This is a genomic window from Streptomyces sp. NPDC048172 (assembly GCF_043202595.1).
In the GTDB taxonomy this organism is placed as follows: Bacteria; Actinomycetota; Actinomycetes; order Streptomycetales; family Streptomycetaceae; genus Streptomyces.
The window spans coordinates 1-53,943 of sequence record NZ_JBIDAT010000018.1; the positions used below are offsets into that span (position 1 = coordinate 1).

Sequence of the window (53,943 nt, forward strand, 5' to 3'; positions counted from 1 at the left end):
GGTACTGCATGCGGGAGCGTGTGGGAGAGTAGGACACCGCCGAACTAAACATAGAAGAAGCCCCGTTGACACGGTCAGTGTCAACGGGGCTTCTTTGCGTTTGTGGCCAGTAGTCCCGCTCGGAAAGATAACGGGTCGATAAACCCGCGGGATCGTCCGTGCTCCTCGCGCTCTCCCCTTGTGTACCCCCACAACAGGAGGCTTTGTGAGTTCGAAGCGAGCGCGTTCCAGAGGAGAGCACCGCGCCAGGCGATGGAAGTTCCTGGCACCCGGCGGTGCCGCCGCCGTCGCCCTTGCTCTCGTGTGGAGTGCCATGGGAATGCCCGGCTGGGCCGACGAGACGACGGCGAAGTCGTCCGCCGAGGTCGCGGCCGAGGTCAAGACGGCACCCGTCGGTGCCGTGGCTTGTGACGACGGGAAGGACGGCGACGGCAAGGGCCGCTACCAGGCCGTCTACGTCTACCGGGACGGCAACGGGCCGCGTAAGACCGGCCCCGCGTCGGTGAAGCGGGTCCTGTGGGACATCGACCAGGTCTTCGAGGCGAGCGCGCAGCGGTACGCGGGCTACGACTCCAGCCGTCGCCCCCGCGTCGTCCAGGACGAGAAGTGCCGCCCCGACGTGCTGTCCGTGCCGGTCTCCGGGCTCGGCGAGGAGCACGCGATGGGCGATGTGCGCGAGGCGGCGTCGGCCGCGGTGAAGAAGGCCGTGACCAAGCGGCTCGGCGGCAGCGAGTCGAAGTTCGAGAAGTGGGACAGCACGCACAGGAAGCTGTTCTTCTACGACACGGGGAAGCCCGACGGCTGCGGTACGGCCGGGGCGCCGGGGCCGGAGTCGCGCGCGGACTCGCACAGCGGCTGGGCCGAGGTGTCCTGGGGCTGCGCCGGCGAGGGCGCGATGACGCACGAGATGATCCACAACTTCGGCGTGACCCACTGCGACGAGGACAAGGCCCAGGGGAACGACCCGATCTGCCGCGGCTACGACAAGACCCCGCGGTGCCACGGGGCGCGTTCCGGCTCGGTGCTCGACTGCGGGCTCGACGACTTCCGCTACTTCGACCCGCGCCCGGCCTCCGGCTCGTACCTCGCGAAGCATCCGAAGGAGAACGTCGCGCGCAGCCCCTATCTGATGCGGAACCGTACGGCGAAGCCCGTAGCGGCGAGGCTGGCCGATGTCGAGAGCGGCAAGTGCCTCACGAAGAACGGCAGCGGCAACGGGCTGACGCTGGGCGCCTGTTCCGGTGACGAGCAGACGTGGGTGCGCCGTATCGACAAGCGCGGCTACTTCACCTTCCAGCTCGGCGAGAAGTGCCTGGAAAAGGCGAAGGGCGGCAGCGCGGTGCTGGCCGCGTGCCGGTCCGGCAAGGCGGCGCAGCAGTGGTGGGTGAGCGCGAACCAGGAGGACACCCGGGACGCGTACCAGCTCCTGTCGCGCTTCGGCGGTGACGAGGCCTCCAAGCTGGCCGGGGCCACCACCTTCCGGATGCGCCAGGCATAGCCGTCCGCCGGGTCCCTCCGCTTCCCCTTCGTCAGAAGAGCTTGCCGTCGTGGGTGAAGCGGAGGGACTTGGTGTTGTAGTAGTTGGCCGTGGTGCCGATGGTGGCGGCGTGGGGCCGGCCGTTGGCGGCCTCGTTCCAATCGTCCAGTCCGAGAAAGTAGAGCCCCGAACCCTTCTGCGCGAAGACGATCGTGCCGTCGTTCGTGTTGTTCTCGCCGCCCTTGTAGTACGTCCAGCGCGCCGAGCGCGACGAGCTGTCGCAGGCGCGCTGCTGGCGTACCGGTGAGCCGTCCGTCTCGGCGCCCGTGTGGACCAGGCACATGCCGGTCGCGCGATTGCGGATGCGGGCCTCCTGCGCGGGGCGGTCGACGAGCAGCTCCCACTGCTGCGAACGGCCGCCCGTGCACGCGGCCTCGCGCGGCTGTGCGCCCGCCGACGCGGCGATGTCCATGCACCGGCCCGTCGACGCGACCCGGAGCCGGGTGCGGGCGTCCGCCGCCGGGGACCAGGCGGGCGGCCGGTGCGTCGTACGGTCCGGCTTGCGGGTGGGCTTCTTCCGGTTCTCCTTGGAGGGCGTGGGACTCGGTGAGGCGGTGTCCTTGGGCGCGGCCGTACCGGCGCGAGGCGTCGGCCCGGGGGCGGCGCGGTCGGTGTCGTCGCCGTCCGGGTAGAGGGCGAATCCGCCGATGGCAAGGGCGAGTACGGAGGCGCCGACGGCTCCCGCGATCTTGGTGGAGGCGGCGATTCCGGTGGCGGTGCCCGTAGCCGTGGCCGTAGCTGTAGCCGTGGCCGCTCCGGTCGCCGCCGCAGTGGCCTTGGTGAGGTACGCGCTGCCCGCCCACAGCAGGACCGCGGCGGGGAGGACGGTGCGCAGGCCGGTGTTGAGCCGGGTGAGTTCGAGCCGGGCGCGGTGGCACTCGGGGCAGGCGGAGAGGTGGCGTTCGAGGTCCCTGTTCGTACGGCGGCCTGTGCGGCGTACGGAGGCGGCGAGGAGGCTCGTGTAGCGGCGGCACTCCTCGGAGGCGTACGGGGAGGTCTGCACGTGGTCGGCGTGCGCGGTCAGGTACGCCTCGCGCAGGCCCTCGCGGGCGCGCGCCGTGAGCGAGGCGAGCCCGCTGGCGCTGATGCCGAGCAGCGCGGCGGTGCGGGGCGCGGGTTCCTCCTCGACCGTCGAGTGCCACAGGGCCGTCTGCCAGCGCTCGGGGAGGGTGCGGAACGCGCGGAGGACGAGCTGCTCGTCCTCCAGCCGCAGCATGCGCTCCTCGCCGCTCTCGGCGTCGGGGTCGGTGGTGTCGGAGAGCCAGCGTTCGAAGTCCGGGGCGAGTTCGGTGCGGCGGGCGGTGTCGTACCAGGCGGCTGCCGTACGGCGGACGGTCGTCAGCAGGTACGGGCGCCACGCCTCCGTGGGGCCGCCGCCGGAGCGGAGCGCCTGGAGCGTACGGACGAACGCCTCGGAGGCGAGGTCCTCGGCGGTGTGTGCGTCCCGGCAGCAGGTACGGGCGTACGTCAGGACGGCGGGGCGGTGGCGGCGGTACAGCTCGTCGAGCGCGGCCTGCGATGCCTCGGGCGGGCCGGTGCGTATCGCCGCGGTGAGGGCGGCGTCGCTGCTGTCGTCGGGCTGGCTGCCAGGACTGCCAGGACTACCGGGGCTGTCGGGGCCGTTGAGGCCATTGGTTCCGCTGGGACCACTGGTGCCGCTGGGGAGCATGGCGGTCATTGTGGGGGATGCCCCGTGGCGTACGGAAGCGGGGACTCCGATCGATGGACCGGCATGACCGTCCGCTTCGGAACGGTCCGCTACGGGCCGGTCTTCTACGGCCCGGTCTCCTACGGGACGTTCAGCTCGACGATCGAGGTGAGTGGTGGGTCGAGCCGGCCGGCGGATGACCGTGCGGCCATGCGGCGGCCGTGCTCGACCACGCTCTGCGTGAGCGCATTGAGGATCGGCAGCACGTCCGGATCCTCGCCCACTACGTACAGCGTGCCCGTTTCGTTGATGAACGATTCCACCGCGATGCGATCGGCGCGCGCGGCGGTGCACGCGTTGCGGACGTGGAGCTGTGAGAGCGGGGCGAGCGCGCGGCGGATCAGCCGCGTCGCGTCGCCGCGCAGCTGGGGGTGCCCGGTGAGCACGGCCTCCAGCTCGCCCGCCGAACCGGACGAGGCCTTGGGGTGCGTACGGAGCGTCTGCACCGGGTCGGTCGCCGGGCTGGAGGAGAGGGCCCAGCGGTGGACCTCGCGGAACGGGCGGTCGTCCAGCGCCGCGGCGTGCAGCCAGCAGCGCAGCAGCGTCTCGGCCGAGGTGTGGACCGTCGCGTCGATGGGGCGCGGCGAGCGCAGCGGGGCCAGCAGCGCGGCGGCGCGGGCCGCGGCCGTCGCGCGGTCGCCGCAGCCGTGGTGCGGGGACCAGCGCAGCCGGTCCGGGGTGTCGCAGGCGTGCGTGGGGTCGAAGAGGTGCACGGGGCCGAGCTTCGAACGGGCCGCCTTGGTCGCCGCCCAGACGGTGGGGCTGGGCGAGGCCACGAGGGCCGCGCCCGGGGCCTCCAGGACGCGCGTGACGGCGTCCTGGCCGGGTTCCCCGGCCCCGGGGGCGCCCGGCTGCCCGGGGATCGGTACGGGGACCGCGTACGGGCCGGAGGGCGCGTTCTCGGACGCTGATGCCGCCGACGCAGCCCCCGAAGCGGCCCCCGAGGCCGCCGTGGATGCTGATGCGGGGGATGCCGGGTTCGCGGTGGCCGGTTGTCGTGCCGGGTGGTCCGGGTGGCCGGGAGTGTGCTCGACGGGACCTTCTTGTGGCGGATGTTCCCGTGGCGGACGCTCCGCGAAGGGACGTTCCGCTGCCGGACGTTCTGCTGCCGGGTGCTCCGGGACGGGGTGCTCCGGCATCGGACGTTCCCGCATCGGACCGTCCGCAACGGAACCGTCCCGCGCGGACCGATCCCCCGCGGACCGACCCTCGGCGGTCTCTCCCGCCTCCGCGGCCTGCTCCCTCGCCATCCGCCGCGCCTGGCGTACCGCCCGTGCGCGCGTGATCGTGCCCATGGTGAAGATCGCCAGCACGATCAGGACCATGAACTGGCTGATGAAGATGCCCCAGAACAGTCCGTATCCAGATAGTTCGCCCGCGGGAGTATCGGGCCAGGCGCCCTTGATGTCGTGCGGTTCCGTGGCCAGTTCGCGGATGGCCAGCGGCGTACGTCCGAAGGTGACGCCTTCCGGCCACGAGCCGTGCGCGAAGAATCCGGCCAGCCCCGTCGCCGTCCAGGCGAAGAGCGTGATGCCGAGGATGAACGCGAGCACGCCGACCAGCAGGCCGTCAGGAACGCCCGCGCTTCCCGTGCGTTGGGGGCCGCGGGGGCCGCGTGGGCCGTGCGGCGGCCTGGGCTGGTGGGGTGCGTTGTCGTGGGGCACGGCTCCGACATTCAACCGGGGGCGGGGTACGGGGGCAAGGTGTCCTGGAGGAAGCCCAGCGCGGCGACGGCCTTTCCCGGCCACCACCGCGCCGCGGCCCTACGGCGTCACGGCACCTCGGAGTTCGTGGCTCGACGGCGTCACGCCACCACGCCGCCCGAGTTCGAGGACGACGAGCGCTCCATGGCCAGGGCCCTCGCCTCGGTCTCCGCCTCCAGGTCGGCTTCCAGCGCGGCCTCGAACGACGCCGCGTCGGCCTCGGCGCGTGCCGCCGCCGATTCGGTCATCGCGCGGTCGGTGAAGACGAGCGGGCGTTCGGCCTCGGTGACGAGGTGCTTGACGACCTGCACGTTCCCGTTCACGTCCCAGACCGCGATGCCCGGTGAGAGCGTGGGGATGATCTCGACGGCCCAGCGTGGCAGGCCTAGTACCTTGCCGGTCGCGCGGGCTTCGTCGGCCTTCTGCGCGTAGATGGTCCGCGTCGAAGCCATCTTGAGGATCGCCGCCGCCTCCCGAGCCGCCGCGCCGTCGACGACGTCGGAGAGGTGGTGGACGACCGCGACGAACGACAGGCCGAGCCGCCGCCCGAACTTCAGCAGGCGCTGGAAGAGCTGGGCGACGAAGGGCGAGTTGATGATGTGCCACGCCTCTTCCACCAGGAAGATGCGCTTGCGCCGGTCGGGCCGGATCCAGGTGTGCTCCAGCCAGACGCCGACGATCGCCATGAGGATCGGCATCGCGATCGAGTTCCGGTCGATGTGCGACAGGTCGAAGACGATCAGCGGCGCGTCCAGGTCGATACCGACCGTTGTCGGCCCGTCGAACATCCCGCGCAGGTCACCGTCGACCAGCCGGTCCAGCACCAGCGCGACGTCGAGGCCCCACGCCCGTACGTCGTCCACCGCGACGTTCATCGCCTCCGCGGCCTCCGGCTTGGGGTGGCGCAGCTGGTCGACGATGTCGGTGAGGATGGGCTGCCGGTCGGCGATCGTCGCGTTCACGTACGCGTGCGCCACCTTCAGCGCGAAGCCCGAGCGCTCGTCGAGGCCGTGTCCCAGCGCGACCTCGATGATGGTGCGCAGCAGCGCGAGCTGGCCCGTGGTGGTGATCGCGGGGTCCAGCGGGTTGAGGCGGATGCCCTGGTCGAGCGCGGCCGTGGGGTCGAGGCGGATGGGGGTTATGCCCATTTCCTCGGCGATCAGGTTCCACTCGCCGACACCGTCCTCGCCCTGGGCGTCGAGGACGACGACCTGGCGGTCCCGGAAGCGGAGCTGGCGCAGGACGTACGTCTTCTCCAGCGCCGACTTGCCGTTGCCGGACTCGCCGAGGACGAGCCAGTGCGGGGCGGGGAGCTGCTGACCGTAAAGCTGGAAAGGATCGTAGATGTAACCCTTCCCGCTGTAGACCTCTCGGCCGATGATGACGCCCGAGTCGCCGAGCCCTGGCGCGGCCGTGGGGAGATAGACGGCCTGCGCCTGGCCCGTGGACGTGCGGACGGGGAGGCGCGTCGTCTCGGTCTTGCCGAAGAGGAAGCTGGTGAAGGCTTCGGTGATTGCGGTCAGCGGATCGAGCGCGGCCATTGTGGCTACCTCCGGCCTGGGCCTGTGCGGGTGTTACCGAGTGGTACGCGTGCTGCGGGTGCTTCGGGTGGTACCGGACTGCGGGGACGTGCGGGTGTGCCGTTCCAGTTGATCGTACGGACCGAACGGCACACCCCACAGAGGCACTTGGCGGACGCCGTCCCGCCGGTCGCGGTCAGCGGCGGATGCCGGTCGCGAACGGCAGGGTGTTCACGAACGCCCTGTGGTGTTCCCTGTCGCACCACTCCAGCTTCAGATAGCTCTTGCCGGCCGAGGCCCGGATCGTCCGCTTGTCGCGGGCCAGCGCCTCGGGGGAACGCGAGGAGACCGTGATGTAGCCGACGAGGTTGACCCCGGCGGCGCCGGAGGCCAGGTCCTCGCCGCGCTGGTCGACGCGGCCCTGCGCGGCGACGTCGCGCGGGTCGACCGTGCGGTTCATCTTGGCCGAGCGGCTCGCCTCCGCCTCGTCGTTGGTCTTCTCCGTCAGCATCCGCTCGATCGCCAGCTCGGTCGGTTCCAGATCCATCGCGACCGCGACCGTCCGGATCACATCGGGTGTGTGGACCAGCAGCGGGGCCAGGAAGTTGACCCCGACCGGCGTCATCGGCCACTCCTTCACCCAGGCCGTCGAGTGGCACCAGGGCGCACGGGTGCTCGACTCGCGGGTCTTGGCCTGGAGGTACGTCGGCTCCGTCGCGTCGAGCTCGGCGGGCCACGCGTTCCGCTTCGTCATGGCCTGGATGTGGTCGATGGGGTGGTCTGGGTCGTACATCGAGTGGACCAGCGACGACAGCCGGGCCTGGCCGAGCGGCTGGCGGACGCGGATGTCGGCCTCGGTGAGGCGGGCGCAGATGTCGGTCAGCTCGCGCGCCATCACGATCGCGAGCCCCTCGTCCTTGGTCAGCTTGCGACCGGCCGTCCGTCGCGCGGCCTTCGCGAGCGTGGCGCCCTCGGTGGCCAGCTCACGGCCGTAGTGCATGCAGGCCACGAGGTACGCGCGGTGCTGCTCGCTGGAGGTCGAGACCATGGACTGGAGCTGGTCGTAGGAGGTGCGCAGCCAGGGTTCCGACCTCTCGTCGCCGCGCTGGGCGACGTCCTTCGCGTGCGCGTCGGGGTCGGCGGGGAGGGTGCGGGCGAGCATCTGGAGGCGCGTCACGTACCCGTCGCCGTTCGCGACGTGCTTGAGGAGCGTGCCGAAGCGGTCGACCAGCGCCTCCTGGTCCTCGCTGTCGCGCAGGCCGACGCCGGGTCCCTCGATCTCGATGGCCGCGGTGACCGTCCGCCGGTCGGCGTGGAGCAGCACGGCGATCTCGTCCGGGCCGAAGGGCGCGGACAGCCAGTTGATACGGCCGACGCCGGGCGGCGGGCCGATCTCGATCTCCTTGCCGTCGAGCCGGATGCCGGCTTCGGCGGCCTCGGAACGGTAGGTCGTTCCGTTGCGGAGCATCCGCTTGTAGGAACGGTTGATCTCAAACCATTTGTAGAACGTCCGTCCCTTGTACGGCACATAGATCGCCGCCAGCGCGATGATCGGGAAGCCTATGAGCGCCGGGATGCGGAGGGACAGGACGGGGATGAGCAGGCCGCTCATCATGCCGAGGAAGGCGCCGACGATGATCAGGCCGATCTCGCCGGTCTCCCGGTTCTTGCCGACGATCGCGTTGGGCCGCGCACGCCCGATCATGTACGTGCGGCGCGGACCCGTGACGCCGGGCGCCGTGTGGGAGGGGGTCGTCACCGGCGGTCACCTCCGGGGGAGCGGTTCGGTTTGGGGTTGGCTTGTCGGGGCGGACGTGAGGCGTGGGGCGAACGGGGCGGGGGCGCGGCCTGCTTCCGTACGGGCGCGGCACCGGCGTCGGAGCCGCCTCCGCCGCCTCCGCCTCCGGACGTGCCTCCTCCGCCGCCCCGCGAGCTGTGGGCCGCGACGCCGCCGGTGACGGCTCCGCCCTGCTGCCCGCCGCCGCCGGCCGAGGAGGCGGTCGCCGCCGCGCCGCCGCCCGCCTGGCCGCCGCGCGCGCCGTGCGTGTTGATGCCCTGGCGGACGAGGGAGGCGGGCGAGGAGACCACGGCCGCGGCCGCGCGGGAGGAGGGGTCGCGGATGGAGTTGCGGTGGTTGACGATGTCGTCGCCGAAGCCGGGGACGAAGCGGTAGATCATCGCGCTCGCGAAGATTGCGAGCAGGATGATGGCGAGGCCGGAGATGATCGCCGACGTGGCGTCCGGTCCGTCGCCGCTCGCGAGCGCACCGGCGAGGCCGAGCACGATCACGATCACCGGCTTCACGAGAATCACAGCGATCATGATGCCCGCCCAGCGGCGGACGTGCCCCCACATGTTCTTGTCGACCAGCCCCGCGTACACGGCGGTGCCGAGCAGCGCGCCGACGTACAGCATCGCGGCGCGCACGACGAGTTCGAGGTACAGCACGCCCGCGGCGAGCACCGACACGAGCGACACGACGATCAGCATGATCGGGCCGCCGCCGATGTCGTTGCCCTTCTTCAACGCCTCGGAGAACGTCCCGAAGAACTGGTCCGTCTTCCCCGACGTCCCCGAAGCGACGACGTCCGTCACGCCGTCGGTGGCCGAGACGACCGTATAGAGGATCAGCGGGGTGAACGCGGACGCCAGCACGGTCAGCCACAGGAACCCGACCGCCTCGGTCAGCGCCTCCGTGAACGGCACGCCCCGCACGGCCCGCTTGGCGACGGCCAGCAGCCACAGGGTCAGCGTCAGGATGGTCGACGCCGCGAACACGACGGCGTACTGCCGCAGGAACTCACCGTTGGTGAAGTCCACCTTCGTCGTGGAGTTGACGAGATCGGCCAGCTTGTCGACGGTCCACGCGGCGGCGTCGGCGCAGCCTTTCGCGAGCGACTTCAGCGGATCAGCCGCGTACTCGGGCTCGGGGGCCTGGCCGCCGCCTCCTCCGCTGCCTCCGCCCGTCTCTCCCTTCTCGCAGACCTCTTTGGCGGGGCCGACGATGAGATCGCAGTCTTCCTTCGGGTCCGGTGCCGCAGTCGCGCGAGTAGCGAGGAGCAGAGCGGACACCTGAAGTCCGGTCAGCACGGAGCCGATCGTGAGGGCACGTCGGCGAGGGCTAGCGGGCATACGTGAACCCTCCGAACTTGTCGACTGCGTCAGCGATCTCATCGGCGCTGGAGGCCCGGTTGTCACCGTTCACAGGCGCGGGCCCTTCCTTCTGCTCGAAGCTTTGCACTTTCCAATCACCGTCGATCCAGCGCAGGTCGAAGTTCAACGTGAACCAGTCGCTGGTCACGGGGCTGGTCGACTTCTCTCCAGCAGTCCCAAAGACGCCGGTGCACCAGACCTGGAGCTTGGCGGAGCTCGACGAGTAGTCGACGACCTTCGTTCCCATGGGGGCCGTTCGGGAGATGTAGGTCATGCCGTTCTTGGCGTTGCCGTCCTTGTCCAGCCCCATCTTGTCGAGGAACTTCGTGCTGTACGCCTTGTCCATCTTGTCCAGCATGCTGTCGGTCTTGTCGGGCACGAAGACCTGACGGACGATGTCACCGCGTTCGCCTGGCTTGATGATGTCCGCGGAGACGAGCGCCACCGCGTAGTTGGCCGCAGCGCTCTGCGCCCCCTGCTCCGTCTTCGCGAAGCCAGAGGCGCGGGGCTTCTTGCCGGTCGGCGCCGTCGGCTGGGCGGCCTCCGGTTTACGGTCGCCGCCTCCACCGCCCCCGTCGTCGGAACCGCCACCTCCGCCGCCCCTGTTGGCGAACGCGATGGCCGCGATGAGCAGGACCACCACGCCCACGACCGTGATCAGGCTGCGCCCTGGCCGGGGCGTGGGCGTTCTGCCGCCCTCGCCGTCGGGCAGCCGCGTGCGCGTCGTGAGCCGCCCGCCCCGGCTCGCGGGATGGCGCTCATTCCCGTAGTCGCCGCCGTCACTCATGCCGGGCTGGCCCCCTCGACCTCAACTCAACTTCCCAACTTCCGTCAGAGCATTGTCTCCTCACTCGACGTTAGCGGCGCCACGCCTGCCATGTGCCGAGAGCGCGGAGGCGGACGGAAGCATCCCAGCACTCGATACGGTGCGCCTCCGTGCATCGTTCCCCGGCAGCGCATACGTACTGCTGGGCCACCATGTGAACCGCGTGAACGGTTCCGCAGCAGGGGCTGCGCGCTCTATCCACAGCCTGTGGACAGCCGACGCAAGGGCCGCAGGCCAGCGCCTTACGCCGGGTGCGCCCCCTGTGTGCCCTCTCTCGGTATCCGGGGCTGCGCGCACCTTGGTCCGAGGGGGTGGTGGCCTGTCAACGGTGCTTCGGCCCGGGCGGGTGGGGTGGACGGCGGCGGAGGCTCACACGCGTGGAGGATGCGTGGGCCGGGCTAACTGTGCTTGCAGGGAAGTTCCCCTTGGACTGCTTCCATGGCTGCCTGAACCAGCTTGCCGAGTCGTTTGCGACTGGCCTCGTTGTCTCCCTGCTCCCAGCTCCCGTACGTGCCGATCGTGAGCACGTACTGATTGGCCCATGGCTGCTCAGCCTCCGTGTCCACGGCCTTGTCGCGGTTCCTGCACACCACGACGGACTGGGCTGATGTGGGTGCGGCTGTGGCTACGTACTTTCCCGGGAACCTTTTTGCTTCTCCGCGGTTCTTTTCGTTGCTCTTGAGCGTCTTGAGTTGATCGTGGGTAGACTGCCCACCCTTTGTCCATTTGCCGTACACGGTGATTCCGCCGTCGCCGGCGATGTCTTCGCCCCCCGTGAAGTACCTGCACCGGTCGACCAGACTCTGCTCTTCGCTGTCCGGGATTGTGCCGCTTCCCTTAAGGCTGTCCCCTGGGCCGAAGAGCGGGGCGTACAAGTCTTGCTGTACCGCGATTCCGCAGAGGTTTTTCGGGATTGAGTACTCTCTGTCTCCGCCTTCGGAGCAGCCTGTGGCCATGATGGCTACAGGGACAAGGGCGGACAGGAGTGCTGCTTCTCTGATCAGGTTTCGCCTTCCAGTCATCCCCCTCACTCTCCCGGCCTGTCCGCCGCCTGATTCCAGGTGCCCCCAGTGGTATGTCCGCTGGCGGCTCCGGCAACAGCAGAATTCATGAGATCCATCCGAGTTTCCCTGTCGATGTCCGGATGATCACTGGGGACGGCATTTCGAACTGCCGCTTTGGCGAACTCCTCTGTTGCTGCCTTTCCTTCTGAGTAGTCATGGATCGCGCGTCGCGAAGCGTCTTCCGTATTGTCCTTCTCGATCATTTTTACGATGGCTTCGTTGAAGTCCTCTTGGACCCATCCGATGGGTGCGGCGACGGGTGGTGCGCCCGGAGCTCCCAGTCCCAGACCGACAAACCTGTTGACCCATTTGCTCGCCCGCGCGGCCTTTTCGTTGTACTCCTTTTGCTCGGCGATTTCCTCGCCGTAAACTCCTTCAGCTTTTGCGTCGCTCATGATTCCCGCGACGGTTGCGCCGGGTCGTACGGCGTTGGCCACCCGCTCTTCCAGGGCCACCTTCGAGTCGGATCCCCCGTTGATCACGTGATCAACATGGTTCGATGTGTAGGCGTGCTGTGCGGTCGTGATCGCGCCGTAGGCATGTGGATCCCTGCCGACGGTGGCCAGGAATCTTTCCAGGGAGCTCGTGTCCTTGAAGTCAGCCTGATGTCCATGCGAAGGAAGCCCTAGGAATCCGCTCACTCCTCGCTGGACATCCCCTGTGTAGTCAGCCGTGATCTCTCCCAAGGAGTCACGCATGTTCGCGAGAGGTCCGTCTTTCTCGATGCGTTTCGGCTCGCCTCCGAAGACGTCGACGGTCTCCTCCATCACGCGTGAATTCGCGGCAGAGTGGTTTGGAGGCGCGGTGGCGGAGTCGGAATCCGGGAGGCGTCCAGTTGCTCCTGCCTTGAGAGCTGCCTCGAAGCCTTCGTGCACGCTGTCGCTGGTCTTGTCAGCATCCGTCATGGGAGGCGTGACGTCGTCGACGAGCCGCCAGTCCCGGTCCTGCGCGAGGTACTTGAGGCGGTCGTTGTCCTCAGTGATCTTCCCGTCGACCGTGTAGGAATCCGACTTTGGGTCCAGGTATCCGGCCGCCGTCTCCGGGTTCTTGGACATGAGGTCGAGGACCCCGTCGTAGGGGTCGGTCGCGAAGTCGGCTGTGCCGGGGAAGTGGCCGCCGTCGTCCCAGATGTCGGGGTCCTTCTCCTCGGCGGCCCGGATGTCGTCGCCGAGGTCGTGGAGCATCTGGGCGGAGTAGCCGTCTCCGTGTCGCATGAGGGTGACGAGGGACTGGTAGCCGTGGCCCTTTCGTTCGTGGAGGCCTGCGGTTCCTGCGGGGCTGAGGGCGCGGGTCCACTCGGCGGGGCCGATGTGTTGCATGTTCTGGCGCCAGCTCTTGTAGAAGGCGCCCTCAGGGCTGTTCAGCCAGGCCACGTAGCGTTTGCTGTACGCCTTTGACCCGAGCGGGAGTTTTTCGTGGTCCTTGCCGAAGATGCGGGGGACCCTTGTTGCCGAGGCAAGCGTAGTGGCGAGGCTCTTTTCCAGGCCTGTGTACTGGGGTGCGGCCGTTTCGGCAGGGGCAAGTTTCAGCATAGTCAGTGTGTTCGCGAGCTTGATCGTGCCTCGGGGGCCACCGAGGGAGTTAAGGAACGTCTGGCTGAACTGCTTGTCGTCGGCGTTCGAGCGCATCAGGACCTGGAGTTCGTGGCGTTCCTTCGGGCTGAGCGAGCCGCCGTCCGCGCCTCCGGCCAGACGGGTGGCCAGGTCGGCTGCACGGTGGGCTGCGTACGTTTCGACGTCGCCGATCGCCCTTCCGTTGAAGCCGTTCGTGGCGCCCTTGCCATCGGTGTCCCTCGCCGCGGCTTTGAGGGCAAGCATGTTGTCATGGTCGGTGTCGTCGACGTGCTGGACCGCCTTCTGGATGCGGTGGGTCCAGGTGGCTTCCGCGTGGGTGCGGGTAGGGGCGTCGGGGAGAGCGTCCGTGTGGGCCGCGGTCAGCTTCGAGGTGTCGAGGGTGCACTTGCCGTACTCGTCGACCTTTATGCCGCCCTCCTCGACCGCGGCGTCCCGTACGGACTTGAGGTGGTTGCGGGCTTCGACCAGGCGGTCGTGGGCGTCGTCGAGGAGGTCGGCGATCCGGTTGGCCTGGCTTCTGGCGGCGCCCAGTTCGTAGAGGGTGGTGCTGGAGGAGATCCAGAAGCTGTTGGCGGACTCGCCGGTCCAGCCCCTGACCCGTCCGCGTACGTGATCGCGGTAGTCGTCCTGGACCCGACCGCAACCGGTGGCCATAGTCCGCCACTCCTTCGCCGTCGTCGTCAGCGCGGAGAAGTCGGCCTTGATGATGTCGTGGTAGGTCAGTTCCATCGCAGACCGTCTCTCACAGATCGTTGAGGCGGCTGCCGGTGAAGGAGCGCACTCTTTCGGCCTCTTCGCCCTCGAAGAGCGACGCGGTACCACCGAGCGCGCTCACCTCATGCTGGAGATGGGAGAGGACGTTCTTCCACGCCTCGTCCCATCGCTCCAGGCAGAAGTCCAGGCCCTTCCGCGTGTCCCAGCCGCGCAGGGCGCCCGGCGTCGTGTTGCTGCTGCCGAAGACGCTGGTGGAGGACGTCACCGCCCGGTCGCCCCCGCGGGCGGCGGCAGGACCGAGCTCGCGTTCGATGTAACGGGCGGCCGCGCGTTTGTCGGCGGGGGTCACGTTCAGGTCGCCAGCGCCGAAGCCTGTGCCTGTGCCTGTGCCTGTGCTTGCGAGGCGTACGCGGGCGGCTTCGCTGCTCCGGGCCCACTCCTGCGCGAAGGACATGTGGACGCGCTCCCATCACCGAAAGTACGGGGTGTGTATACGGTGTGTCGTCGGGCGGCAGCTTAGCGGGGCCGCGATTGAGTATTTGTACCCATGCGCCCGGCCGGGCGGCGGCGCACCGTGGGGGTATGACTTCTTCGACTCCGAGCATTCAACGGCCCACGACCAACGCCTTCTTCGTGCAGTCGGCGATCGCCTTCGGCGTCGCGCTGGCCGCGCTGCTGATCGGGATCATCCGGTTGCCCGTGGGGCAGTGGGAGCGGGGGTTCCTCGGCCTCGGGCTGGTCTTCGTCGTCACGTCGGCCTTCACGCTGGCGAAGTGCGTACGGGACCGGCAGGAGGCCGAGGAGGTGACGAACCGCGTCGACAAGGCGCGTATCGACAAGATCCTCACCGACCAGGACCAGTTCGGGCAGACCGCGGTCTGAGAGCCGCGGGCCGCCGTCCGTGGTCCGGTGCGGCGGCGTCAGTCCCAGCGGTAGCCGTCGCCGAAGAGCAGGACGTGCTCCAGGACGTCTTCCATCGGGTCGTCGATCTGGCCCGCGTTGACGAGGCCGACGCGGGGGGCGTTGTGGGAGTTCTTCGGGTACTCGTCGGCGTGAGCGGTGCCGGACGTGAGGGCCGTGAGGGCGGTGACGGCGACCGCGGTGGCGGCGCAGGCCGTCCAGCGGGCGAGGGGTTCGCGCATGACTGTCTCTCCTCGGACGTGAGCGTTGCGCCCTGGTTATCGATCAGAATGAAGAGACGTCACGCAGTTCATGCGATGAGCGGCCCCGCCGGGGCCCCGCGGGGAGGGTCACTCGAAGCTCGTACGGGCCAGCCACTCGTCCAGGAGCGTCGCGTCGCCCCGCACCTCGACCCGGTCGTCGGTGGCGGGCACGCGGCGGTAGAGGAGGAGCAGGAGGTCCGTCGGGGCGGGGGCGTGGACCGTGGCTGTGGCGTCCGCGTCCGCTTCCGTTCGGCCGCGGTGCCAGGTGAAGCCCTCCGGCGTCAGCTCGATCAGCCAGTCGGCCCGTAGCGCGGGGTCCGCTTCCACGGCTCGTAGGCGCAGGCTCTTTCCGGCGTGGTCGCGCAGGCGCCTGATCTCTTCCTTGTGGTCCTGGACGACGGGGCTGGCGAGGATCTCCAGCCATTCCTCCAGGCAGTCGGCGGCCACCTCGGGCGCGACGGTGAACGGCGTACGCGCGGCGAAGCAGGCGTCCGCGCGGTGGACGACGGTCTCGTGCGTGGCCCTACGGGCCCAGAACGCCGCGGTCTGCTCGGCGGGCGTGGACCAGGACCAGACGCGCGCGTCGGGATCCGCCGCGCGCATCTCCTCCACGGCGAGCCGCGCGCTCTCGGCGAACCAGGCGTCCAGCTCCTCGGCGGAGGCAGAGGCGGAGGCGCCGTCGCCGGGGCCGTGGTAGCCGGGGACGTCCTCGTGGGGCACCATCGCCGTGGCACGGGTACGGACCAGCTCGCCGAACCAGCGGTACGCGCCGCCGAGGTGGACGGTGAGCTCGCGCAGGGACCAGTCGGGGCAGGTGGGGACGCGTGCGGCGAGGCCCTGGGGGCCCGCGGCGGCCAGGGCCTCCCTGAACAGGGCGGCCTGCCGCGTGAGTTCGTCGCAGTAGCGCGTGTGGGTGAATGCGGGAGCCATAGGGGCAGGCTAGGGGCCACCGGGAGAGCCGGGGGAGTCCTGGTGACCCTGGACGAAATGGTCGAACTCGTTGTTACGGACGCCCAGGACGAAGGCCCGCCACTTCGTACGGGTGGTGGTGACCACGTGCGCGGGGTCGTCGGACTGCCGGATGTGGACCAGGTCGTCCGGGCCGTCCGCTATCTCGATGCACGGGGCGTCGGGGGAGGGGTCGTCCGTGGCGCGGACCCAGTGCAGGAGGCTCCAGTCGTCCGCAGATCCGGACTCGGACCCGGACCCGGACACGCCCCCGGACTCGGCCTCGTCCCCGGGCCCGTCCTCGCGGCCGTGCGCCGCGCCGCCGCTCACGCCGGCACCTTGCGGGCCAGCGTCACCCCGTCCCGCATTGGCAGCATCACGGATTCGACGCGGGGGTCGGCGGCGATGGTGTCGTTGATCCGCCGGATCGCGTTGTCCGCGTCCGTCTGCGCCTCGGGGTCGATGACGCGGCCCTGCCGCAGCACGTTGTCGAGGACGATCAGGCCGCCGGGGCGCATCCGGGGGACCAGCGCCTCGTAGTACGCGGGGTAGCCCACCTTGTCCGCGTCGACGAAGGCGAAGTCGACGGACTCGCCGTCGGGCAGTGCGGCCAGTGTGTCGACCGCGGGGGCGAGGCGGAGGTCGATCTTGTCGGCGACCCCGGCCCGCTCCCAGTAGCGCCGCGCGATGGACGTCCACTCCTCGGAGACGTCGCAGGCCAGCAGGCGTCCGTCCTTCGGGAGGGCGCGGGCCACGCACAGCGACGAATACCCGGTGAAGACCCCGATCTCGACCGCGAACCGCGCGCCTGTCAGCCGCACCAGCATCGCGAGGAACTCGCCCTCGTCCTGGGTGATCTGCATCGTCGTCCCGGGGACGGCCGCGTGCGTCTCCTCCACGAGCTCCCGCAGGATCTCGTCGGCGGGGGTGCAGTGGGCGAGCAGATAGTCGCTGAGAGCGGGGTTCACGATCTCCATGGGGCTCCTCCCCGGGAGGGACGGGGCGGGGTCTGGACCCGGGGCTGAGGCCCGGGTCCTAGACCGCCATCCCGTAGACGATGGTGAAGAGGGTGCCGAGCGAGCCGATGATGAAGACGCCGGTGAGTCCGGCGACGATCAGTCCCTTGCCCTGCTCCGCGCTGAAGGTGTCGCGCAGCGCCGTGGCCCCGATGCGCTGCTTGGCCGCGCCCCAGATGGCGATGCCGAGGCAGAGCAGGATGGCCACCGCCATCACCACCTCGATCATCACGCGCGCCTCGTTGCCGAGGGAGCCGAAGGGGCCCCAGTCCGGGGCGATTCCGCCAATGATGGTGGTGATGTCGCCCTTTTCGGCCGCCAGGAGCATGGTGAACTCACCGCCCAAGTTCGAGTGTTGTCTCGCTCGGATTGTGCCATGGCCCGGTGACCCGCGGGGGACTCCGTGTGAGGGAAGTGCGGGCCAGGGGCGTGGTCTTGTTGAACAGGATGGCCCAACGTTTCAGCATGGGCGCCCCGTTGCGCGGAATTTGACCTCTGGTGTGGCCTTTCGTACATCCGTGCGCCCCTCGTGAGCCTGCCGGAGTTGGCTGAAAAGATGACCGGGTGCCGGGTCCGGCATTGAAATGGGGCCTCATAGGGGATGGTTGAGAGGTGCGAGGGAAGAAGCTGTGGCTGCTCGGCGTCGGCGGTGGACTCGGGGTCATGTCCCTGTTCGTCGCCCTGCTCGTCGTGGGGACGTACGTCGCGGCGGCCGGCCTCGCGGGCGGCGCGGCCCGTGGCGGGGCGGTCAACCTGGCCAAGGGCACGGTTCCGGCCGCGTACGCGCCGCTGGTCCAGAAGTGGGGCAACCTCTGCCCTGCCCTCAATCCGGCCCTGCTCGCCGCGCAGCTCTACCAGGAGAGCGGCTGGAAGCCGAAGGCCCAGAGCGGGGCGGCCGCGCAGGGCATCGCCCAGTTCATCCCGGGCACCTGGGAGACGCACGGGATCGACGCGAACAAGGACGGCAAGCGCGACGTGTGGGACCCCGAGGACGCGATCCCCTCGGCGGCGAGCTACGACTGCAAGCTGGCCAAGTACGTGAAGGACGCCCCCGGCGACCGTACGGACAACATGCTGGCGGCCTACAACGCGGGTTCGTACGCGGTGATCAAGTACGGTGGCGTCCCGCCGTACAGCGAGACGAAGAACTACGTGTCGACCATCCGCAAGATGGAGCAGAGCTTCGCCTCGGCCAAGGGCGGGGGCAAGGGCGGCGGCGGCAGGGTGAACCCCTCCGAGCAGTCGGCCGGCGCGATCTACTACGCGCAGGAGAAGCTCGGCACCCCCTACCTGTGGGGTGGCGACGGAACGGCCGAGGACGGCGGCAAGTTCGACTGTTCGGGCCTGACCAAGGCGGCGTACAAGTCGGTGGGCATCGATCTGCCCCGCGTCGCCAACGACCAGTGGAACTCGGGACCGCACCCGAAGCGGGACGAGCTGCTCCCCGGCGACCTCGTCTTCTTCGGCACCGATCTGGAGGATCCGCGGTCGATCGACCACGTCGGCATCTACGTCGGCGGGGGACACATGATCGACGCTCCCTACACGGGCGCCAAGATCCGTTTCGACCCGATCGACTCGCCGAACTACTTCGGGGCCACCCGGCCCACCGCCGACTAGCGGCCACGGCGAGGCGAGCACAGCCGGCACGGCGACCACGTTCCGTGAGGCATGGGCCCTGAGCTGCGCGAACGGATCACTCTTGGGTAACGTCCTGGTGATCGTTCGGTAAGAACGGAACGTCACGAGGGTTACCGGGCGTTTTCCACTGCGGAACGGGACTTCCGCAGAGCGACCGCGGCGGCAGGGCCTCGGGGGACCACGGGGGTTTGACAGCGCGCAGACCAGCGACGAGCACGACAGAGCAGAAATGAAGGGGCCGCACCTCGATGGCTGTTTGGGACAACCCTGATGTAGGGCTGCTCTACGAGATCAACGGGCTGGCGAAGGACGCCCCGACATGGACCGACCGGCTCATGGAGTGGGTCGGTGAGTACGGCATCGCCGTCGGTCTCGTGCTGGTCGGTATCTGGGCCTGGTGGGGCGTCTCGCGCAGACGCGCGTCGCGCGACGAGGCGGTGGCGGGCTTCGCCGGGCTGCTCTGGGCCCCGCTGGCCGCGGTGATCGCCCTGGTGGTCAACATCCCCATCCGCGGCTTCGTCGAACGGCCGCGGCCCTTCCTGGACCACAAGAGCGTCGAGCCGCTGATCGACGGCAAGACCGACTACTCGTTCGTGAGCGACCACGCCACGCTGACGATGGCCATCGCCGTCGGAATCTTCATGGTCAACCGGAAGTTCGGGCTCGTCGCGATCCTGCTCGCCGTCGCCGAGGGCTTCTGCCGGGTCTACATGGGCGTGCACTATCCGACGGACGTCGTGGGCGGCCTCGCGCTGGGCACCGCCGTCGCGCTGCTGCTGGCCCCCGCCGCGATGTGGGTGCTCACCCCGGCCGTACGCGCGGCCTCCGGCCGGGTCTCCTGGCTGAACTCCCTGGTGTGGGCCGGTCCGGCCGCGGCCCGCGCGGAGGGCGTCGCCGACCGTACGGCAGGGAGCGGTCCCGCGGCCGCCTCGGGCGTCACGCCCCCGCAGGGCCCCGGCCCCCGTGGGCCCCGCGACCGCGACCTCGCCGCCTGACCCTGAGGCCTCGGCCGGGGCCTGATCCTGAGGCCTCGCTCGGGGCCTCGCCCGGGGCCTGACCCGCGGCTCTACGCCGACCGGGGCGCCGACGCCGGATCCGGGCCGCCCGTACGGGCGTGCTCCTCGGCGTCGGCGCGCGCTCTGTCCCGTGCCCTGCGGGCCGGACCGCGCCAGCCGCAGCCGCACACGGCGCTGCTGAACGACCCCCGCTCCCGCGTCGCCACCTCGTGCTCCACGTCCCGTACGGCCTGGTCGAGTACCGGCTCGTCCGGCTGGTGTTCGGGGGCTCGCTCTCGCACGTGACCACCGTACTCGGCCCGTGACGGCCCGGGCCGGGGCCTCGTTAGGCGGTGGGGCGCACGCAAGGGCGCGCGCGGGTGTGAGAGGTCGGCAGATGGCGGTGCGGTGGCACGGACTCGGCGGCGCGTTCGCCGCCTCGGCTCTTGTCAGCGTGACGCTCCTCACCGCCACAGGCTGTTCCGAGGGCCGCGTCGTCGCCGACGACCCGGTGCCCCCGGGGGGCTCGCGCCCCGGCGCGAGCGCCGTGCGGCACGCCGCGGACACCCTCTACCGTGCGGGCACCTCCAAGGTCCGTACGTCGATGGAGATGGACAGCGGCGGCACCCGGGTCACCGTCGAGGGCACCGGCGGCTTCGACTACGCGCGGCGCAGCGGCAGGCTCGTCGTCTCCCTCCCGCAGGGCGCCTCCGGGGCGCGGCCGGGGGAGCGCAGGCCGGTCACCGAGCTCATCGCGCCCGGCGCGCTCTACATGAAGAACCGCGGCGAGGGCGTCCCCGCCGACAAGTGGGTCCGCGTCGGGACGGCCACGCTGCCCGACGGGAACCTCGTCACGGGCGGCGCCACCGACCCGGTCAGCGCCGCCGAACTGCTGCGCGGCGCGCGGAAGATCCGGTACGAGGGGCGGCAGGAGCTGGACGGGGTGCCGGTCTGGCACTACAGCGGCTCGGTCGACATCGAGGCGGCGGCGGTGGCCGCTCCGGCGTACGCGCGGCGGCAGTTGAAGGCGGCGGAGAAAGGGTTTTCCGGGCACGAGGTTCCGTTTGACGCCTACCTCGATGGGCAGGCGCGTCTGCGGAAGGTGCAGCACCGGTTCACCTTCGCCAGCGCAGGCGGCGGCATCGACGTCGCGTCGACGACCCGGCTCCATGGATTCGGGGCATCCGTGCGTGTCGTGATGCCTCCGCCCCGGGACATCTACGCGGGCAAGATCGCCTTTCCGTAGCTCTCGGCGGGGGCGGTCATGACACGGGCATGGCCGTGACGGGCCCGGCCGGAAATGGTTCGTAAGTGCCATGCGCGGAGGGTGCGCTTCTCCCTACGCTGGGGAACTGGGCTCTGGAACCGGAGCGCTCCGCATCCCGACATGAGGAGCACAGGAGGTGATACGTGTGCCTGTATCGATGCCTGACGGCTGGGACGCCACCCGTGGTCAGCGCCGTTCGGTGATCCAGGACCACGTGGCCCTCGCAGAGATCGAGCTGTGCGGCGAGCTGATGATCGCCGCGTCCGCCGCCGACGAGCCGCTGAGCCTGGCGCGGATCGACGAAGTGCTGAGACGGGCGGCGGGCGAGCTGGACGACGCGCCGCAGACCTCCCGCTGACCGCGGCGCGCTCACGCCGCGCTCGCCCGTAACTCCGCCGGGCGTACGCCCGCGTCCGGCTACGTCCGCATCAGGCGGGCGATGGCGGCTGTGGCCTCCGCCACCTTGGCGTCCATCTCGGCGCCGCCGTCGAGTGCGGCGTGCGCCACACAGTGCCGGAGGTGCTCCTCCAGGAGCTGGAGCGCGAAGGACTGGAGGGCCTTGGTGGAGGCGGAGACCTGGGTGAGTATGTCGATGCAGTAGACGTCCTCGTCCACCATGCGCTGGAGTCCGCGGATCTGGCCCTCGATCCGGCGGAGGCGCTTGAGGTGGGCCTCCTTGTCCTTCGAGTAGCCGTGCTCGCCCGTGGCGGCGTGTGCCGAACAGCACTCGGACGTCGCCTCGGCCACGGTGTCCACCACCGCCTCCTGCGGCTCCGCCGCCTGGCCGGTCTTAGCCGTCGTCATGGATCGGTCCTCCCGTGGTACTCCAGTGGGGACAAGGGGAGGGATACCTCTGGATACCCCTCCTGGGTATATGGTACCGGACTTTCCGGAGGCCGGTTCTGGCCACGAGTCTCCATGGGTGACACTGGGGGACGCCGGTTAGCCGTGGCCGGATGATGCGCCTAGCATCAACGAGACCGTCATCGACGCATTCCGAGGACCCCCAGTGCGCTTTCGTCTGACCCCCAGGGAGACGAGCTTCTACGACATGTTCGCGGCCTCCGCGGACAACATCGTGACCGGCTCCAAGCTCCTGATGGAACTGCTCGGGGCGGATTCCTCCGCACGCGCCGAGATCGCCGAACGGATGCGGGCCGCGGAGCATGCGGGGGACGACGCGACGCACGCGATCTTCCACCAGCTCAACTCCTCGTTCATCACGCCGTTCGACCGCGAGGACATCTACAACCTCGCCTCGTCGCTCGACGACATCATGGACTTCATGGAGGAGGCCGTCGACCTGGTCGTGCTGTACCAGATCGAGGAGCTTCCCAAGGGCGTCGAGCAGCAGATCGAGGTGCTGTCCCGCGCGGCGGAGCTGACCGCGGAGGCCATGCCGAACCTGCGCACCATGGACAACCTCACCGAGTACTGGATCGAGGTCAACCGGCTGGAGAACCAGGCGGACCAGATCCACCGCAAGCTGCTCGCGCACCTCTTCAACGGCAAGTACGACGCCATCGAGGTCATGAAGCTCAAGCAGGTCGTGGACGTGCTCGAAGAGGCCGCGGACGCCTTCGAACACGTGGCCAACACCGTCGAGACCATCGCGGTCAAGGAGTCCTGACCCTCCGTGGACACCTTCGCGCTGATCATGACCGTCGGGGTCGCGCTCTTCTTCACGTACACGAACGGCTTCCACGACTCCGCGAACGCCATCGCGACCTCCGTCTCCACCCGCGCGCTGACCCCGCGCGCGGCGCTGGCGATGGCCGCGGTGATGAACCTGGCCGGGGCCTTCCTCGGCAGCGGGGTCGCCAAGACCGTCAGTGAGGGGCTCATCGAGACGCCCCACGGGTCGAGCGGGATGGCCATCCTGTTCGCCGCACTGGTCGGCGCCATCGCCTGGAACCTCATCACCTGGTACTTCGGGCTGCCCTCCTCCTCCAGCCACGCCCTGTTCGGCGGCATGGTGGGCGCGGCGCTCGCGGGCGGCATCGCCGTCTACTGGTCGGGCGTGATCGAGAAGATCGTGCTCCCGATGTTCATCTCGCCGATCATCGGTCTGCTGCTCGGCTATCTGGTGATGTGCGTCATCCTCTGGCTCTTCCGCAAGTCCAACCCGCACCGGGCCAAGCGCGGCTTCCGTATCGCGCAGACCGTCTCGGCCGCCGGTATGGCGCTGGGTCACGGTCTCCAGGACGCGCAGAAGACGATGGGCGTCGTGGTGATGGGCCTGACCATCGCGGACGTCCAGGACCACAACGAGATCCCCGTCTGGGTCAAGATCTCCTGCGCCGCGATGCTGTCGCTGGGTACGTACGCGGGCGGCTGGCGCATCATGCGTACGCTCGGACGGCGCATCATCGAGCTGGACCCGCCGCAGGGCTTCGCGGCCGAGACGACGGCCGCCTCCGTGATGTACACGGCCTCGTTCATGTTCCACGCGCCCATCTCCACCACCCATGTGATCACCTCCGCGATCATGGGCGTCGGCGCGACCAAGCGGGTCAGCGCCGTGCGCTGGGGCGTCGCGAAGAACATCATCCTGGGCTGGTTCATCACGATGCCCGCCGCGGCCCTGGTCGCCGCGGTCATCTACTGGGCCGTGAAGCTCGTCTTCGGCTAGCCCTCTTCCCGGAAGACTTCTGGCAGAGGCCCGTCCCCCTTTCCGGAGAGGGGGACGGGCCCAGTTCGCCCGGCGGTGGCACCGCCATGCAGCACCGCCGGGCAGCTTTTTCCTCGGATCCTCGTTCGGCTCAGCCGGGGCGGCTCAGCCGAAGCGGCCGGAGATGTAGTCCTCCGTGGCCTGGACCGAGGGGTTGGAGAAGATCCGCTCCGTCTCGTCGATCTCGATGAGCTTGCCGGGCTGGCCGACCTCCGCGAGGTTGAAGAACGCGGTGCGGTCCGAGACGCGCGCGGCCTGCTGCATGTTGTGCGTGACGATCACGATCGTGAACTGCGACTTCAGCTCGCCGATCAGGTCCTCGATCGCCAGCGTCGAGATCGGGTCGAGCGCCGAGCAGGGCTCGTCCATCAGCAGGACCTGCGGCTCCACGGCGATGGCGCGGGCGATGCAGAGCCGCTGCTGCTGGCCGCCGGAGAGGCCGGAGCCCGGCTTGTTCAGGCGGTCCTTGACCTCGTTCCAGAGGTTGGCGCCCTTGAGGGACTTCTCGACGACGCCGTCGAGCTCCTTCTTCTTGTAGTCGCCGTTCAGCCGGAGGCCCGCGGCCACGTTGTCGTAGATCGACATGGTGGGGAACGGGTTGGGCCGCTGGAAGACCATGCCGATGGTGCGGCGTACGGAGACGGGGTCGACGCCCGAGCCGTACAGGTCCTCGTTGTCCAGCATCACCTTGCCCTCGACACGCCCGCCGGGGGTGACCTCGTGCATGCGGTTGAGGGTGCGCAGGAACGTGGACTTGCCGCAGCCGGAGGGGCCGATGAACGCCGTGACGGAGCGGGGCTCCACGGTCATGGAGATGTCGTCGATGGCGCGGAAGTTGCCGTAGTAGGCGGAGAGGCCGCTGACGTCGATGCGCTTGGCCATGGGAATCACCGTCTTAGTGCTTGGGGGCCTTCCAGCGGGCGATGCCGCGGGCGACCAGGTTGAGGATCATGACGAAGGCGATCAGCACGAGGGCCGCTGCCCAGGCGCGGTCGTAGCTGGGCGCGTTGCCGTTGGCCCACTGCTCGTAGATGTAGTACGGCAGTGAGGACTGGGCGCCTTCGAAGGGGTTCGCGTTGATCTGGGCGGAGCCGAAGACCAGCAGCAGGATGGGCGCGGACTCGCCCGCGATGCGCGCGACGGCGAGCATGATGCCGGTGGTGATGCCGCCGATGGCGGTGGGCAGTACGACCTTGAGGATCGTCTTCCACTTGGGCACGCCCAGGGCGAGCGAGGCCTCGCGCAGCTCGTTCGGGACGAGCTTGAGCATCTCCTCCGTGGAGCGGACGACGATCGGCATCATCAGGATCGACAGGGCCATGGCGCCCGCGAACCCGGAGTAGCCGAAGTCCAGGATGATGATCCAGAAGGAGAGGACGAAGAGGCCCGCGACGATCGAGGGCACGCCCGTCATGACGTCGACGAAGAACGTGACGGCCTTCGCGAGCTTGCCGGTGCCGTACTCGACCAGGTAGATCGCGGTCAGCAGCCCGATGGGCGCGGCGATCAGCGTGGCGATGGCGACCTGCTCCAGCGTGCCGATCAGGGCGTGGTAGATACCGCCGCCCTCGTCCATCGTGATGACGCCGTTCATGGAGTGGGTCAGGAAGAAGACGTCCAGCACCTTGACGCCGCGTGCGATGGTCTCCCAGATCAGGGAGGCCAGCGGGATCACGGCGAGGACGAAGGAGACCCAGATCAGGCTGGTCGCGAGGCGGTCCTTGGCCTGGCGCTTGCCCTCGACCGCTCCGGCGATCACGGCGGTCAGCGCGACGTAGAGCAGTGCGGCTATGAGGCCCCACTGGATGCGGCTCTCCAGGCCGGCGACGGCCCCGATGCCCACACCCAGGGCGATCGAGGCGCCTGCCAGGCCGAGCGGGGCCCAGCGCGGCAGCCGGGGCTGGCGGAGCGTGGGGGTCGGGGGCGCCGGGTCCACGGGCGCGTCCGCGACGATGGTCTCGGTCATGCGTTCGCTCCCGAGTACTCCTTGCGGCGCGCGATGATCAGCCGGGCCGCGCCGTTGACCAGCAGGGTGATGACGAAGAGGACCAGGCCGGAGGCGATGAGCGCGTCACGGCCCATGGAACCGGCCTCCTTGAAGCCCGCGGCGATGTTCTGCGCGAACGTGCCGCCGCCCGGGTCGAGGAGGCTGGCGCCGATGAGGAAGTTCGGCGAGAGGACCGTGGCGACGGCCATCGTCTCGCCCAGCGCGCGCCCGAGGCCGAGCATCGAGGCGCTGATGACGCCGGAGCGGCCGAAGGGCAGCACCGACATGCGGATGACCTCCCAGCGCGTGGCGCCGAGGGCGAGGGCCGCCTCCTCGTGCATCTTCGGCGCCTGCTGGAAGACCTCGCGGGAGACGTTGGTGACGATCGGCAGGATCATGATCGCGAGCAGGATGCCGACCGTGAAGAGCGAACGGGCCGCGCCGCCCTCGTACGCGAAGATGCCGGTCCAGCCGAAGTAGTCGTCCAGCCACTCGTACATCCCGGTCAGCTGGGGGACGAGGAAGAGGATGCCCCAGAGGCCGTAGACGATCGAGGGGACGGCGGCCAGCAGGTCGATCACGTAGCCGAGCGGGGCCGCGAGCTTGCGGGGCGCGTAGTGGGAGATGAACAGCGCGATGCCGACGGCGACCGGGACGGCGATCACCATCGCGATGATCGAGCTGACGACCGTGCCGTAGGCGAGGACCGCGATGCCGAACTTCGGCGGTTCGGCGTTGGCCTCCCACTCGAAGGCGGTCAGGAAGTTGGCCTCGTCGGCGCTGATGGCGAGCGCCGCGCGCCAGGTGAGGAAGACCGCGATGGCGGCCATGATCACCAGCAGCGCGATGCCGGAGCCGCGCGAGAGGCCGAGGAAGATCCGGTCACCGGGCCGGGTGGCGCCCTTGCCGTTCGCGGCGGGCGCGGGTGGGGGTGGGGGACTGGGGGGAGAGTCTGTGGGTGGATTCGCTATAGCCATGGTTTCTCCGGTCTGGGTGCGGGCCGCTGCGTGGAGCCTTCGCGCGGCCATGGCGGTGCACCGGATGAGGGGGACGGGGCCCCGCCCCGTCCCGGCGGGGAGGCCGTCACGGGGCGGAGCGGGGCCGCGTCGCGGGGAAGCGGCGGTTCAGCGGTCGAGCGGTTGAGCGGTTGAGCCGTTCTGCGGTTCTGCGGTTCAGATGTGGCGACCAGGCCTCAGGCGAGGGAGTCGACCGTGGTGCGGACCTTGGCGATGATCTCGTCGGGGATCGGCGCGTAGCCCTTCTCCGAGAGGACCTTCTGGCCGTCCTCGCTGGCGGTGTACTTCAGGAAGGACTTGGTCGCGTTCAGCGACTCCTTCTTGTTGCCCTTGTCGCAGGCGATCTCGTACGTGACGAGGGTGATCGGGTAGGCGCTCTCGGCCTTGGTCTTGTAGTTCAGCTCCAGGGAGAGGTCCTTGCCCTTGCCGACGACCTTGGCGTCCGCGATGGCCTTGGAGGCGTTCTCCGTGGTGGCCTCGACGGGCTCCTTGGCGCCGGTGTCCAGCTTGACCGTGCTCAGGTCGTTGCCGGTCGCGTAGGAGAGCTCGACGTAGCCGATCGCGCCGTCGTTCTGCTTGACGTTCGTCGCGATGCCGGAGGAGCCGTCGGCGCCCTGGCCGCCCTTGCCGGCCCACGCCTTGGAGGGCTCGTGCTTCCAGGCACCCGGGGCGGCGGTGTTGAGGTACTTCGTGAAGTTGTCGGTGGTGCCCGACTCGTCGGAGCGGTGGAACGCCTGGATCTTGGTGCCCGGCAGCTTGGCGTCCGGGTTCAGCTTCTTGATCGCGGCGTCGTTCCACTTGGTGATCTTCGAGTCGAAGATCTTGCCGAGGGTCTCGGCGTCGAGGACGAGGTCGTCCACGCCCTTCACGTTGTACGTGACCGCGACCGGGCCGCCGACCATCGGCAGGTCGATCGCCTGACCGCCCTTGCAGACCTTCTTGGACTGCTGGACCTCCTTCGGCTCCAGGGCCGAGTCGGAGCCCGCGAAGGCGGTCTTGCCCTGGAGGAACTCCTGGATGCCCGCGCCGGAGCCGGTGGGCTTGTAGTTGAGCTGGGTGCTGCTGCACGCGGACTGGTAGGTCTGCGTCCAGATGTCCATCGCGTTCTTCTGCGCGCTGGAGCCGGAAGCCAGCAGCTTGCCTTCCCCGTCACACTTGATCTTGCTGGCGGCCTTGGTGGTGTCGCCGCCGGAGCCGCCGGAGTTGTCGTCCGAGCCACAGGCGGTGAGGACCAGGGCGCCGGAGACCGCGATAGCGCCGAGCGCGACGGCGCGGAGCCGGTTCGTGCGCTGAAGCTTCACTTTCGTTCAGTTCCTTCCTGGGGCCCGCCGGACCGAGGCGGCGGCGCGAGGTGTGGAGTGAGGCCCCGGAGGGGCCGTCTCGTGGTTCTGTCTGGGTATGCGGCGCACCTCCCGTCCTTGGCGGTGGCGCGCTCTGCGTAAGGCCGAAATTAGGCAGAAGAGGTGAATCGGCCAACGGAGCTGAGTGAACGCAGGGTGAACCTCGTCCATACGCCTGGCGCGGGTCCGGGCGGGCTCCGGGCGGGCTCCGGGCGGGGGCTCCGGGCCGGGGTCCGGCCGGGGCTCCGGAGGGCCCGCGGGGAGGGGGTGCGGGGCGGGGGTGCGGGAAAGTGTCGCAGCACACGTGCGCCGCGGGTGCAAACACGCCCCGACTCGCGAGTAGGCGTAGCTCTGTTCGTTTCAGGGATCACATGGCAACATCCGCTGCGTCGGAGTCGGTTGACCAGACGAACTGGGGGTGGGGCGGGTGACCAGGCCGGAGACCGGGCGCCGTGCGGTGGTGGTCGTGGCGTGCGCCATGGGGATGCTGGCCGGGCCCGCGCTCGGCGCCGCGAGCGCGCAGCCCGCGCCGCCGGACGTCCCGCCGGGCGGGAAGAAGCCCGGCTTGGAGCAGGTTCGCAAGGAGATCGAGCGGCTGCACGACAAGGCGGGCTCCGCCACGGACGCGTACAACGCGGCGGAGGCCAAGGCCAAGAAGCAGCAGAAGGCCATCGTCAAGATCGCCAAGAAGATCGACGACACCCAGGGCAAGCTCGACGGGCTGAAGGACACGGCGGGCGCGATGGCCCGCGCCCAGTACCGGCAGGGCGGCATGCCCGACGAGGCCAAGCTGATGCTGGGGAACGATCCGGCGAGCTTCCTGCGCGACGTCTCCCTCGTCCGCAAGGGCCAGCACGCCACGCGCGGCTTCATCGGCAGCCTGACCAGCACCAGGACCAAGCTCGACCGGTACGCGAAGAGCGCCACGGACGAGTGGAAGAAGCTGGAGGCCAACCGGAAGAAGAAGGCCCGCGCCAAGAAGAAGATCAAGTCGCAGATAGCGCAGGCCGAGCGGATGGAATCCCGGCTGGCGAAGGCCGAGCGCAAGCGGCTGCGCGAGCTGGAGCGCCAGGCCGCGCGGGCGGCCCAGGCGAAGTGGCTGAAATCCGACGAGATGAAGAAGCTCGGCAAGGCCGCGGGGAATGCCTCCCCGGCGGGCAAGCGCGCCATCGCCTGGGCCACCAAGCAGATCGGGAAGGACTACGAGTGGGGGGCCGAGGGCCCCGGCACCTTCGACTGCTCGGGCCTGACGATGAGGGCGTGGCAGGCGGCGGGGAAGAGCATCCCGCGCACCTCGCAGGAGCAGTGGAAGAGCCTGCCCCGTGTCCCGGTCGACAAGATGCGCCCCGGCGACCTGATCATCTACAAGAAGGACGCGAGCCACGTCGGGATCTATGTCGGGGACGGCGCCCTGCTGCACGCCCCGCGCACGGGACGCCAGATCACCGTGGAGGGCGCCGGGACCATGCCCATCCTGGGGGTTGTACGCCCGGACAAGTGACGTTGGTCATGTACCCGATCACCGGAAGGGGCATCGCCCGGACCAACTGCCCCTGAACCGGGGGCATATGCCAGAGGCGTTTTCCGTCGCGCCATTCCGTACGTGTGCGCGAGGGCGCTAAGGTCCTCTCGGACAGCCCGGGATGACGTGCAACCGACCATCGCACACCCTTCCGGGCCGACCGAGTGGCGGAGCCGTCTGGCCCGCCACCGCGCCCTCGGGGGGAGGGAAGAGGACACATCATGCCCGTAAGCGTGCGGCAGGAGAGCACGGCGTTTCCGCCGTCGCCCTCCGGGGCGGACGCCGCGGACGTCAGGGCCACGGCGGACGCTCCGGCGGATGCGTCGGAAGCCGTGGAGGCCGGGGACGGCATGGACCGTGCGGACGGCGCAGACGGTGCGGGCCGTGCTGACGGTGCGGGCCGTGCTGACGGTACGGACGGTGCGGGTCGCATGGATCACAGGGGGCGAGATGCCAGGGGCCGCGGGGAGTTCGTGGAGTCCATGGGTCTCGCGGGCTCCGTGGGCGCCGTGGGGTCTGCGGGCGCCGTGGATCCGGCGGGCTCCGTGAGCGCTCTGGACGCCTTGGGATCCCTGGGCGTCAGTGGGGCCATGGGCGGGTCGGGGGAGCCCGCGAGCGGCCTGACGCTGCTCGTCATCGAGGACGACCCGGCGGGCCCCGTCAGCGTGCCCCGGATGCTGGACGCCTACGGCAGGCCGGTCCGGGTGCGCACCGCGCGCAATCTCACCGAGGCCCAGCGGCTGCTCACCGACGACGTCCACTGCATCCTGCTCGACCTCGCGCTGACCGGCGGCGTCGCCGAGAGCGGTGCCGCCGAGAGCGCCGAGCCGTCCGCCTCCGGTGACGGACGGGAGTTGACGCCGGGTGTCGCCGACGAGCTGGACATCCTGCGGCACGTGCTGCGCCTCGCGCCCCGCCACGCGGTCCTCGCCCTCACGGACGGGGCCGACGCGGAGCGCGCCGCCGACGCCGTGCGCGTCGGCGCGCAGGACTACCTCTTCCGGGACGAGCTCGACGGCCGCCTCCTCAGCCGCGCCATCCGGTACGCGGTCGAGCGCAAGCGCGCCGACCTGGCCCAGCGGCAGCTCACCGAGTCCCGGCTGCGCGCGCAGGAGAACGCCCGCCTGGAGCGCGGGCTGCTGCCGCGCCCGCTGCTGGAGGGCAGCGAGCTCAAGTTCGCCGCGCGCTACCGCCCCGGGCGCTCCCGCGCCCTGCTGGGCGGCGATTTCTACGACACCGTCCGCACCGCCGACGGTGTCGTGCACGCCATGATCGGGGACGTCTGCGGCCACGGCCCCGACGAGGCGGCGCTCGGCGTCGAGCTGCGCATCGCCTGGCGCGCGCTCACCTTCGCCGGGCTCTGCGGCGACGAACTGCTGGGCAATCTGCAGAAGGTGCTGGAGCACGAGCGCGCGAGCGACGAGATCTTCGCCACGCTCTGCACGGTCGACATAGCCCCCGACGGGCGCAGCGCGGGCGTCTGCCTCGCCGGACACCCCTCGCCGCTCTTCGTGGGCAGCGGCGGCGCCGCGCCGAGGCTGCTGCCGTACGACGAGGGCGGGCCCGCGCTCGGGCTGCTGCCCAAGGCCCGCTGGCCGCGCAGGCAGGTGGAGCTGGGCCGCGCCTGGAGCCTGATGATGTACACGGACGGGCTGATCGAGGGCCGCATCGGCGCCGAGGCGCCCGCGGGCGGCGGCCCGGAAGGTCCGGGCACCCGTGGCCGTACGCGGGAGCGGCTCGGGCAGTCGGGGATGCTCAGCATCGTCGCCCGCCGGATGTCCGAGGGAGCGCGGGGCGAGGCCCTGCTGGACGCCACCATGGGCGACGTCCACGCGCTCAACGGCGGAGAGCTGACGGACGACGTGGCCGTGATCCTGCTGGACCGCGACTGATCCGCGACCGGGGCTTCTGCGGCTGATTACCGGCCGTTGAACGGGCCGTACGGGCCGTCGCTGCTGCTTCCGCCGCCGCGGCGGCCACCGCGCCCTCCGCCCGCGACCTGCTTGAGCGCGGGACGGACGTCCACGATGTAGACGATGCTGGCGATCAGGCCGACGAGCATGAGCAGCATGCCTAGCCCGGGGATCGGCACGAGGTTCACGACGACCGCGATCCCGAGGATGATCAGCCAGAACTGCTTGGTCTGCTTGTCGGCGGCGCGGTAGGCGTCCTCGCGCCGGATCGCGGCGTCGACGAAGGCGAACACGGCGAGGCCGAGCACCACGAGTGTGATCAGCCAAAGCAGTGTGCCGAAGCCCTCCATCAGCATGGTGCTCACACTCCTGGTCCTGGTCCTGTGCGGTCAGGCGCTCCCGTCGCCGCCACCGTACCCCAGTGCGAGGCGGTCGGGCCGGGCACACGAGCGATGCCCGGCCCTTCCCGGCCGCCCCGGACGCGACGGGTGCGACGGGCGCCTCGGGCGGTCACGAGTCGGTCTTCGGCTCCGACTTCGGCTCCGACTCCGACTTCGGCTCCGTCTTCGGAGCCGACTTGCGGGTGGCGGTGGTCTTACGGGCGGTCGTGCCGTTGGCCTTCTTCGCTGCGGCGGGCTTGGCCTTGGGCTTGCTCTCAGCCCCGGTCCCGGCGGTGGTGGGCGTGGGCGTGGGCTCCTCGGCCGGGGGCTCGGCGACCTTGACCGGCTCGCGCTCGACGGTGACCTGCGGGGTCTCGTCCTCGTCCTCGCCGCGCCAGTTCTTCACGGCCTCGCGGCCGCGCACGGCGTACTCGTCGTACGCCTCCCGGGCCTTGACCGCGTACTCGGCGGCGAAGCCGACGCTCTGGAGCGCCAGGTGCTGGGCCTGCTCGCGCAGCTTCTTGATGTCGGTGTCGATCCCGCCGAGGGTCTCGGTGACCTTGGCCTGGGTCTCCTTGGCCTGCTTGGTGACCTTGGCCTGGAACTCGCGGGGGTCCGTCTCGCGCACGGCCGCGATGCGCTGCGGTGCCTCTTCGCGGATCTTGTCGAGGACGCCCGCCGCGAAGTAGAGGGGCGTCGGGTCGGTGATGGTCTTGCGCAGGTCGTTGGCGTTGGTCATGAGGGTGCGCCTCCGGTGAACTGGACGGTTTACGGGCTCTGTTCGGTGGCCCCCGCGGTGGAGCCGTTCTCCTTGCGGAAGGACTCGTAGATCTGGAGCAGCGCCTGCTTCTGCTGATCGTTGATCGACGGGTCGGCCATGATCGCGGCCGGGACCTGGAGCAGGTCCTCGCGGTCGCGCTCGTCGAGGATCCCGGCCTGGACGTAGAGCGTCTCGGCCGAGATCCGCAGTGCCTTCGCCAACTGCTGGAGGATCTCGGCGCTCGGCTTCCGCAGGCCCCGCTCGATCTGGCTCAGATACGGATTGGAGACCCCGGCGGCGTCCGCGAGCTGACGCAGCGACAGCTTCGCGCTCCGCCGCTGCTCCCGCAGGAACTCGCCGAGGTTCCCCACATTGAGAGAGGCCATGCCCCCAGGGTGCACCCCGTTGCTAACTTTTGCAAGCAAGGCGCTTGCAAGTGTTCCCCTAAGGGGAATCCCTGATGCGTAATCCGCATGCGTAATCCGCTTGAACCGCCGTCGGGCGGACGGGCAGGCTTGCGCGGTGATTGTCGAGCTGGCCCCCGGCTTCCTGGCCTGGGATGACGTGGATCCCGACCGGCATCTCTTCGACAGCGCGTCAGCACCGCGAGTGGTGCGGTCGCTCGGGCCCGCCCGGAGGGTGCCCAGCCGCCCCGACCTCCCCGCAGGCGACCCGGCCATGAACGACTGGAGCTGGGGCGAGGCAAAGCTCTGGGCCGACGCCATGTCGCACGCCCTCGCCGAGCACTACGGCCGCTGGACCGTGGGCTGGCGCTGGTCGCACGACGAGGGCGACTTCGACGGAGGACCCGTCGGGAACTGGTACTGCCCGAGGGACTCGATCACCACCCCCGAGGAGACGCTCGACCGTGCCGTGGCGGCGCTGTGCGAGTGGCGCGAGTGGTTGGAAAGCCTCGCTCGGTGGTTCGACGCGCACCCGTTGGACCTGGTCGGCGTCGAGGACCAGCGGATCCTGTGGGAGAACGCCGCCCGGAACCTGATCGTGCAGGTGGCCGACCGTACCGGCTGCGGCAGCGGCTGGCACGGGCACTGCCGTCAGGTGCTCGGCTGGTTCCTCAGCCGCTGGGGCGTCGCGCCCGACCGCGCGCGGGAACTGGTCGAGGAGGCGGTCGGCGGACGGTTCGCGAGCTGGACGGGCCCCGACACGGTGCTGGTCGACGACGTCGCCGAGCAGCTCGCGCTGTCGCTGCGGCCGGACGACGGCGACGCACGCTCCGCCGGGCCGCCCGAGCCGGACCACCTTCGCCGCTGGCTCGCGGTGCGCGGGACCGTGGCATGGCAGGAGCTTCCGGACGGAGGCGGGGACGATCCGGTGACCCCGGCCCACGACGGGGCGGCGGACGACATACGCGCCTTCGACGGCGCTCTGGACCCCGCCCGGGCACGCGGAATGCTTGCCGCCCTGGAGCGGCTGCGGGCCGATGCGGCGCGCGGCGCCACGCTCGACTTCGAGCTGCTCCAGGGCTGGCAGCGGCATGTTCTCGGCGCACCGCACTCCCCGCCGTTCCGCAGCCTCCCGGCCTTCGCCAAGGCAGGCCGGGAACGCTATGGCATCGGCCCCGACACCCGGGCCCGCCTCGACGCCTGCCTGGCCGAGAGCGCGCGCCACGTCGAGCGGCCCGTTCCGCTCACGGCCCGGGCCGCACGTGCGTATCTCGACGTGTGCTTCTTCCACCCCTTCGACGACGGCAACGCCCGGTCCGCCTTCCTCGCCCTCGTCTTCGTCCTCGCCCGCGAGGGCGTCGCGCTCGACGGGGTCAGTCTGTTGCGCCGCGTCACCTTCCAGGCCGACGAGGGGCAGGACGCACAGATCCTCACGCGGTACGTCGACGTCCACCTCGCGGAGACCCGGCGCAGAAGCGGCTCCCCCGACTCCTAGCGGGACGCAAGCCCGGGGCTGGCCCTGCTCGGGCCGTCGAGCAACGGGGTCTTCCTGCCGCGCGGGAGGAGTTGGAGCGTGCCGTGCGTCAGCGCGTGTCCTTGGTGAGGAAGTCGAGCAGGATCTGGCGGCTGGTCTGCGAGGTGAGGCTCCCGTACGCGTCGTCGAAGGCGTGCTCGGCGAAGGGGAGTTCCCTGATCTCGGTGTCGACGCCCTTCCTCCTGAGTGCGTCGCCGAAGCCGGTGACGGTCTCGGGGCGGGCGCTGCGGTCGCGGTCGCCGACCACGAGCAGGGTGCGGGGCAGGCCCGCGCGGACGTCGCCGGTCGGGGACACCTCGCGGTAGCGGTCCGGGTGCTCCTGCGGCGTACCGCCGGTGAACAGCTCCGCCGCCTCGCGGGTCCCCGTCACGTCGTCCTTCCACATCTGGCGGACGTCGGTACCGGGGTAGAAGCCGATCACGGAGGCCGGGGGCTCGGGGGTGGCGCCGTCGGCGGCCTCGATCGTGCCGTTGTGGAGGCGGTAGGCGGTGTTCATCGCCAGGGTGCCGCCCGCCGACATGCCGCCGAGCGAGACCCGCGAGCGGTCGACGCCGTACTCGTCGGCGTTCTTCCGCACCCAGCTCAGGGCGGAGACGAGATCCTGAGGGGCCTTGTTCCAGGTGGGGCGGTCGGAGCGGGCCAGCCGGTAGTCGACGGCGAAGACGGCGACACCGTGGTCGGCGAGCCAGCGGCCGGTGCCGCGCAGGTCGCTCTTGTCGAAGGTGTGGAAGCCGCCGGAGTGGGCGAGCACGACCGCCGGAGCCTTCTCGCCCGTCCTGCCTGCCTTGCCCGCCTTGCCGGCCTCCTTCTCGGACGGCAGATACGCGTCCACCCGCAGCGGCTCGCCCTCGGGGCTCGCGTACGTACGAGTCGTGTCCGGCTCCGTCGCCGGGTACGCGGGTTCGGTGAACACCTGGCCGAAGGAGACGTCCGCCCCGGCGTTCTGTGCGGCTCGGAACTGCACTCCGCCGATGACCAGCGCACCCAGCGCGCACAGCGTCGTGACGACGGTGACCACGCGCCCCCACCGCACCAGGCCGCCGCGCCAGGCCAGCGCGGCGAGGACGGCCGCGACGAGGGCGATCAGGGCTATGTGGAACGGGTACTGCCCGCCGAGGACCGGGCCGATCACCCCCGCCTTGGGGATGGCCGGGACGTACGCGCCGAGGACGACGGCGAGGACCAGGAACGCGAGGAACGAGGCCAGGACGGCGGAGGTGACCCGCAGGATCCGGACGGTCCTGCCGACCGGTGCGGCGGGGCTTCTGTGAGTGGTCATGGCGGGAACGGTAGAAACCGGGCATCCGCTCGCGCCTCACGCCGCGGAGCCATTCCCCGGCGTGGCTCTCAGGTAGGGAGGGCGTGAGAGACGCGGAGGGGCTCCGCGCCCTTCCGCGTCCCCTCCCCGGGGGTTACAGGTTCGTTCCGCCGGGGGCGACCAGGCCCGTCTCGTAGGCGAAGACGGCGGCCTGGGTACGGTCCCGCAGCTGGAGCTTCTGCAGGATGCTGCCCATGTGGGTCTTGACGGTCTGCTCGGCGACCACGAGCTCCCGGGCGATCTCCGCGTTGGACAGCCCCTGGGCGACGAGGGTCAGCACCTCGGTCTCGCGGTTCGTGAGCTCGTCGATCCGCACCTGGGTGGGCGGCCTCGTCGGGCTGCTCAGCCGGGAGAACTCGGTGATGAGCCGCTTCGTGATCTCGGGGGACAGCAGCGCCTCGCCGTCGGCCACCGTGCGTACGGCTTCGGCCAGCTGGACCCCGGAGGCGTCCTTGAGGAGGAAGCCACTGGCACCGGCGCGCAGCGCCTCGTACACGTACTCGTCGAGATCGAAGGTGGTCAGGACCAGGATCCTGGTGGACAGGCCGGGGTTCCGGGCGATCCGGCCGGTGGCGTCGATGCCGTTCAGCCCCGGCATCCGGATGTCCATGACGATCACGTCGGGCCGCAGCTCCTCGGCCTTGGCGACGGCTTCCACGCCGTCCACGGCGGTCGCGATCACCGTGATGCCGGGCTGGGCGTCGAGAAGCACCGAGAAGGCCTCGCGGACCATCGCCTGGTCGTCGGCGATCATCACGCGGACCGTCGTACCGGTCGTCGTACCGGCCGTCGTACGGATCGTCATGCGGATCGTTCCTTGTCTGTCCGAGCGGCGGCCGGGGCGGCGGGGACCGGCAGCAGGGCGGTGACCTCGTAGCCGCCGTCGGGGGAGGGGGAGGCGGAGAGCTCGCCGCCGAGCGCCGCGGCGCGTTCGCGCATGCCGAGGACGCCGTGGCCCGCTCCCGGCGAGGGCGGCGCCGACTGCCGCGCGGGACCGTTGCGGACGCACAGCCGGAGGGCGGACGGGGCGTACTGCAGCTCGACGCGGGCCGTGGCGCCGGGGGCGTGGCGCAGGACGTTGCTGAGCGCCTCCTGCGTGATGCGGTACGCCGACAGCTCCACGCCCCCGGGCAGCGGACGGCGCTCCCCGGAGACCTCCGCCGTGACGTCGAGCCCGGCCGTACGCACCCCGGCGAGCAGGTCGTCGAGCCGGTCCAGGGTGGGCTGCGGGGCCTCGGGCCCGAGGGAAATGCCGTCGGGCCCGTTCTCGGAGCGGAGCACCCCCAGGAGACGGCGCAGCTCGGTGAGGCCCTCCAGGGCGCCCGCGCGGATGTCGGCCAGCGCCGTGACCAGCTGCTCGGGCGGGTCCACGACCCGGTACGGGGCGGCGTCCGCCTGGATGGAGATGACGGACATGTGGTGCGCGACCACGTCGTGCAGCTCGCGCGCGATACGGGCGCGCTCCTCCAGGACCGTGCGGCGCGCCCGCTCGTCGGCGAGGGCCGACTCCTGCGCGGCGAGCCGGGCGCGGACCTCCCGCGTCGCGCGTACCCCGGTCGCGGCGGCCACGGTCACGGCGAACAGCGCCAGCATGATCAGGATGAAGCGCCAGGGGAACGCCCCGTACAGCTGCAGGCCGAGGAGGAGGGCCGTGCTCATCAGCACGGTCCCGGCCAGCACCCGGGGCGGGTTGCGCAGCGCGACGAGGAAGAGCAGCCCGGTGTGCACGGCCCACGCCCATCCCCCGTACGGCGAGAGGGACTGACCCAGCGAGAACACCGGCAGCATCACCAGCGACAGCCACCAGGCGGGCAGCGGCACGAGCAGCCCCGCCACGAGCAGCGCCGCGTGGAACACCCCGAGGGGGCGCACCGACATGTCCTCGGTGCCGGAGTACGCCACGAGGGCGGCCAGCCCGGCGACCGCGAGATGCGGCAGCCACCGCAGGGGCCACGGCCCGTTCATGGGCGGCACGGGCTGCGGGGCCGACGGGAACAGGTCTTCGCGTACGGCGCGCAGCGCTCCCCGCTCCGCCTCCCCGCTCGACTCGCTCGCCCTGCCGACCCTGTCCATGTGCTCAGTATTGTCCACTTTGTTCACTGCCGGGTTCGGTGGTCCGGACGTCCGTTCCGGACCACCGAACCTACGCGGCGGATCCGCCGGCCTGCCTCCCTCCGCGGAGCTGTCCTGGTCCGCCGGTCTGGCTCTCAGGTACGAGGGCGCGGCTGAGGTGCTGGGCCGTCAGGGCCGTCAGGGCCGTCAGCGCTGTCAGCGCTGTCACGACCGTCAGTGGATCGTGCGGAATCCGACAGGGCCCGGCGTGAGTGTGGGTCCCCTTACCGCGACGTACCGCGAGGTACCGCGGCCTACTGCGACTCCCGTCCGCCGAAGGGGAATTCCATGTCCGCCGAACCGAACGCCCGCAACACAGCCGGGCCGCGCGAGTGGGCCGGGCTCGCCGTGCTGGCCCTGCCCACGCTGCTGCTCGCCCTCGACATCTCCGTACTGCACCTGGCCGTGCCGCATCTCGCCGCTGACCTGCGGCCGAGCGGCGGTCAGATGCTCTGGATCATCGACATCTACGGGTTCATGATCGCCGGGTTCCTGGTCGCCATGGGCACGCTCGGCGACCGTATCGGGCGGCGTCGGCTGCTGCTCGTCGGGGCGAGCGCGTTCGGCGTCGCGTCCGTCGCCGCCGCGTACGCGACCGGGCCCGAACTGCTGATCGCCGCCCGGCTGGTGCTGGGCATCGCCGGTGCCACGCTGATGCCGTCCACGCTCTCGCTGATCACCAACCTCTTCCGGGACGCCCGGCAACGGGGCCTGGCCATCGCCGTATGGGCCACGATGTTCTCGGTCGGCATCGCGCTCGGACCCGTCGTCGGCGGGGTGCTGCTGGAGCACTTCTGGTGGGGCTCGGTCTTCCTGCTCGGGGTGCCGGTGATGGCCGTACTGCTGGTGGCGGGCCCGCTGCTGCTCCCGGAGTCCCGCGATCCGGCGCCGGGGCGGCTGGACTTGCCCAGCGTGCTGCTGTCGCTGACCGCGCTGCTCCCTCTCACGTACGGGATCAAGGAGCTGTCGCACGGTTTCGGCGCCGGCGCGCTGGCCCCGCTCGCCGTGGGCCTCGGCTCGGCGGTGTGGTTCGTACGCAGGCAGCGAGGGCTGGACTCCCCGCTGCTGGACGTGCGGCTCTTCGCCGACCGGGTGTTCAGCAGCGCGCTGGTGGTGCTGCTGCTCAGCACGCTGACCGTGGGCGGCATCTACCTCTTCGTCACCCAGTACCTGCAGCTCGTCGCCGGGAAGTCCGCCCTTGAGGCCGGGCTGTGGCTGCTGCCGCCCGCGGGCGCGCTCGTCCTCGCGTCGCTGGTGGCACCGGTGCTGGCCCGCCGCTACCGGCCCGGCACCGTCATCGGGGCGTTCCTGGGCGTCTCGGCGGCCGGTTACCTGCTGCTCACCCAGGTGGGCGCGGATTCCGGGGTCGGGCTGCTGGTGGCGGGCTTCGTGCTCGTCTACACCGGCGCCAGCCCGGTGATGGCGCTCGGCACCGACCTGATCGTCGGCTCGGCCCCGCCGGAGAAGGCGGGCGCGGCCTCGGCGATCAGCGAGACGAGCACGGAGCTGGGCGTGGCCCTGGGCGTCGCGGTGCTGGGCAGCGCGGGTACGGCCGTCTACCGCGAGCGGATCGCGCACGCGCTGCCTGCGGAGGCTCTGCCCGAGGGAGCCTCGGACGCCGCGCGGGACACGCTGGCCGGAGCGTCCGCGGCCGCGGAGGAGCTGCCCGGAACGGCCGCGAACGAACTGCTGGGCGCGGCGCACGCCGCTTTCGCCGACGGGATGACCGTCGCGGCGCTGATCAGCGCCGTGGTCGTCGCGGGGATCGCGGTCCTGGCGGTGACCGGGCTGCGGCGGGTGCCGCCGACGGGGGCTGAGGGATCTGCGGAGCCGATGGGGTCCGGGGCGCCTGTGGAGCCTGTGGAGCCTGTGGAGACGGCGAAGCCCGCGGAGACGGCCACGGGCGTACCGGCGCTCTGAGGCTCCGAGCCGACGGTGCGGGGCCGGGCCGGGCAGGGCAGGACAGGGCAGGTCGTTAAGGTGCGGTCGTATGACCGATCGCGTTCTGGAACTGCTGCGTACGCGCCCTGATCTGGCCGAACTGGCCGCATTTCCGTTCAACTTCGACGTCGAACGGGCGTACCACGTCGAGGAGGTCCACCTCGCCTCCGGCGCGTCCCTGGAACCGATCGCGGGCGACGACACCGGCGGTACGTACTTCCTGTGCGGGGGCCGGACGGTGCTGCACGCGTCCTCCGACGGGCACGCGTCGCTGTGCGCCGAGAGCGTCACCGAGGCGCTGGAGATCCTCGTACGGCTGCCGTGGTGGTGCGAGGAGGTCTCCGCCGAACTGGACGAGGAGGGGCTGCGCGCAGCGGTGCGCGCGGGGGACGCCGAGGCGCGGGAGGAGTTCGCGCCGGACCTGGACGCGCAACGGGCGGCGCTGCTCGCCGGACTGGGGCTGTCGGCGGAACGGCCGCTCGCGGAACTCGTCGCCATGGACGAGGCCGCGACCAGACGTACCGAGCCGGATCATCTCCTTCTCAACTCGTCCGAACTCTGCGCGTACCAACTGGAGGAGCCCTACCGGCAGCCCCTCCGCGAGCTCGTCCTCGCGCCGGGCCGGGCGGCGCTGGAACGGTTGCGTGAACAGATCCCTGAGCAGCTCATTGATCAGGGACCCGCTCAGATTCCGGACGAGCCTCGCGTACGGGAGGCGTTGGCGGACCCGGTGCTACGGGCCGGGATGCTGCGCGCGGCGTGGCACGACCGCCGGGACGGCGATCTGCCGCTGCTGCGGCTCCTGCTGGAGCGCGAGGACGCCGAGCGGGGCGAGCGGGCCGAGCGGGCCACCGCTTGGCGGCTGGCCGCGGTGCTGGTGGCGCGGCACGGGCGGGACGAGGACGTTCCGCTCCTGCGGAAGGCCACGTACGGGCAGGTCACCGATGCGGCGGGGGCCGTGGAGTGGGCCCGTGCGGGGGCCGGGGCCGGGGATCAGGACGCGGCGGCGGAGGACCCGTTCACCTGGATCGAGCTGGCCCTCCAGCAGGGACGCGTCGAGAACGCCCGGGTCGAGCTCATCCGCCTGCTGGACGACACCGGCCCGGATCCGGACCGGCTGCGCGGGCTGAGCCGCGCGCTGGAGCGCCTCGGCGACCACGCCCAGGCCGCCCGCGCCCAGTTCAACCTCCTCTCCCTCCAGGACACCGCGCGGGACCGGGCCTCGGAGGCGTACGTCCTGGCCCGTCTGGAACGTCTCAAGGGCGACCTCGTCCGCGCGGAACGCGCGCTGGGGCGTGCGCGGGCGGCGGTCGGCATCGTCGGCGAGGACATGGTCGGACCCCCGCCGGACGAGACGGTCTCCACCTGGCACCGTCGCCGCCTCGGCGCGCTGATCACCGAGCAGCACCTGGAACTGACGCTCGCCGCGGTCGAGGCGGGCGAGACGGAGCTCGCCCGCTCGACGATGGCGTACTGCCGCCTCCTCCTGCGCACGATCGCCAAGAGCTCGACCAAGGCCCTGAGTGGACTGTCCACGCGGGCGAAGTGGGCGGTGGCCGGACTGGGAGGGGCGAAGGGCTGACCGCCGGGTGTGCGGCGAAGGCCCGCTCACAGCGCGGTCAGGGGCTCGTTCTCGTACGCGCGGTGGAGCAGGTCCACGAACGACCGGGCCTCGGGGAGCCGGACGTCGGCGATGCGGTGGACGGGGACGCCCGGCGTCCATGAGTTCAGGACGACGGCGCCGGAGAGTGCGGGCAGGTCGGCGGGCGTGACCTCCCGCGTGAGCTGGGGGACGCCGAGCCGGTCCAGCTGCCGGCGGACGATGGCCATGGCCGTGCCGCCCAGCATCGCGGCCTCGGGCCACACCACGGACGTTCCGTCCCAGAAGGCAAGGTTCCAGATCGTTGCCTCACTGAACCGTCCGCGACTGTCGAGGAACGCGGCGTCGTCGAAGCCGTCCGCCACGGCCTGCCGCAGGTAGTACGTCTTGGCGATCTCGCCCACGTGCTTGATCTCCGGGACCGCCCGCTCGTGCGGGACGGCCGCGAGGGAGAGCGGGCCCTCGGGACCGTTCGCCGCGGGGCCGGTACGGACGAGGACGTCCAGCTCGGTGGCGGCGGGGTCGGTGGCCGTGAACTCGCCCGCGGGGGAGTACACCGTCGCGGTCAGCGAGAGGTCGTCCGGTCCGGCCGCCAGGGCCGTACGCAGCTCGGACAGCACGCGCTCGTCCGGCAGCGCCCGGCCGAACAGCTCGACCGAGGACGAACGCAGCCGCTCCAGATGGAGGTCGAGCCCGCGCACGCGGCCCCCTCGTACCTGCATCGCGGTGAAGTGCGCGTACCCGGCGAAGGCGAGCGGGCCCAGCTCCTCGGCGGTCGCGGCCCGGCTGTCGCGCTGAACGACGTACGAAGTCATGGAGTGCTCCTGCGCTACGGGACCGTACGGTTCGGAACCGGTACGAGATGGATGATGCCGATGGAGACGATCCAGGTCGGAACCAGTACGGTCGGAATCGGTGTGGGGCGGAACGGGTGGAACGGGCCTTCCTCGCGGAATCCCGTTCACGGCGCCGACGCTATGGCTTCACACCGGTGAGAAGGTCAAGCCGGACACCGATGACACCAATGACACCGATGACACCGGCGAACGGGGAGGGCCAGATGCTGATCGGAGAACTGTCCCGGCGCACCGGGGTCAGCACGCGGTTGCTGCGGTACTACGAGGAGCAGGGCCTGCTGGCCGTCCGGCGCGGCGCGAACGGCTACCGGCACTACGACGAGGCCGCCTTCCTCGCCGTGCGCCAGGTGCGGGCCCTGCTGGAGGCGGGCCTGTCCACGGAGCTGATCCGCGACATCCTGCCGTGCGTGCGGGGCGAGCGGCCCGAGATCGAGATGTGCGTGGACCTGCGCGAGGTCCTCGGGCGCGAACTGGCGGCCACGGACGCGCGCATCGACGACCTCCAGCGGAACCGCCGCGCGCTGGCGGGCTACTTGGGCGAGCCCGAGCCCCCGACCGAGCCTGGGCCTCCTGCCGCGAGGGCGAGCTGAGGGCGTCGGCGGGGCGTCACGCGGCGTCGAGCACCGTGTCGAGGAGCGCGCGAGAGGTGTGCAGGGCCTCGATCTCGCGGGTCATGCGCTCCCGCTCGGAACGGAGCTGCCCCACGAGATCGGGGCACGTGGGCGCGAGGCGTCCGTCGTCGTCGCGGATGCAGGGGAGGACCTGCGCGATGACGGCGGTCGACAGCCCGGCCGTCAGCAGGCAGCGGATGCGGCGCACGGTCTCCAGGTCCGCCTCGCTGTACTCGCGGTAGCCACTGGGCAGCCGTTCGGGCGTGAGCAGGCCCTGCTGCTCGTAGTAGCGCAGCGAACGTTCATGGACACCGGAACGGTGAGCCATCTCCTTCATCCGCAACGAAACCATCCCCTTCGGCGGCTTGACTCTGACACCGATGTCGGAGTTTAGCGTGCTGGACATGGCTACTGACCAGGCACTACTTCAGCCCCACCGGTACGAGCTCGACGTCCTCTCGCGCGGAAGCGGCCCCGCGCTGCTCCTCGCGCACGGCGCGGGCGGCGGGATCGAGGGGAACTTCGGTCTCGTTCTGGACGATCTGGCACGGGACCATGCGCTGATCGGCCCGTCCTACCCCGGAGTGGGCCGCACGCCCCTCCCGGACGCGCCGCTCGACCTCGACGCGCTCGCCGACAGCCTCGTCGCCGCGGCCGTCGAGCGCGGGCACGAACGGTTCGCCGTCCTGGGCGAGTCGCTGGGCAGCGCCGTGGCGGTCCGGACCGCGACCCGGCACCCGGACCGCGTGACGGCCCTCGTCCTCACCGCGGGGTTCGCCGTCGCCGACCCCGTGCTCGACGGCGCGGCGCGGCTCATCGCCACCCTCACGGAGGCGGGCGAGCGGCGCGCGGTGGCCCGGCTCGCCACGCTCTCCGTACTCTCCGACAGCCAACTCGCCGCGATGTCGCCCGAGGACGTCGAGGAGGCCGTCACCGGCGTCCTGGAGGGGATGCCCGAGGGGATGCCCGCGCACTTCGAACTGATCACCCGCGTCGACGTCCGCGACGACCTCGCCCACGTCCGCGTGCCCACCCTGGTCGCGGTGCCGACCGGCGACCGGCTGGTGCTCCCGGAGAGCACGCGCAGTCTCGCCCGGGGGATCGCCGGATCCACGCTCCTCGAACTCCCCGGCGGCGCCCACGTCCTGGACGAGGCCGACAGGGCGGAGTGGCTGACGCACGTACGCCGTTTTCTTGCGGACCAGAACGCCTAGGGCCTGTCCTGTCGATCATCGGAGCCATATGAGTGCGGCGATGAGGACGAGGCTGCCGCGGTAGATCACGGCGCGTTTGGTGTAGCGGGTGGCCAGGTCGCGGTAGTGCTTGAGTCGGTTGAAGCAGCGTTCCACGACGTTGCGTTCGCGGTAGAGCGCTGGGTCAAAGCCCGGTGGCCGTCCGCCCGAGCTGCCCTGGGCGGCCCGGCGGGCGATCTGGTCGGCGCGCTCGGGGATGACGTGGGTGATCCCGCGTCGGCGCAGCAGGGCACGGGTCGAGTCGTGGGCGTAGCCCTTGTCCGCGATCAGCACGTCCGGGCGTTTGCGCGGGCGTCCGGGCCCGGGCGTGGGGATACGGATCGCGTCCAGCACGGGCAGCAGCTGTGGGTTGTCCCCGGCCTGCCCGGGCGTGAGGAGGATCGACAGGGGCCGGCCGCGGCGGTCGACCGCAAGGTGGATCTTGGTGGTCAGTCCGCCCCGGGACCGGCCGATGGCCTCGGTCGCGGTGGCCGGGACCGCGCCCCCTTTTTCCGCGCCCCGGCCGCATGCTGATGGGCCCGCACGATCGTGGAGTCGACGCTGATGACCCACTCGACCGGCGTCCCGTCCTCCTTGACCTGCGCCGCCGCCAGGATCTTGTCCCAGGTCCCATCCGCGCTCCAGCGGGCCAGACGCTCGTGACAGGTCTTCCACGGCCCGTACCGCTCGGGCAGATCCCGCCACGGCGCACCCGTGCGCAGCTTCCACAGGATCCCGTTGATCACCTGACGGTGATCACGCCACCGGCCCGACCTGCCGTTCGAGACCGGCAGCAACGGCTCAATCAGCGCCCACGCACGATCCGTTAACTCACCACGACCGACCATCCATCCAGTCCACCACGCCACCAGCCCTGATCGACAGGACAGGTCCTAGGCGGCCCGGCCCGGCTCAGCGCTCCGTCGCCCCGTCGCGCGAGACGTCGTCGAGCACCTTCAGCACGGCCTTCAGCCAGCGCAGCTCCGTCTCGCTCGTGGCGCGGGCGATCCTCAGTAGCCCCTTCCGGAAGGGGTCCTCGATCTCCTCGGCGAGCAGCGGACGTTCGCCCTCGTAGAAGAAGCTGCTCGGCTGCTCCAGGAAGGTCAGACGGCGGCGCAGCACGACCGCCTGCTCGGGCGGCCCGTCGAGGTGGCGGAGGAACGCGAGCACGGTGAACCAGCGGTTCTCGTCGCTGATGTCCGTGTCGTCGGCCTCGCTCAGCCTGCGGCGCAGCTCCGCCCGGCCCTCGGCGGTCAGCGTCAGCGTGTGCCGGGGCGCGGCCCGGGCGCCCGGCTCCGTCCTGCGGTCGAGCAGGCCCGCGCGCTCCAGCCGTTTGATCGCCGGGTAGAGCGTCCCGTCCGCGATGGGGCGCACATGACCGGTGAGATGCGCGACCCGGCGCTTCAGCTCGTAGCCGTGCAGCGGCTGCTCGTACAGGAATCCCAGAATGGCCAGCTCCAACACCCGGGTATCTTCCCTCACGATCGCTATACCTCGCCATCTATGTATAGTCTCAGCGAGATATTGGGCGCGCGAGGCATGCGCCAACACCCCGGCGAACGAGGAGGAAGGCCATGCGCGATGCCCAGGTGACCCCGGACGGGGCGCGGATCCGGTGGGTGGAGATCCCGGCGGCGGACCAGGGTGGTCCCTCCGTGCGGCCGCGCGTCTGGCTGCACGGGCTCGGCGCCTCGTCCGGCCCGTACTTCACCGCGAGTGCAGTACATCCCCTGCTCGCGGGCCCCCGGTCCCTCCTCGTGGACCTGCTGGGCTTCGGCATCAGCGACCGTCCCGCGGACTTCGGCTACAGCCTGGAGGAGCACGCCATCGCTCTCGCCCGCGCCCTGGAGGCGGCGGACGTGGGCGGGGGCGGAGCGGAGGTCGTCGCGCACAGCATGGGCGGTGCGATCGCGATCGTGCTCGCGGCCCGGCACCCGCGTCTGGTCGAGCGGATGGTCCTGATCGACGCCAATCTCGATCCGATCCATCCGCAATGGAACGACTGGGGAAGCAGTGGCATCGCCGCCCAGTCGGAGGAGGAGTTCCTCGCGGGCGGCTGGCGCGCGGTGCGCGACAAGGCTGGGCCCCACTGGTGGGCCACCATGCGGCTGGCGGGACGCGAGGCCCTGCACCGCAGCGCCGTCCACCTGACGCGCGCGACGGTGCCGACGATGCGGGAGCTGCTGCTGGAGCTGGACGTCCCCCGCACCTACCTCCGGCCCGAGAGCGACGGGCCGGTGCCGGACGAGGAGGGGCTCGTCGCGGGCGGCGTCACCGTCGTGCCCGTGCCCGAGTGCGGGCACAACATCATGCTGGACAACCCGGAGGCGTTCGTACGGGCCACGGCCGCCGCGCTCCGTCCCTGAGCCCGCGTCACCAGGTGCGGGCCGCCTCCAGCAGGCGGTCGCGTACGCGCGCGACGTGCGGGTTGGCCGCCGAGCCCGGTCGCTGGACGAGGTACGCCGTGTTGATCGGCGGGTCCTCCGGCTCGCGCAGCGGTACGAGGGCCCCGGAGGCCAGTTCGTCCAGGCAGAGGTAGCGGGGGAGCACGCTGAAGCCCGCGCCCGCCGTGAGCGCCGACAGCACGCCCCGCAGGTCGGGCACGGTGACGGCCGCCCGGCACGAGAGGCGCTTGCCGAAGACGTGGCGCCAGTAGCGGCGGGCGATGGGCAGGTCCTCGGCGTAGGTGATCAGGGGGACGGCGTGCAGGGCGGCGGGGAGGTCGTCGGTGCCGCCGCCGGCCAGCCGTTCCGCCCAGGAGGGCGCGGCCACCAGCACGAATTCCTCGTCCATCAGCGGCACGGCGGTCAGCGCCCGGCCGCGCGGGCGCGTGGTCGCGACGACCAGGTCGTGACGGCCGCCCGCGCGCATCTCCTCCAGCAGCGCGTCGGTGAGGCCCGTGCCCACGCGGAGCCGTACCCCGTCCTCGACCAGGGGCGCGAGCGCGGGCAGCGCGAGGGCGCACAGCAGCTCGGCCGGGCCCGCGAGGTGCACGGGGTCCGGCGGAGGCGCCTCGTCCGCCTCCGGGCCGCCGGTGCCGCCGCCCGTGACGGCGGCGAGGGCGTCGAGCGGGGCGATCACCCGGGCGGCGAGTTCGTCGGCGAAGGGCACGGGGGCGACCCCGCGGGGCAGCCGCTCGAACAGCTCGCGCCCGAGCTGCCGCTCCAGGGCGCGGACCTGCGTCGTCACCGTCGGCTGCGAGAGGCCCAGCAGGTGGGAGGCGGCCGTGAAGGACCCGGAACGGTAGACGGCCAGGAAGGTCCGCAACAGATTCAGATCCCGCATGCCGCCCACCCTATCCATAGAGATCTCTATGGCAGCCAGAGGATCTTCTATTGGATACCGATGGCAAACGCGCTTACGTTCGAGATCAGTGAGCGCGCTGACATTCTGCGTGCAGAACGTCAGAACGTAGACGATCCGCAGGGAACCCGTTGGAACGCGGAGGGAACGCGGACGGCCGAGCAGTGGAGATGAGTGGCATGGCAAAGATCCTCTTCGTGGTCACCGGCGCCGACCACTGGACGCTCAATGACGGCACCCGGCACCCCACCGGCTTCTGGGCCGAGGAGGCCGTCGCGCCGTACGAGGAGTTCAAGCGGGCGGGCCACGAGGTCGTCGTCGCCACCCCCGGCGGCGTCGTCCCCACCGTCGACCGGGGCAGCCTCGCCCCCGACTTCAACGGCGGGCAGGAGGGCGCGGACCGGATGGCCGCCGCGCTCGCCGCGTTCACCGAGCTGGAGCACCCCGTACGCCTGGAGGACGTCGACCTCGCCGAGTACGCCGCGGTCTTCTACCCCGGCGGCCACGGCCCCATGGAGGACCTCGCCGTCAACGCGGACTCCGGCCGTCTGATCACCCGCGCCCTCGACTCCGGTACGCCGCTCGGCGTGGTCTGCCACGCCCCGGCGGCGTTCCTCGCGGCGACCCGCGAGGACGGCGCGCACGCCGTGGCGGGCCTCCGGATCACCGGGTTCACCAACGTCGAGGAGCGCCAGGCCGGGCTGGCCGACAAGGCGGTCTGGCTGCTCCAGGACCGGCTGACCGAGGCGGGCGCCGTCTTCCAGGAGGGCGAGCCCTGGGCCCCGTACGTGGTCGTCGACGGCAACCTCGTCACCGGCCAGAACCCGGCCTCCTCCGCGCCCCTGGCGATCGAACTGCTGAAGAAGCTGGCCTGAACCATGGGCACGGGGCGGCTCGACGAGGTCCTGGACGCGACGTACACGTGTCTCGTCAGATACGGCGTACGCCGCACCACCATGGACGACATCGCCACCGTCATGGGCGTCTCCCGCTCCGCGGTCTACCTCTACGTCCGCGGCAAGGACGACGCCTTCCGGCGGCTCGCCGAACGGCTCCACGCGCAGGCGCTCGAACGGGCCAGGGAATCCGCCGAGGCCGACCTCCCGCCCGCCGAACGCGTGCGCGGCATCCTCTCCGCCAAGCTCGACCTGGTCCTCCAGCTCGCGGGCGACTCCCCGCACGCCGCCGAACTCCTCGACGAGAAGGGCCGCCTCTTCGGCGACATCTGCCACGACTTCACCGCGCGGCTGCGCGGGCTGCTGGCGGACGCGTTCGCCGAGACGTTCGCGGAAGCGGGCACGGCGGGCACGGCGGGTGGGGCGGACCCAGCGGCCGCAGCTAGAACTTCCGAAACTGGAACGTCCGCGACTGGAACGTCCGCAACGGAACAGAGCGCTCGTGGACGGGTGGAGCCCGCCGAAGCGGCCGACATCTGCATCGCGCTCGTCATCGGGCTGGAGTCCGTGCCGGACGGCGCGCGCCTCCTCGGCCCGGCGGCCGAGGCCCTGCTCACGGGCCTCCTCCCGGCGGCAGCGGACGGCCCCTAGCCCGACACCCCGGACCACCCCCCCGGTCCCCCCCCCGGACCAACATCCCCGATACCGATCCCTCTCCCCCCTCCCGTACAGAAGGCACCACCATCATGAGCACGCAGCAGCACCTCACCCTGAACAACGGCCTCCGCATGCCGCAGCTCGGCTTCGGCGTCTGGCAGGTCGAGGACGACCAGGCGTACGAGGCGGTCACCTCGGCCCTGCAGGCCGGTTACCGCTCCGTCGACACCGCCCGCATCTACGACAACGAGTCGGGCGTCGGCCGTGCCCTGCGCGACGCGGACCTCGCGCGCGAGGACGTCTTCCTCACCACCAAGCTGTGGAACGCCGACCACGGCTACGACGAGGCCCTCAAGGCCTTCGACGCCAGCCTGGAGCGCCTGGGCACGGAGTACGTCGACCTGTACCTGATCCACTGGCCGGTGCCGGAGCAGGACAAGTACGTCGAGTCGTGGCGCGCCCTGGAGAAGATCTACGCCGACGGCCGCGCCAAGGCGATCGGCGTCTCCAACTTCACCGCCCGGACCCTGGGCCGCCTGCTGGACGAGACGGACGTCGTGCCGGTGCTCAACCAGATCGAGCTGCACCCGTACTTCTCCCAGGGCGAGATGCGCGCCTTCGACGCCGCCAACAACCTGGCCACCGAGGCGTGGAGCCCCCTCGGCCAGGGCAAGGAGCTGCTGGGCGAGCCGGTGCTCGCGCGGATCGCCGGGAAGCACGGCAAGACCCCGGCCCAGGTCGTCATCCGCTGGCACCTCCAGCTCGGCAACGTCGTCATCCCCAAGTCCGTGACCCCGTCGCGGATCAAGGAGAACATCGACGTCTTCGACTTCGAGCTGGACGCCACCGACATGGGCGACATCGCGGGCCTCGACCGCGGCGGCCGCATCGGCGCCGACCCGGCCACCATGAACTGGCTGGGCTGACGGACCGGCGGGCCGACGGACTGATCGACCGACGGACCGTTCAGAAGCGGATGGTCCGGTAAGGACCGGTCCGGCATACGGTCACGCGTCGTTCAAGGCGTCGAGGTTCACGAGCTGCGTCCGCAGCCCGTGCTCCTCGGCGTAGCGACGGCGGCACGTGTGGTGGCAGAAGCCGTACACCGTGCCGCCGTGCACCAGCGTCAGGTCCGTGTCCTCCTCGACGGTCATCCCGCACACCGGGTCCAGCAGTCTGCCGGGCGGGGGCGCGGAGACCTGTCCCTGGGCGAGGTTCCGGCGGTACGCACGCGTCAGCTCTTCCAGCAGATCTTCCGCGCCGAAACTCTTCCCGTAGAAACCGATCCCGCCCTCCGAGACGCCGACCACGTGGACCATGGCGTGCGGGGCGAGCCACAGGTGTTCGGGGTCCCGCCCGGCGGCCTCCTCGGTCTCGGCCAGGGCCTTGGTGACCATCTCGATGGCGTTGGCGCTCATGTCCTTGCGCCAGGCCGCCGGAACGCTGAGCCGTACGACATAACGCGGCGGGTCCGCCGGATCGCTCTCGCCCTCTTCCGGCCGCTGCCCCAGGACCCAGGCGTCGGTCTCGTGGACGAGGGCCTGGGTCAGCGTCCTCGCGGCTCCGAGCACCTCGCTCGCGTGCATGCCGTTGTCCACCATGAACGCCTCGATCAGGCGGCGCCCGAGGGCCCGCCGTTCGTCCGCGTCGAGCGCGCCTCGGGGGACGTACACGTCGAAGAGCATCATGCGGGGCTCCTTCTCCTGGACCTTCTCCTGGGCTCCGGCCGCGGTGTGCGGCCGTGCTGTCAGGTTCGCGTCCGGCGAGGGTCGGGGCATCCTGCGGGCGTTGACTCCCGGGCGTACACCCCCGGTCGTACGTCCGTGGGCGAGGCCGCCCGCAGGGGGCGGTCAGCGGGCCGCCGCCTGGAGGACGGGGATCAACTGCTCCTCCTCGTAGCGGAGGTGGGTCTCCAGCTCCTCGGTGATGCGGTCGACCTCGGGCAGGAGGCGTGCCGGGTCCGTGCCGTCCGCGCGCAGCAGGTTCTGGAGCTCCTCCAGGAGCGCGGCGAGCTTCTCGTGCTCCTCGTTCAGCCGCTGGACGGTCGGTTCGAGTGCGGGGTCCGCGTCGAGGAGTGCGGGGAACAGGCCCATGGACTCGCCGGTGTGGTGGTTGTGCAGGCCCTGGCAGAGGGTCAGGCAGTTGATGCGGAGCTGGGCGCCGAGGGCGGGGGAGGGGCCGGCGGCGATGATCTCGTCGCGTATCAGGGCGAGTTCGCGGCGGAAGGCGTTGTGGACGACGCGGAGGGCCTCACCGAAGTCGTCGGCGTTCGGGTTCGGCGGGCCGGGGACCGGGTCGAGGGCGACGACGGGGATCACCCGGTCCGTCTTCGCCTGGTAGGCGGCCCAGCCCTCGTCGGTCTCCACGGCGCGCGCGAACGCGGCGTCGCGCTCCTCGCCCTCCAGGACCGTCGCGGTCGCCTCGTACGTGAACGCGCCCGTCTCGACGTTGGCGCGCGGGTGCGCCCGCAGGTTGTGGAACCAGGCGGGGTGGTGCGGCGCCCCGGCGGCCGACGCGATGACGAGTACGCGTCCGCCGCCGTCGGCGAGATAGCCGAGCGGCGTGGTGCGGGGCGCGCCGGAACGGGCGCCCGTGGTGGTCAGAAGGAGGAGGCGGGCGCCCTCGAAGGGGCCGCCGACGCGGCCCTCGTTGGCGCGGAACTCATCGATGACGTGCTGATTGAAGTCGTTCGGCATTCGCTGCTTTCTCGTCCGGAGGAAAAGGATTCGCGGAGGGAATGCAGCGAAGGCGGGCCTCTCGCCCGCCCGGCGCTCAAGCCGTGGCCGGGTACCTCACTCGTGCGTGGCCCATGGCCGACCCGGTAGTCACGGGGAGGAAGGTATACCGGCAGGTGGGGCGGGGCAAGGGGATTCGAGGAAACGATTCTTTACCGGACTATCTTGTACGGATCTATCTGCCTCGGAACGAATCGCTACCCTGGCCGTCATGACTGCCATGGTTCCCTCGCGCACTCAGCCCGACCTGTCCTTCCTGCTGGACCACACCGGCCATGTGTTGCGGACCCAGATGTCCGCCGCGCTGGCCGAGATCGGGCTGACCGCGCGCATGCACTGCGTACTGGTCCACGCCCTGGAGGAGGAGCGGACGCAGGCGCAGCTCGCCGAGATCGGCGACATGGACAAGACGACGATGGTGGTCACCGTCGACGCGCTGGAGGAGGCCGGGCTCGCAGAGCGGCGGCCGTCCCGCGCCGACCGCAGGGCCCGGATCGTCGCGGTCACGGAGAAGGGGCTGGAGGTCGCGCGGGAGAGCCAGGAGATCGTCGACCACGTGCACGTGGAGGCGCTGTCGGCGCTGCCCCGGCGTGAACGGGACACACTCGTCAAGGCGTTGGAGCGGCTGGCCGAGGGGCACCTCGCGGCCCCGGTCGAGAGCGAGCGGCCGGTGCGGAGGGCTCGGCAGCGGGGGGCGAAGGGGTAGGGATTCGGGTTCGGTCGGAGGCGGATCAATCCGAGAGGGATAGTCTGCAACAAAACTATCTGCTACGTTCTCTTCCGCTGTCCTCACGACAGTTCCCCACCATTGACTTCTCAGAAGGAGCGCCAATGGCCGCCGCCAACAGCAATGAGCAGTCAGCCGAAGCCAAGCCCGCGCCCCGCGCGCTGAGCGACGGCGAGCTGGACGCGCTGCTCCGGGAGCACCGTTTCGGGGTGCTCGCGACCGTCAAGCGCAGCGGCCATCCGCATCTGTCCACCGTGGTCCAGCAGTGGGACCCCGAGGAGCGGACCGTACGGATCTCCGCGACCAGGGACCGTCTCAAGGTGCGGCACATACGGCGCGATCCGCGGGTGGCGCTGCACGTGGACGGGCCGGACGTCTGGTCGTTCGCGGTGGTGGAGGGCGACGCGACGGTCGTACCCGACCCGGAGGGCGAGACAGAGGACCGCGTGACCATCGAGGTGCGGGCCACGCGTCTCTACGGGACGTCGCTGGACTTCCCCTCCGGCCCCACGGGCTGACCGCCCGGCGGCCCGACCCGCCTCGCCCCGCCCCGTCGTCCCGTCCCCGCTACCGCGCCGCCGTGAACGCGCGTGCCGCGTCCCGTGCGGCCTGTTCGGGGAGGGCGGGGTCCGGGTCGGAGCGGAGGAGCACCAGGTGGTGGTAGAGGGGCGCGGTCGAGGCGATCAGCAGGCGGCGGGCCTCCGTGCCCGGTGGCAGCTCCCCGCGTCGCTCCGCGCGCTCCACGAGCACCTCGCAGCGCGCGTACCGGTCCTCCCAGAAGCGGCGCAGCGCGTCGGCGGCCTCCGCCGAGCGGAACGAGGCGGCGATCAGCGCGGCCGTGACGGAGGGGCGCGCGGTGAGGGCCGCGTAGAGCTCGCGGTTGAGGGCGCGCAGGTCGCCCTCCAGGGCGCCCGTGTCCGGGGGTGTCCAGCCGTCGTCGGCCCCGGCGTCCAGGACGTCCGCGAGGAGGCCGCCGACGTCCCGCCAGCGGCGGTAGACGGTCGTACGGTGCACGCCCGCGCGGGCGGCGACCGTGTCGACCGTGAGCGCGTCGTACCCGCCCGCCACGAGCTGTGCGCCGACCGCGTCGAGCACCTGCTCCCGCACCCGGGCGGTCCGGCCTCCGGGGCGCCGCCCGGGCTCCGGGGCGGCGCTTGCCCTCGCTGACGTACCCATGGCAACATGTTAACGCAACTGTTGTCGCACTAGCGAGGTAGCCCGTGCTCTTCCGCAGCGTTCACCCGGTTCAGACCGCACATTTCCCGAACGCTCCGGAGACCACGTATGCCCACGCAGATCACCGCCCTCGCCGTCACCAAGTCCTTCGGTGAACTGACCGTCCTTTCCGACGTCACCTGCTCGTTCGCCGCCGGTGAGCGCACGGGGATCGTCGGTGAGAACGGCTCGGGGAAGACCACCCTGCTCCGCCTCCTCGGCGGGCTCGAACGGCCCGACAGCGGCGAGATCGTCGTCCGCGCGGACGGAGGGGTCGGCCATCTCGCCCAGGACGAGGCGCTGCCGCCCCATCTGACCGTCCAGGACGTCATCGACAGGGCGCTGTCCGAATTGCGCGCCATGGAGGCGCGGTTGCGCCGTCT

At 70.8% G+C, this 53,943-nt stretch carries 57 protein-coding genes (1 of these 57 only partly in view); 22 read left to right on the top strand and 35 right to left on the bottom strand.

Annotated features, from left to right (window positions below; translation table 11 throughout):
* Positions 1-205: 205 nt before the first annotated feature.
* Positions 206-1,498: a ricin-type beta-trefoil lectin domain protein gene (locus ACGF3A_RS43060; RefSeq protein ID WP_393736680.1), complete on the top strand. Its 1,293-nt coding sequence runs from the start codon at positions 206-208 to the stop codon at positions 1,496-1,498.
* Positions 1,499-1,529: 31 nt separating this feature from the next.
* On the opposite strand, the gene ACGF3A_RS43065 is transcribed toward ACGF3A_RS43060, so the two are convergent.
* From ACGF3A_RS43065 to ACGF3A_RS43105, 9 genes are all read right to left on the bottom strand, one after another.
* The gene (locus tag ACGF3A_RS43065) at positions 1,530-3,206 is read right to left on the bottom strand and encodes a sigma-70 family RNA polymerase sigma factor (RefSeq protein ID WP_393736682.1); all 1,677 of its coding nucleotides are present in this window, start codon (positions 3,204-3,206) and stop codon (positions 1,530-1,532) included.
* Positions 3,207-3,325: 119 nt separating this feature from the next.
* Entirely contained in the window at positions 3,326-4,909 is a 1,584-nt protein-coding gene (locus ACGF3A_RS43070) for a hypothetical protein (RefSeq protein WP_393736684.1), read from the bottom strand.
* A gap of 140 nt (positions 4,910-5,049) precedes the next feature.
* Entirely contained in the window at positions 5,050-6,489 is a 1,440-nt protein-coding gene (locus ACGF3A_RS43075; protein WP_393736686.1) for an ATP-binding protein, read from the bottom strand.
* 175 nt (positions 6,490-6,664) lie between these two features.
* Positions 6,665-8,227: an SCO6880 family protein gene (locus ACGF3A_RS43080; protein WP_393736688.1), complete on the bottom strand. Its 1,563-nt coding sequence runs from the start codon at positions 8,225-8,227 to the stop codon at positions 6,665-6,667.
* Entirely contained in the window at positions 8,224-9,600 is a 1,377-nt protein-coding gene (locus ACGF3A_RS43085) for a hypothetical protein (protein WP_393736690.1), read from the bottom strand. The genes ACGF3A_RS43080 and ACGF3A_RS43085 overlap by 4 nt, the downstream gene beginning before the upstream one ends.
* On the bottom strand, positions 9,590-10,408 hold the full coding sequence (locus ACGF3A_RS43090; protein WP_393736692.1) for a hypothetical protein: 819 nt from the start codon (positions 10,406-10,408) through the stop codon (positions 9,590-9,592). Before ACGF3A_RS43090 ends, ACGF3A_RS43085 begins: the two co-directional genes overlap by 11 nt.
* A gap of 437 nt (positions 10,409-10,845) precedes the next feature.
* Positions 10,846-11,469 (bottom strand): hypothetical protein, encoded by a 624-nt coding sequence (locus tag ACGF3A_RS43095; protein ID WP_393736694.1) that lies wholly within the window; start codon positions 11,467-11,469, stop codon positions 10,846-10,848.
* 5 nt (positions 11,470-11,474) lie between these two features.
* The gene (locus tag ACGF3A_RS43100) at positions 11,475-13,814 is read right to left on the bottom strand and encodes a DUF6571 family protein (RefSeq protein ID WP_393736696.1); all 2,340 of its coding nucleotides are present in this window, start codon (positions 13,812-13,814) and stop codon (positions 11,475-11,477) included.
* A gap of 13 nt (positions 13,815-13,827) precedes the next feature.
* Positions 13,828-14,253, bottom strand: coding sequence for a hypothetical protein (locus ACGF3A_RS43105; RefSeq protein WP_393736698.1), 426 nt, complete (start codon positions 14,251-14,253; stop codon positions 13,828-13,830).
* Positions 14,254-14,381: 128 nt separating this feature from the next.
* On the opposite strand from ACGF3A_RS43105, the gene ACGF3A_RS43110 reads away from it, so the two are divergent.
* Positions 14,382-14,681: a YiaA/YiaB family inner membrane protein gene (locus ACGF3A_RS43110; RefSeq protein WP_393736700.1), complete on the top strand. Its 300-nt coding sequence runs from the start codon at positions 14,382-14,384 to the stop codon at positions 14,679-14,681.
* A gap of 38 nt (positions 14,682-14,719) precedes the next feature.
* On the opposite strand, the gene ACGF3A_RS43115 is transcribed toward ACGF3A_RS43110, so the two are convergent.
* From ACGF3A_RS43115 to ACGF3A_RS43135, 5 genes are all read right to left on the bottom strand, one after another.
* Complete coding sequence (locus ACGF3A_RS43115) at positions 14,720-14,941, bottom strand: hypothetical protein (RefSeq protein ID WP_393736702.1); 222 nt, start codon at positions 14,939-14,941, stop codon at positions 14,720-14,722.
* Positions 14,942-15,049: 108 nt separating this feature from the next.
* The gene (locus ACGF3A_RS43120) at positions 15,050-15,892 is read right to left on the bottom strand and encodes a maleylpyruvate isomerase family mycothiol-dependent enzyme (protein WP_393736704.1); all 843 of its coding nucleotides are present in this window, start codon (positions 15,890-15,892) and stop codon (positions 15,050-15,052) included.
* Positions 15,893-15,901: 9 nt separating this feature from the next.
* Positions 15,902-16,240 (bottom strand): DUF397 domain-containing protein, encoded by a 339-nt coding sequence (locus ACGF3A_RS43125; protein WP_393736706.1) that lies wholly within the window; start codon positions 16,238-16,240, stop codon positions 15,902-15,904.
* Positions 16,237-16,887, bottom strand: coding sequence for an O-methyltransferase (locus tag ACGF3A_RS43130; RefSeq protein ID WP_393736708.1), 651 nt, complete (start codon positions 16,885-16,887; stop codon positions 16,237-16,239). The genes ACGF3A_RS43125 and ACGF3A_RS43130 overlap by 4 nt, the downstream gene beginning before the upstream one ends.
* Positions 16,888-16,945: 58 nt before the next feature.
* Complete coding sequence (locus ACGF3A_RS43135) at positions 16,946-17,254, bottom strand: hypothetical protein (protein WP_344535914.1); 309 nt, start codon at positions 17,252-17,254, stop codon at positions 16,946-16,948.
* Positions 17,255-17,538: 284 nt separating this feature from the next.
* Here ACGF3A_RS43135 and ACGF3A_RS43140 point away from each other — a divergent pair, with 284 nt between their 5' ends.
* Positions 17,539-18,546: an NlpC/P60 family protein gene (locus ACGF3A_RS43140; protein ID WP_393736710.1), complete on the top strand. Its 1,008-nt coding sequence runs from the start codon at positions 17,539-17,541 to the stop codon at positions 18,544-18,546.
* Positions 18,547-18,815: 269 nt separating this feature from the next.
* Positions 18,816-19,562 (top strand): phosphatase PAP2 family protein, encoded by a 747-nt coding sequence (locus tag ACGF3A_RS43145; RefSeq protein WP_393736712.1) that lies wholly within the window; start codon positions 18,816-18,818, stop codon positions 19,560-19,562.
* Between the two features lie 71 nt (positions 19,563-19,633).
* On the opposite strand, the gene ACGF3A_RS43150 is transcribed toward ACGF3A_RS43145, so the two are convergent.
* Entirely contained in the window at positions 19,634-19,864 is a 231-nt protein-coding gene (locus ACGF3A_RS43150) for a hypothetical protein (protein WP_393736714.1), read from the bottom strand.
* A 95-nt stretch (positions 19,865-19,959) separates the two neighbouring features.
* On the opposite strand from ACGF3A_RS43150, the gene ACGF3A_RS43155 reads away from it, so the two are divergent.
* Together ACGF3A_RS43155 and ACGF3A_RS43160 are read left to right on the top strand one after the other, a co-directional pair.
* A complete protein-coding gene (locus ACGF3A_RS43155; RefSeq protein WP_393736716.1) occupies positions 19,960-20,808 on the top strand; it encodes a hypothetical protein in 849 nt (282 codons plus the stop codon).
* 178 nt (positions 20,809-20,986) lie between these two features.
* Complete coding sequence (locus tag ACGF3A_RS43160; protein WP_393736884.1) at positions 20,987-21,187, top strand: hypothetical protein; 201 nt, start codon at positions 20,987-20,989, stop codon at positions 21,185-21,187.
* A 59-nt stretch (positions 21,188-21,246) separates the two neighbouring features.
* Here ACGF3A_RS43160 and ACGF3A_RS43165 read toward each other — a convergent pair whose 3' ends face one another.
* Positions 21,247-21,633, bottom strand: a complete 387-nt coding sequence (locus tag ACGF3A_RS43165; RefSeq protein ID WP_393736718.1) for a metal-sensitive transcriptional regulator — start codon at positions 21,631-21,633, stop codon at positions 21,247-21,249.
* 205 nt (positions 21,634-21,838) lie between these two features.
* Between ACGF3A_RS43165 and ACGF3A_RS43170 the strand changes: the two genes are divergently transcribed.
* Positions 21,839-22,459, top strand: coding sequence for a DUF47 family protein (locus ACGF3A_RS43170; protein ID WP_344535880.1), 621 nt, complete (start codon positions 21,839-21,841; stop codon positions 22,457-22,459).
* 6 nt (positions 22,460-22,465) lie between these two features.
* Positions 22,466-23,461, top strand: a complete 996-nt coding sequence (locus ACGF3A_RS43175; RefSeq protein ID WP_393736721.1) for an anion permease — start codon at positions 22,466-22,468, stop codon at positions 23,459-23,461.
* Between the two features lie 144 nt (positions 23,462-23,605).
* Here the strand turns inward: ACGF3A_RS43175 and pstB are convergent, their stop codons facing one another.
* From pstB to pstS, 4 genes are all read right to left on the bottom strand, one after another.
* Positions 23,606-24,382 (bottom strand): phosphate ABC transporter ATP-binding protein PstB, encoded by a 777-nt coding sequence (pstB, locus tag ACGF3A_RS43180; protein ID WP_393736723.1) that lies wholly within the window; start codon positions 24,380-24,382, stop codon positions 23,606-23,608.
* Positions 24,383-24,395: 13 nt separating this feature from the next.
* Positions 24,396-25,466, bottom strand: coding sequence for a phosphate ABC transporter permease PstA (gene pstA, locus ACGF3A_RS43185; protein WP_393736725.1), 1,071 nt, complete (start codon positions 25,464-25,466; stop codon positions 24,396-24,398).
* Positions 25,463-26,464 carry a phosphate ABC transporter permease subunit PstC gene (gene pstC / locus ACGF3A_RS43190; RefSeq protein ID WP_393736727.1) on the bottom strand — a complete coding sequence of 334 codons (1,002 nt, stop codon included), beginning with the start codon at positions 26,462-26,464 and terminating at the stop codon, positions 25,463-25,465. Before pstC ends, pstA begins: the two co-directional genes overlap by 4 nt.
* Positions 26,465-26,679: 215 nt before the next feature.
* Positions 26,680-27,804 (bottom strand): phosphate ABC transporter substrate-binding protein PstS, encoded by a 1,125-nt coding sequence (gene pstS, locus ACGF3A_RS43195; protein WP_393736729.1) that lies wholly within the window; start codon positions 27,802-27,804, stop codon positions 26,680-26,682.
* Positions 27,805-28,270: 466 nt separating this feature from the next.
* Here pstS and ACGF3A_RS43200 point away from each other — a divergent pair, with 466 nt between their 5' ends.
* Positions 28,271-29,344, top strand: a complete 1,074-nt coding sequence (locus ACGF3A_RS43200; RefSeq protein ID WP_393736731.1) for an NlpC/P60 family protein — start codon at positions 28,271-28,273, stop codon at positions 29,342-29,344.
* A 503-nt stretch (positions 29,345-29,847) separates the two neighbouring features.
* Positions 29,848-31,257: a PP2C family protein-serine/threonine phosphatase gene (locus ACGF3A_RS43205; protein WP_393736886.1), complete on the top strand. Its 1,410-nt coding sequence runs from the start codon at positions 29,848-29,850 to the stop codon at positions 31,255-31,257.
* A 26-nt stretch (positions 31,258-31,283) separates the two neighbouring features.
* Here ACGF3A_RS43205 and ACGF3A_RS43210 read toward each other — a convergent pair whose 3' ends face one another.
* From ACGF3A_RS43210 to ACGF3A_RS43220, 3 genes are all read right to left on the bottom strand, one after another.
* A complete protein-coding gene (locus ACGF3A_RS43210; RefSeq protein WP_393736888.1) occupies positions 31,284-31,634 on the bottom strand; it encodes a DUF2516 family protein in 351 nt (116 codons plus the stop codon).
* Positions 31,635-31,788: 154 nt separating this feature from the next.
* Positions 31,789-32,397: a hypothetical protein gene (locus tag ACGF3A_RS43215; protein WP_393736733.1), complete on the bottom strand. Its 609-nt coding sequence runs from the start codon at positions 32,395-32,397 to the stop codon at positions 31,789-31,791.
* Between the two features lie 29 nt (positions 32,398-32,426).
* Positions 32,427-32,804: a helix-turn-helix domain-containing protein gene (locus ACGF3A_RS43220; protein ID WP_393736735.1), complete on the bottom strand. Its 378-nt coding sequence runs from the start codon at positions 32,802-32,804 to the stop codon at positions 32,427-32,429.
* A 136-nt stretch (positions 32,805-32,940) separates the two neighbouring features.
* Here ACGF3A_RS43220 and ACGF3A_RS43225 point away from each other — a divergent pair, with 136 nt between their 5' ends.
* Positions 32,941-34,317, top strand: coding sequence for a Fic family protein (locus ACGF3A_RS43225; RefSeq protein ID WP_393736737.1), 1,377 nt, complete (start codon positions 32,941-32,943; stop codon positions 34,315-34,317).
* Between the two features lie 88 nt (positions 34,318-34,405).
* Here ACGF3A_RS43225 and ACGF3A_RS43230 read toward each other — a convergent pair whose 3' ends face one another.
* From ACGF3A_RS43230 to ACGF3A_RS43245, 4 genes are all read right to left on the bottom strand, one after another.
* Positions 34,406-35,635, bottom strand: coding sequence for an alpha/beta hydrolase (locus tag ACGF3A_RS43230; protein ID WP_393736739.1), 1,230 nt, complete (start codon positions 35,633-35,635; stop codon positions 34,406-34,408).
* A 133-nt stretch (positions 35,636-35,768) separates the two neighbouring features.
* On the bottom strand, positions 35,769-36,479 hold the full coding sequence (locus tag ACGF3A_RS43235; RefSeq protein ID WP_393736741.1) for a response regulator: 711 nt from the start codon (positions 36,477-36,479) through the stop codon (positions 35,769-35,771).
* Positions 36,476-37,747 (bottom strand): sensor histidine kinase, encoded by a 1,272-nt coding sequence (locus tag ACGF3A_RS43240; RefSeq protein ID WP_393736743.1) that lies wholly within the window; start codon positions 37,745-37,747, stop codon positions 36,476-36,478. The genes ACGF3A_RS43235 and ACGF3A_RS43240 overlap by 4 nt, the downstream gene beginning before the upstream one ends.
* Positions 37,748-37,817: 70 nt before the next feature.
* Entirely contained in the window at positions 37,818-37,955 is a 138-nt protein-coding gene (locus ACGF3A_RS43245; RefSeq protein ID WP_393736745.1) for a hypothetical protein, read from the bottom strand.
* A 119-nt stretch (positions 37,956-38,074) separates the two neighbouring features.
* Here ACGF3A_RS43245 and ACGF3A_RS43250 point away from each other — a divergent pair, with 119 nt between their 5' ends.
* Positions 38,075-39,706, top strand: a complete 1,632-nt coding sequence (locus tag ACGF3A_RS43250; protein WP_393736747.1) for an MFS transporter — start codon at positions 38,075-38,077, stop codon at positions 39,704-39,706.
* A 70-nt stretch (positions 39,707-39,776) separates the two neighbouring features.
* Complete coding sequence (locus ACGF3A_RS43255; RefSeq protein WP_393736749.1) at positions 39,777-41,309, top strand: hypothetical protein; 1,533 nt, start codon at positions 39,777-39,779, stop codon at positions 41,307-41,309.
* 26 nt (positions 41,310-41,335) lie between these two features.
* On the opposite strand, the gene ACGF3A_RS43260 is transcribed toward ACGF3A_RS43255, so the two are convergent.
* Entirely contained in the window at positions 41,336-42,142 is an 807-nt protein-coding gene (locus ACGF3A_RS43260) for an aminotransferase class IV family protein (RefSeq protein WP_393736751.1), read from the bottom strand.
* Positions 42,143-42,387: 245 nt separating this feature from the next.
* On the opposite strand from ACGF3A_RS43260, the gene ACGF3A_RS43265 reads away from it, so the two are divergent.
* A complete protein-coding gene (locus ACGF3A_RS43265) occupies positions 42,388-42,774 on the top strand; it encodes a MerR family transcriptional regulator (RefSeq protein ID WP_393736753.1) in 387 nt (128 codons plus the stop codon).
* Positions 42,775-42,790: 16 nt separating this feature from the next.
* Here the strand turns inward: ACGF3A_RS43265 and ACGF3A_RS43270 are convergent, their stop codons facing one another.
* Positions 42,791-43,138, bottom strand: coding sequence for a MerR family transcriptional regulator (locus ACGF3A_RS43270; protein ID WP_393736755.1), 348 nt, complete (start codon positions 43,136-43,138; stop codon positions 42,791-42,793).
* A 61-nt stretch (positions 43,139-43,199) separates the two neighbouring features.
* On the opposite strand from ACGF3A_RS43270, the gene ACGF3A_RS43275 reads away from it, so the two are divergent.
* A complete protein-coding gene (locus ACGF3A_RS43275) occupies positions 43,200-44,009 on the top strand; it encodes an alpha/beta fold hydrolase (protein ID WP_393736757.1) in 810 nt (269 codons plus the stop codon).
* A 15-nt stretch (positions 44,010-44,024) separates the two neighbouring features.
* Here the strand turns inward: ACGF3A_RS43275 and ACGF3A_RS43280 are convergent.
* Together ACGF3A_RS43280 and ACGF3A_RS43285 are read right to left on the bottom strand one after the other, a co-directional pair.
* A protein-coding gene (locus tag ACGF3A_RS43280; protein WP_393736759.1) for an IS5 family transposase occupies positions 44,025-44,875 on the bottom strand; the annotation gives its coding sequence in 2 pieces (ribosomal slippage) (positions 44,025-44,524 and positions 44,524-44,875; 852 coding nt in all).
* A 64-nt stretch (positions 44,876-44,939) separates the two neighbouring features.
* Positions 44,940-45,491, bottom strand: coding sequence for a PadR family transcriptional regulator (locus ACGF3A_RS43285; RefSeq protein ID WP_393736890.1), 552 nt, complete (start codon positions 45,489-45,491; stop codon positions 44,940-44,942).
* 110 nt (positions 45,492-45,601) lie between these two features.
* On the opposite strand from ACGF3A_RS43285, the gene ACGF3A_RS43290 reads away from it, so the two are divergent.
* Complete coding sequence (locus ACGF3A_RS43290) at positions 45,602-46,393, top strand: alpha/beta fold hydrolase (RefSeq protein ID WP_393736761.1); 792 nt, start codon at positions 45,602-45,604, stop codon at positions 46,391-46,393.
* 7 nt (positions 46,394-46,400) lie between these two features.
* On the opposite strand, the gene ACGF3A_RS43295 is transcribed toward ACGF3A_RS43290, so the two are convergent.
* Positions 46,401-47,312: a LysR family transcriptional regulator gene (locus tag ACGF3A_RS43295; RefSeq protein ID WP_393736763.1), complete on the bottom strand. Its 912-nt coding sequence runs from the start codon at positions 47,310-47,312 to the stop codon at positions 46,401-46,403.
* Positions 47,313-47,509: 197 nt separating this feature from the next.
* Here ACGF3A_RS43295 and ACGF3A_RS43300 point away from each other — a divergent pair, with 197 nt between their 5' ends.
* The 3 genes from ACGF3A_RS43300 to ACGF3A_RS43310 all read left to right on the top strand — a co-directional run bounded on the left by ACGF3A_RS43300 (position 47,510) and on the right by ACGF3A_RS43310 (position 49,809).
* Positions 47,510-48,205, top strand: a complete 696-nt coding sequence (locus ACGF3A_RS43300) for a type 1 glutamine amidotransferase domain-containing protein (protein WP_393736892.1) — start codon at positions 47,510-47,512, stop codon at positions 48,203-48,205.
* 3 nt (positions 48,206-48,208) lie between these two features.
* Positions 48,209-48,877, top strand: a complete 669-nt coding sequence (locus ACGF3A_RS43305) for a TetR/AcrR family transcriptional regulator (protein WP_393736765.1) — start codon at positions 48,209-48,211, stop codon at positions 48,875-48,877.
* Positions 48,878-48,972: 95 nt separating this feature from the next.
* The gene (locus tag ACGF3A_RS43310) at positions 48,973-49,809 is read left to right on the top strand and encodes an aldo/keto reductase (RefSeq protein WP_393736767.1); all 837 of its coding nucleotides are present in this window, start codon (positions 48,973-48,975) and stop codon (positions 49,807-49,809) included.
* A gap of 81 nt (positions 49,810-49,890) precedes the next feature.
* Here ACGF3A_RS43310 and ACGF3A_RS43315 read toward each other — a convergent pair whose 3' ends face one another.
* On the bottom strand, positions 49,891-50,661 hold the full coding sequence (locus ACGF3A_RS43315) for a hypothetical protein (protein ID WP_393736769.1): 771 nt from the start codon (positions 50,659-50,661) through the stop codon (positions 49,891-49,893).
* Positions 50,662-50,733: 72 nt separating this feature from the next.
* Positions 50,734-51,579, bottom strand: a complete 846-nt coding sequence (locus ACGF3A_RS43320; RefSeq protein ID WP_393736772.1) for a nitroreductase/quinone reductase family protein — start codon at positions 51,577-51,579, stop codon at positions 50,734-50,736.
* A 250-nt stretch (positions 51,580-51,829) separates the two neighbouring features.
* On the opposite strand from ACGF3A_RS43320, the gene ACGF3A_RS43325 reads away from it, so the two are divergent.
* Positions 51,830-52,324 (top strand): MarR family winged helix-turn-helix transcriptional regulator, encoded by a 495-nt coding sequence (locus ACGF3A_RS43325; protein WP_393736774.1) that lies wholly within the window; start codon positions 51,830-51,832, stop codon positions 52,322-52,324.
* 125 nt (positions 52,325-52,449) lie between these two features.
* On the top strand, positions 52,450-52,863 hold the full coding sequence (locus ACGF3A_RS43330) for a pyridoxamine 5'-phosphate oxidase family protein (RefSeq protein ID WP_393736776.1): 414 nt from the start codon (positions 52,450-52,452) through the stop codon (positions 52,861-52,863).
* Between the two features lie 49 nt (positions 52,864-52,912).
* On the opposite strand, the gene ACGF3A_RS43335 is transcribed toward ACGF3A_RS43330, so the two are convergent.
* Positions 52,913-53,521, bottom strand: coding sequence for a TetR/AcrR family transcriptional regulator C-terminal ligand-binding domain-containing protein (locus tag ACGF3A_RS43335; RefSeq protein WP_393736778.1), 609 nt, complete (start codon positions 53,519-53,521; stop codon positions 52,913-52,915).
* Between the two features lie 108 nt (positions 53,522-53,629).
* Here ACGF3A_RS43335 and ACGF3A_RS43340 point away from each other — a divergent pair, with 108 nt between their 5' ends.
* Positions 53,630-53,943: the 5' portion of an ABC-F family ATP-binding cassette domain-containing protein gene (locus ACGF3A_RS43340; protein WP_393736780.1), read on the top strand. 1,288 nt of this gene lie beyond the right edge of the window; only the first 314 of its 1,602 coding nucleotides appear in the window; its start codon is at positions 53,630-53,632; the stop codon falls past the right edge of the window.

What these genes read in the sequence shown, in the direction of transcription:
- ACGF3A_RS43135 (WP_344535914.1), bottom strand. Translation starts at nt 17,254, where the DNA reads ATGCTCCTGGCGGCCGAAAAGGGCGACATCACCACCATCATTGGCGGA.
- pstB (WP_393736723.1), bottom strand. Translation starts at nt 24,382, where the DNA reads ATGGCCAAGCGCATCGACGTCAGCGGCCTCTCCGCCTACTACGGCAAC.
- ACGF3A_RS43065 (WP_393736682.1), bottom strand. Translation starts at nt 3,206, where the DNA reads ATGCTCCCCAGCGGCACCAGTGGTCCCAGCGGAACCAATGGCCTCAAC.
- ACGF3A_RS43095 (WP_393736694.1), bottom strand. Translation starts at nt 11,469, where the DNA reads ATGACTGGAAGGCGAAACCTGATCAGAGAAGCAGCACTCCTGTCCGCC.
- ACGF3A_RS43330 (WP_393736776.1), top strand. Translation starts at nt 52,450, where the DNA reads ATGGCCGCCGCCAACAGCAATGAGCAGTCAGCCGAAGCCAAGCCCGCG.
- ACGF3A_RS43165 (WP_393736718.1), bottom strand. Translation starts at nt 21,633, where the DNA reads ATGACGACGGCTAAGACCGGCCAGGCGGCGGAGCCGCAGGAGGCGGTG.
- ACGF3A_RS43275 (WP_393736757.1), top strand. Translation starts at nt 43,200, where the DNA reads ATGGCTACTGACCAGGCACTACTTCAGCCCCACCGGTACGAGCTCGAC.
- ACGF3A_RS43335 (WP_393736778.1), bottom strand. Translation starts at nt 53,521, where the DNA reads ATGGGTACGTCAGCGAGGGCAAGCGCCGCCCCGGAGCCCGGGCGGCGC.
- ACGF3A_RS43265 (WP_393736753.1), top strand. Translation starts at nt 42,388, where the DNA reads ATGCTGATCGGAGAACTGTCCCGGCGCACCGGGGTCAGCACGCGGTTG.
- ACGF3A_RS43075 (WP_393736686.1), bottom strand. Translation starts at nt 6,489, where the DNA reads ATGGCCGCGCTCGATCCGCTGACCGCAATCACCGAAGCCTTCACCAGC.
- ACGF3A_RS43115 (WP_393736702.1), bottom strand. Translation starts at nt 14,941, where the DNA reads ATGCGCGAACCCCTCGCCCGCTGGACGGCCTGCGCCGCCACCGCGGTC.
- ACGF3A_RS43105 (WP_393736698.1), bottom strand. Translation starts at nt 14,253, where the DNA reads ATGTCCTTCGCGCAGGAGTGGGCCCGGAGCAGCGAAGCCGCCCGCGTA.
- ACGF3A_RS43160 (WP_393736884.1), top strand. Translation starts at nt 20,987, where the DNA reads ATGCCTGACGGCTGGGACGCCACCCGTGGTCAGCGCCGTTCGGTGATC.
- ACGF3A_RS43240 (WP_393736743.1), bottom strand. Translation starts at nt 37,747, where the DNA reads ATGGACAGGGTCGGCAGGGCGAGCGAGTCGAGCGGGGAGGCGGAGCGG.
- ACGF3A_RS43130 (WP_393736708.1), bottom strand. Translation starts at nt 16,887, where the DNA reads ATGGAGATCGTGAACCCCGCTCTCAGCGACTATCTGCTCGCCCACTGC.
- ACGF3A_RS43220 (WP_393736735.1), bottom strand. Translation starts at nt 32,804, where the DNA reads ATGGCCTCTCTCAATGTGGGGAACCTCGGCGAGTTCCTGCGGGAGCAG.
- ACGF3A_RS43310 (WP_393736767.1), top strand. Translation starts at nt 48,973, where the DNA reads ATGAGCACGCAGCAGCACCTCACCCTGAACAACGGCCTCCGCATGCCG.
- ACGF3A_RS43295 (WP_393736763.1), bottom strand. Translation starts at nt 47,312, where the DNA reads ATGCGGGATCTGAATCTGTTGCGGACCTTCCTGGCCGTCTACCGTTCC.
- ACGF3A_RS43210 (WP_393736888.1), bottom strand. Translation starts at nt 31,634, where the DNA reads ATGCTGATGGAGGGCTTCGGCACACTGCTTTGGCTGATCACACTCGTG.
- ACGF3A_RS43100 (WP_393736696.1), bottom strand. Translation starts at nt 13,814, where the DNA reads ATGGAACTGACCTACCACGACATCATCAAGGCCGACTTCTCCGCGCTG.
- ACGF3A_RS43300 (WP_393736892.1), top strand. Translation starts at nt 47,510, where the DNA reads ATGGCAAAGATCCTCTTCGTGGTCACCGGCGCCGACCACTGGACGCTC.
- pstC (WP_393736727.1), bottom strand. Translation starts at nt 26,464, where the DNA reads ATGGCTATAGCGAATCCACCCACAGACTCTCCCCCCAGTCCCCCACCC.
- ACGF3A_RS43145 (WP_393736712.1), top strand. Translation starts at nt 18,816, where the DNA reads ATGGCTGTTTGGGACAACCCTGATGTAGGGCTGCTCTACGAGATCAAC.
- ACGF3A_RS43250 (WP_393736747.1), top strand. Translation starts at nt 38,075, where the DNA reads ATGTCCGCCGAACCGAACGCCCGCAACACAGCCGGGCCGCGCGAGTGG.
- ACGF3A_RS43315 (WP_393736769.1), bottom strand. Translation starts at nt 50,661, where the DNA reads ATGCCCCGACCCTCGCCGGACGCGAACCTGACAGCACGGCCGCACACC.
- ACGF3A_RS43230 (WP_393736739.1), bottom strand. Translation starts at nt 35,635, where the DNA reads ATGACCACTCACAGAAGCCCCGCCGCACCGGTCGGCAGGACCGTCCGG.
- ACGF3A_RS43120 (WP_393736704.1), bottom strand. Translation starts at nt 15,892, where the DNA reads ATGGCTCCCGCATTCACCCACACGCGCTACTGCGACGAACTCACGCGG.
- ACGF3A_RS43290 (WP_393736761.1), top strand. Translation starts at nt 45,602, where the DNA reads ATGCGCGATGCCCAGGTGACCCCGGACGGGGCGCGGATCCGGTGGGTG.
- ACGF3A_RS43320 (WP_393736772.1), bottom strand. Translation starts at nt 51,579, where the DNA reads ATGCCGAACGACTTCAATCAGCACGTCATCGATGAGTTCCGCGCCAAC.
- ACGF3A_RS43085 (WP_393736690.1), bottom strand. Translation starts at nt 9,600, where the DNA reads ATGCCCGCTAGCCCTCGCCGACGTGCCCTCACGATCGGCTCCGTGCTG.
- ACGF3A_RS43235 (WP_393736741.1), bottom strand. Translation starts at nt 36,479, where the DNA reads ATGACGATCCGTACGACGGCCGGTACGACGACCGGTACGACGGTCCGC.
- ACGF3A_RS43255 (WP_393736749.1), top strand. Translation starts at nt 39,777, where the DNA reads ATGACCGATCGCGTTCTGGAACTGCTGCGTACGCGCCCTGATCTGGCC.
- ACGF3A_RS43260 (WP_393736751.1), bottom strand. Translation starts at nt 42,142, where the DNA reads ATGACTTCGTACGTCGTTCAGCGCGACAGCCGGGCCGCGACCGCCGAG.
- ACGF3A_RS43215 (WP_393736733.1), bottom strand. Translation starts at nt 32,397, where the DNA reads ATGACCAACGCCAACGACCTGCGCAAGACCATCACCGACCCGACGCCC.
- ACGF3A_RS43090 (WP_393736692.1), bottom strand. Translation starts at nt 10,408, where the DNA reads ATGAGTGACGGCGGCGACTACGGGAATGAGCGCCATCCCGCGAGCCGG.
- ACGF3A_RS43110 (WP_393736700.1), top strand. Translation starts at nt 14,382, where the DNA reads ATGACTTCTTCGACTCCGAGCATTCAACGGCCCACGACCAACGCCTTC.
- ACGF3A_RS43305 (WP_393736765.1), top strand. Translation starts at nt 48,209, where the DNA reads ATGGGCACGGGGCGGCTCGACGAGGTCCTGGACGCGACGTACACGTGT.
- ACGF3A_RS43155 (WP_393736716.1), top strand. Translation starts at nt 19,960, where the DNA reads ATGGCGGTGCGGTGGCACGGACTCGGCGGCGCGTTCGCCGCCTCGGCT.
- ACGF3A_RS43205 (WP_393736886.1), top strand. Translation starts at nt 29,848, where the DNA reads ATGGGTCTCGCGGGCTCCGTGGGCGCCGTGGGGTCTGCGGGCGCCGTG.
- ACGF3A_RS43325 (WP_393736774.1), top strand. Translation starts at nt 51,830, where the DNA reads ATGACTGCCATGGTTCCCTCGCGCACTCAGCCCGACCTGTCCTTCCTG.
- pstA (WP_393736725.1), bottom strand. Translation starts at nt 25,466, where the DNA reads ATGACCGAGACCATCGTCGCGGACGCGCCCGTGGACCCGGCGCCCCCG.